The 55,980-nt window shown below is 68.6% G+C and carries 57 protein-coding genes, 1 tRNA gene, 1 pseudogene and 1 riboswitch (1 of these 60 only partly in view); of the genes and pseudogenes, 38 read left to right on the top strand and 21 right to left on the bottom strand.

The window, feature by feature from the left end; translation table 11 throughout:
* On the bottom strand, positions 1–773 hold the 5' portion of the coding sequence (locus ACFWNN_RS18935) for a 3-oxoacyl-ACP reductase (protein WP_382441212.1). 463 nt of this gene lie to the left of the window's left edge; the window shows 773 of its 1,236 coding nt (coding positions 1–773); it begins with the start codon at positions 771–773; the stop codon falls past the left edge of the window.
* 53 nt (positions 774–826) lie between these two features.
* On the opposite strand from ACFWNN_RS18935, the gene ACFWNN_RS18930 reads away from it, so the two are divergent.
* From ACFWNN_RS18930 to ACFWNN_RS18920, 3 genes are all read left to right on the top strand, one after another.
* The gene (locus tag ACFWNN_RS18930) at positions 827–2,032 is read left to right on the top strand and encodes an acetyl-CoA C-acetyltransferase (protein ID WP_382441211.1); all 1,206 of its coding nucleotides are present in this window, start codon (positions 827–829) and stop codon (positions 2,030–2,032) included.
* A 58-nt stretch (positions 2,033–2,090) separates the two neighbouring features.
* A complete protein-coding gene (locus ACFWNN_RS18925) occupies positions 2,091–3,059 on the top strand; it encodes a serine hydrolase domain-containing protein (RefSeq protein ID WP_382441210.1) in 969 nt (322 codons plus the stop codon).
* Positions 3,060–3,223: 164 nt separating this feature from the next.
* Positions 3,224–3,388: a hypothetical protein gene (locus tag ACFWNN_RS18920; RefSeq protein WP_382441209.1), complete on the top strand. Its 165-nt coding sequence runs from the start codon at positions 3,224–3,226 to the stop codon at positions 3,386–3,388.
* On the opposite strand, the gene ACFWNN_RS18915 is transcribed toward ACFWNN_RS18920, so the two are convergent.
* The 3 genes from ACFWNN_RS18915 to ACFWNN_RS18905 all read right to left on the bottom strand — a co-directional run bounded on the left by ACFWNN_RS18915 (position 3,389) and on the right by ACFWNN_RS18905 (position 4,834).
* A complete protein-coding gene (locus ACFWNN_RS18915) occupies positions 3,389–3,919 on the bottom strand; it encodes a hypothetical protein (RefSeq protein ID WP_382441208.1) in 531 nt (176 codons plus the stop codon).
* A gap of 121 nt (positions 3,920–4,040) precedes the next feature.
* A complete protein-coding gene (locus ACFWNN_RS18910) occupies positions 4,041–4,220 on the bottom strand; it encodes a hypothetical protein (RefSeq protein ID WP_382441207.1) in 180 nt (59 codons plus the stop codon).
* Positions 4,220–4,834, bottom strand: coding sequence for an SIMPL domain-containing protein (locus tag ACFWNN_RS18905; RefSeq protein ID WP_382441206.1), 615 nt, complete (start codon positions 4,832–4,834; stop codon positions 4,220–4,222). The genes ACFWNN_RS18910 and ACFWNN_RS18905 overlap by 1 nt, the downstream gene beginning before the upstream one ends.
* 154 nt (positions 4,835–4,988) lie before the next feature.
* Between ACFWNN_RS18905 and ACFWNN_RS18900 the strand changes: the two genes are divergently transcribed.
* From ACFWNN_RS18900 to ACFWNN_RS18880, 5 genes are all read left to right on the top strand, one after another.
* Positions 4,989–6,182, top strand: a complete 1,194-nt coding sequence (locus tag ACFWNN_RS18900; protein WP_382441205.1) for an AAA family ATPase — start codon at positions 4,989–4,991, stop codon at positions 6,180–6,182.
* 158 nt (positions 6,183–6,340) lie between these two features.
* Positions 6,341–6,487: a hypothetical protein gene (locus ACFWNN_RS18895; protein ID WP_169746017.1), complete on the top strand. Its 147-nt coding sequence runs from the start codon at positions 6,341–6,343 to the stop codon at positions 6,485–6,487.
* Between the two features lie 231 nt (positions 6,488–6,718).
* Entirely contained in the window at positions 6,719–7,570 is an 852-nt protein-coding gene (locus tag ACFWNN_RS18890; protein WP_382441204.1) for an NAD(P)-dependent oxidoreductase, read from the top strand.
* Positions 7,571–7,622: 52 nt separating this feature from the next.
* On the top strand, positions 7,623–8,996 hold the full coding sequence (locus ACFWNN_RS18885; protein ID WP_382441203.1) for a S28 family serine protease: 1,374 nt from the start codon (positions 7,623–7,625) through the stop codon (positions 8,994–8,996).
* A 14-nt stretch (positions 8,997–9,010) separates the two neighbouring features.
* Positions 9,011–9,355 carry an NTP pyrophosphohydrolase gene (locus tag ACFWNN_RS18880; protein WP_382441202.1) on the top strand — a complete coding sequence of 115 codons (345 nt, stop codon included), beginning with the start codon at positions 9,011–9,013 and terminating at the stop codon, positions 9,353–9,355.
* On the opposite strand, the gene ACFWNN_RS18875 is transcribed toward ACFWNN_RS18880, so the two are convergent.
* Together ACFWNN_RS18875 and ACFWNN_RS18870 are read right to left on the bottom strand one after the other, a co-directional pair.
* A complete protein-coding gene (locus tag ACFWNN_RS18875; protein WP_382441201.1) occupies positions 9,352–10,125 on the bottom strand; it encodes an HAD family hydrolase in 774 nt (257 codons plus the stop codon). The two genes, ACFWNN_RS18880 and ACFWNN_RS18875, sit on opposite strands and share 4 nt — an antisense overlap.
* Before the next feature lie 7 nt (positions 10,126–10,132).
* Positions 10,133–10,801 carry a TetR/AcrR family transcriptional regulator gene (locus ACFWNN_RS18870; protein ID WP_382441200.1) on the bottom strand — a complete coding sequence of 223 codons (669 nt, stop codon included), beginning with the start codon at positions 10,799–10,801 and terminating at the stop codon, positions 10,133–10,135.
* 97 nt (positions 10,802–10,898) lie between these two features.
* On the opposite strand from ACFWNN_RS18870, the gene ACFWNN_RS18865 reads away from it, so the two are divergent.
* On the top strand, positions 10,899–11,819 hold the full coding sequence (locus tag ACFWNN_RS18865) for an SDR family oxidoreductase (protein WP_382441199.1): 921 nt from the start codon (positions 10,899–10,901) through the stop codon (positions 11,817–11,819).
* Between the two features lie 20 nt (positions 11,820–11,839).
* Positions 11,840–12,508, top strand: a complete 669-nt coding sequence (locus ACFWNN_RS18860) for a dienelactone hydrolase family protein (RefSeq protein ID WP_382441198.1) — start codon at positions 11,840–11,842, stop codon at positions 12,506–12,508.
* Here ACFWNN_RS18860 and ACFWNN_RS18855 read toward each other — a convergent pair.
* The gene (locus ACFWNN_RS18855; protein ID WP_382441197.1) at positions 12,505–13,557 is read right to left on the bottom strand and encodes an NAD(P)-binding domain-containing protein; all 1,053 of its coding nucleotides are present in this window, start codon (positions 13,555–13,557) and stop codon (positions 12,505–12,507) included. The two genes, ACFWNN_RS18860 and ACFWNN_RS18855, sit on opposite strands and share 4 nt — an antisense overlap.
* A gap of 140 nt (positions 13,558–13,697) precedes the next feature.
* Between ACFWNN_RS18855 and ACFWNN_RS18850 the strand changes: the two genes are divergently transcribed.
* The 7 genes from ACFWNN_RS18850 (at position 13,698) to ACFWNN_RS18820 (ending at position 20,391) form a co-directional block, all read left to right on the top strand.
* On the top strand, positions 13,698–14,213 hold the full coding sequence (locus ACFWNN_RS18850) for a hypothetical protein (protein ID WP_382441196.1): 516 nt from the start codon (positions 13,698–13,700) through the stop codon (positions 14,211–14,213).
* A 20-nt stretch (positions 14,214–14,233) separates the two neighbouring features.
* On the top strand, positions 14,234–14,803 hold the full coding sequence (locus ACFWNN_RS18845) for a hypothetical protein (RefSeq protein WP_382441195.1): 570 nt from the start codon (positions 14,234–14,236) through the stop codon (positions 14,801–14,803).
* Positions 14,804–14,860: 57 nt separating this feature from the next.
* A complete protein-coding gene (locus ACFWNN_RS18840) occupies positions 14,861–15,262 on the top strand; it encodes a DUF4259 domain-containing protein (protein WP_382441194.1) in 402 nt (133 codons plus the stop codon).
* 44 nt (positions 15,263–15,306) lie between these two features.
* Positions 15,307–17,127: an NHL domain-containing thioredoxin family protein gene (locus tag ACFWNN_RS18835; protein ID WP_382441193.1), complete on the top strand. Its 1,821-nt coding sequence runs from the start codon at positions 15,307–15,309 to the stop codon at positions 17,125–17,127.
* A 36-nt stretch (positions 17,128–17,163) separates the two neighbouring features.
* Positions 17,164–17,457 (top strand): co-chaperone GroES, encoded by a 294-nt coding sequence (locus ACFWNN_RS18830; protein ID WP_084401587.1) that lies wholly within the window; start codon positions 17,164–17,166, stop codon positions 17,455–17,457.
* A gap of 283 nt (positions 17,458–17,740) precedes the next feature.
* On the top strand, positions 17,741–19,552 hold the full coding sequence (locus tag ACFWNN_RS18825; protein WP_382441365.1) for a VanW family protein: 1,812 nt from the start codon (positions 17,741–17,743) through the stop codon (positions 19,550–19,552).
* A gap of 47 nt (positions 19,553–19,599) precedes the next feature.
* A complete protein-coding gene (locus ACFWNN_RS18820; RefSeq protein WP_382441192.1) occupies positions 19,600–20,391 on the top strand; it encodes a DUF1206 domain-containing protein in 792 nt (263 codons plus the stop codon).
* Here ACFWNN_RS18820 and ACFWNN_RS18815 read toward each other — a convergent pair.
* Positions 20,355–20,801, bottom strand: a complete 447-nt coding sequence (locus ACFWNN_RS18815) for a hypothetical protein (RefSeq protein ID WP_382441191.1) — start codon at positions 20,799–20,801, stop codon at positions 20,355–20,357. The genes ACFWNN_RS18820 and ACFWNN_RS18815 overlap by 37 nt on opposite strands.
* Before the next feature lie 172 nt (positions 20,802–20,973).
* On the opposite strand from ACFWNN_RS18815, the pseudogene ACFWNN_RS18810 reads away from it, so the two are divergent.
* Positions 20,974–22,005, top strand: a pseudogene (locus tag ACFWNN_RS18810) (Cmx/CmrA family chloramphenicol efflux MFS transporter); the annotation flags it as partial.
* A gap of 68 nt (positions 22,006–22,073) precedes the next feature.
* Here ACFWNN_RS18810 and ACFWNN_RS18805 read toward each other — a convergent pair.
* On the bottom strand, positions 22,074–23,909 hold the full coding sequence (locus tag ACFWNN_RS18805) for an acyl-CoA dehydrogenase (RefSeq protein WP_382441190.1): 1,836 nt from the start codon (positions 23,907–23,909) through the stop codon (positions 22,074–22,076).
* Between the two features lie 151 nt (positions 23,910–24,060).
* Positions 24,061–25,098, bottom strand: coding sequence for an FAD-dependent oxidoreductase (locus ACFWNN_RS18800; RefSeq protein WP_382441189.1), 1,038 nt, complete (start codon positions 25,096–25,098; stop codon positions 24,061–24,063).
* 81 nt (positions 25,099–25,179) lie between these two features.
* Here ACFWNN_RS18800 and ACFWNN_RS18795 point away from each other — a divergent pair, with 81 nt between their 5' ends.
* A complete protein-coding gene (locus ACFWNN_RS18795) occupies positions 25,180–25,755 on the top strand; it encodes a TetR/AcrR family transcriptional regulator (RefSeq protein ID WP_382441188.1) in 576 nt (191 codons plus the stop codon).
* On the opposite strand, the gene ACFWNN_RS18790 is transcribed toward ACFWNN_RS18795, so the two are convergent.
* On the bottom strand, positions 25,717–26,355 hold the full coding sequence (locus tag ACFWNN_RS18790) for a response regulator transcription factor (RefSeq protein WP_382441187.1): 639 nt from the start codon (positions 26,353–26,355) through the stop codon (positions 25,717–25,719). The two genes, ACFWNN_RS18795 and ACFWNN_RS18790, sit on opposite strands and share 39 nt — an antisense overlap.
* Positions 26,356–26,636: 281 nt before the next feature.
* On the opposite strand from ACFWNN_RS18790, the gene ACFWNN_RS18785 reads away from it, so the two are divergent.
* A complete protein-coding gene (locus ACFWNN_RS18785; protein WP_382441186.1) occupies positions 26,637–28,145 on the top strand; it encodes a sodium:solute symporter family protein in 1,509 nt (502 codons plus the stop codon).
* On the opposite strand, the gene ACFWNN_RS18780 is transcribed toward ACFWNN_RS18785, so the two are convergent.
* Complete coding sequence (locus tag ACFWNN_RS18780; RefSeq protein WP_382441185.1) at positions 28,105–28,467, bottom strand: hypothetical protein; 363 nt, start codon at positions 28,465–28,467, stop codon at positions 28,105–28,107. The two genes, ACFWNN_RS18785 and ACFWNN_RS18780, sit on opposite strands and share 41 nt — an antisense overlap.
* 116 nt (positions 28,468–28,583) lie before the next feature.
* Between ACFWNN_RS18780 and ACFWNN_RS18775 the strand changes: the two genes are divergently transcribed.
* Together ACFWNN_RS18775 and ACFWNN_RS18770 are read left to right on the top strand one after the other, a co-directional pair.
* Positions 28,584–29,000, top strand: coding sequence for a hypothetical protein (locus ACFWNN_RS18775; RefSeq protein ID WP_382441184.1), 417 nt, complete (start codon positions 28,584–28,586; stop codon positions 28,998–29,000).
* Between the two features lie 80 nt (positions 29,001–29,080).
* Positions 29,081–32,788 (top strand): tetratricopeptide repeat protein, encoded by a 3,708-nt coding sequence (locus ACFWNN_RS18770; RefSeq protein ID WP_382441183.1) that lies wholly within the window; start codon positions 29,081–29,083, stop codon positions 32,786–32,788.
* Between the two features lie 40 nt (positions 32,789–32,828).
* Here the strand turns inward: ACFWNN_RS18770 and ACFWNN_RS18765 are convergent, their stop codons facing one another.
* The 4 genes from ACFWNN_RS18765 to ACFWNN_RS18750 all read right to left on the bottom strand — a co-directional run bounded on the left by ACFWNN_RS18765 (position 32,829) and on the right by ACFWNN_RS18750 (position 34,969).
* The gene (locus tag ACFWNN_RS18765) at positions 32,829–33,200 is read right to left on the bottom strand and encodes a hypothetical protein (RefSeq protein WP_382441182.1); all 372 of its coding nucleotides are present in this window, start codon (positions 33,198–33,200) and stop codon (positions 32,829–32,831) included.
* Between the two features lie 146 nt (positions 33,201–33,346).
* Positions 33,347–33,754 (bottom strand): roadblock/LC7 domain-containing protein, encoded by a 408-nt coding sequence (locus ACFWNN_RS18760; protein ID WP_382441181.1) that lies wholly within the window; start codon positions 33,752–33,754, stop codon positions 33,347–33,349.
* 25 nt (positions 33,755–33,779) lie between these two features.
* On the bottom strand, positions 33,780–34,511 hold the full coding sequence (locus ACFWNN_RS18755; protein WP_382441180.1) for a hypothetical protein: 732 nt from the start codon (positions 34,509–34,511) through the stop codon (positions 33,780–33,782).
* A gap of 387 nt (positions 34,512–34,898) precedes the next feature.
* Positions 34,899–34,969 (bottom strand) — tRNA-Gly (locus ACFWNN_RS18750).
* Between the two features lie 88 nt (positions 34,970–35,057).
* Here ACFWNN_RS18750 and dcd point away from each other — a divergent pair.
* Positions 35,058–35,639 (top strand): dCTP deaminase, encoded by a 582-nt coding sequence (dcd, locus tag ACFWNN_RS18745; RefSeq protein WP_382441179.1) that lies wholly within the window; start codon positions 35,058–35,060, stop codon positions 35,637–35,639.
* A 12-nt stretch (positions 35,640–35,651) separates the two neighbouring features.
* Here the strand turns inward: dcd and ACFWNN_RS18740 are convergent, their stop codons facing one another.
* A complete protein-coding gene (locus ACFWNN_RS18740; RefSeq protein WP_382441178.1) occupies positions 35,652–36,635 on the bottom strand; it encodes a cation diffusion facilitator family transporter in 984 nt (327 codons plus the stop codon).
* A 213-nt stretch (positions 36,636–36,848) separates the two neighbouring features.
* Between ACFWNN_RS18740 and ACFWNN_RS18735 the strand changes: the two genes are divergently transcribed.
* The 5 genes from ACFWNN_RS18735 (at position 36,849) to ACFWNN_RS18715 (ending at position 41,280) form a co-directional block, all read left to right on the top strand.
* A complete protein-coding gene (locus ACFWNN_RS18735; protein ID WP_382441177.1) occupies positions 36,849–37,400 on the top strand; it encodes a MarR family winged helix-turn-helix transcriptional regulator in 552 nt (183 codons plus the stop codon).
* A 153-nt stretch (positions 37,401–37,553) separates the two neighbouring features.
* Complete coding sequence (locus ACFWNN_RS18730) at positions 37,554–38,786, top strand: SdrD B-like domain-containing protein (RefSeq protein WP_382441176.1); 1,233 nt, start codon at positions 37,554–37,556, stop codon at positions 38,784–38,786.
* Between the two features lie 25 nt (positions 38,787–38,811).
* Complete coding sequence (locus ACFWNN_RS18725) at positions 38,812–40,020, top strand: SdrD B-like domain-containing protein (RefSeq protein ID WP_382441175.1); 1,209 nt, start codon at positions 38,812–38,814, stop codon at positions 40,018–40,020.
* A 32-nt stretch (positions 40,021–40,052) separates the two neighbouring features.
* Positions 40,053–40,433: a phage holin family protein gene (locus ACFWNN_RS18720; protein WP_382441174.1), complete on the top strand. Its 381-nt coding sequence runs from the start codon at positions 40,053–40,055 to the stop codon at positions 40,431–40,433.
* A gap of 64 nt (positions 40,434–40,497) precedes the next feature.
* The gene (locus ACFWNN_RS18715; RefSeq protein ID WP_382441173.1) at positions 40,498–41,280 is read left to right on the top strand and encodes an SdrD B-like domain-containing protein; all 783 of its coding nucleotides are present in this window, start codon (positions 40,498–40,500) and stop codon (positions 41,278–41,280) included.
* A gap of 55 nt (positions 41,281–41,335) precedes the next feature.
* Here ACFWNN_RS18715 and ACFWNN_RS18710 read toward each other — a convergent pair whose 3' ends face one another.
* Positions 41,336–43,555, bottom strand: a complete 2,220-nt coding sequence (locus ACFWNN_RS18710) for a (Fe-S)-binding protein (protein ID WP_382441172.1) — start codon at positions 43,553–43,555, stop codon at positions 41,336–41,338.
* Between the two features lie 146 nt (positions 43,556–43,701).
* On the opposite strand from ACFWNN_RS18710, the gene ACFWNN_RS18705 reads away from it, so the two are divergent.
* The 8 genes from ACFWNN_RS18705 to ACFWNN_RS18670 all read left to right on the top strand — a co-directional run bounded on the left by ACFWNN_RS18705 (position 43,702) and on the right by ACFWNN_RS18670 (position 50,404).
* Entirely contained in the window at positions 43,702–44,025 is a 324-nt protein-coding gene (locus ACFWNN_RS18705) for a DMT family transporter (protein WP_382441171.1), read from the top strand.
* An 8-nt stretch (positions 44,026–44,033) separates the two neighbouring features.
* Entirely contained in the window at positions 44,034–44,609 is a 576-nt protein-coding gene (locus ACFWNN_RS18700) for a TetR/AcrR family transcriptional regulator (protein WP_382441170.1), read from the top strand.
* A 5-nt stretch (positions 44,610–44,614) separates the two neighbouring features.
* Positions 44,615–45,169: a hypothetical protein gene (locus ACFWNN_RS18695; RefSeq protein WP_382441169.1), complete on the top strand. Its 555-nt coding sequence runs from the start codon at positions 44,615–44,617 to the stop codon at positions 45,167–45,169.
* 82 nt (positions 45,170–45,251) lie between these two features.
* Positions 45,252–46,103: a DUF4097 domain-containing protein gene (locus tag ACFWNN_RS18690; protein ID WP_382441168.1), complete on the top strand. Its 852-nt coding sequence runs from the start codon at positions 45,252–45,254 to the stop codon at positions 46,101–46,103.
* 182 nt (positions 46,104–46,285) lie between these two features.
* Entirely contained in the window at positions 46,286–48,160 is a 1,875-nt protein-coding gene (gene dnaK / locus ACFWNN_RS18685; RefSeq protein WP_382441167.1) for a molecular chaperone DnaK, read from the top strand.
* Positions 48,157–48,786 carry a nucleotide exchange factor GrpE gene (gene grpE / locus ACFWNN_RS18680; protein ID WP_382441166.1) on the top strand — a complete coding sequence of 210 codons (630 nt, stop codon included), beginning with the start codon at positions 48,157–48,159 and terminating at the stop codon, positions 48,784–48,786. The genes dnaK and grpE overlap by 4 nt, the downstream gene beginning before the upstream one ends.
* A 17-nt stretch (positions 48,787–48,803) precedes the next feature.
* On the top strand, positions 48,804–49,970 hold the full coding sequence (gene dnaJ, locus ACFWNN_RS18675; RefSeq protein ID WP_382441165.1) for a molecular chaperone DnaJ: 1,167 nt from the start codon (positions 48,804–48,806) through the stop codon (positions 49,968–49,970).
* A 5-nt stretch (positions 49,971–49,975) separates the two neighbouring features.
* Positions 49,976–50,404, top strand: coding sequence for a heat shock protein transcriptional repressor HspR (locus tag ACFWNN_RS18670; protein ID WP_285637061.1), 429 nt, complete (start codon positions 49,976–49,978; stop codon positions 50,402–50,404).
* Positions 50,405–50,785: 381 nt separating this feature from the next.
* Here ACFWNN_RS18670 and ACFWNN_RS18665 read toward each other — a convergent pair whose 3' ends face one another.
* The gene (locus ACFWNN_RS18665; RefSeq protein WP_382441164.1) at positions 50,786–51,685 is read right to left on the bottom strand and encodes an SDR family oxidoreductase; all 900 of its coding nucleotides are present in this window, start codon (positions 51,683–51,685) and stop codon (positions 50,786–50,788) included.
* Between the two features lie 91 nt (positions 51,686–51,776).
* On the opposite strand from ACFWNN_RS18665, the gene ACFWNN_RS18660 reads away from it, so the two are divergent.
* Positions 51,777–52,352: a TetR/AcrR family transcriptional regulator gene (locus ACFWNN_RS18660; protein ID WP_382441163.1), complete on the top strand. Its 576-nt coding sequence runs from the start codon at positions 51,777–51,779 to the stop codon at positions 52,350–52,352.
* Here the strand turns inward: ACFWNN_RS18660 and glyA are convergent.
* Together glyA and ACFWNN_RS18650 are read right to left on the bottom strand one after the other, a co-directional pair.
* Positions 52,335–53,552, bottom strand: a complete 1,218-nt coding sequence (gene glyA / locus ACFWNN_RS18655) for a serine hydroxymethyltransferase (protein WP_382441162.1) — start codon at positions 53,550–53,552, stop codon at positions 52,335–52,337. The genes ACFWNN_RS18660 and glyA overlap by 18 nt on opposite strands.
* Positions 53,553–53,565: 13 nt before the next feature.
* A riboswitch (ZMP/ZTP riboswitch) is annotated at positions 53,566–53,650 on the bottom strand.
* A 6-nt stretch (positions 53,651–53,656) separates the two neighbouring features.
* Complete coding sequence (locus ACFWNN_RS18650) at positions 53,657–54,760, bottom strand: FAD-binding oxidoreductase (protein ID WP_382441161.1); 1,104 nt, start codon at positions 54,758–54,760, stop codon at positions 53,657–53,659.
* Between the two features lie 319 nt (positions 54,761–55,079).
* Between ACFWNN_RS18650 and ACFWNN_RS18645 the strand changes: the two genes are divergently transcribed.
* Positions 55,080–55,715, top strand: a complete 636-nt coding sequence (locus ACFWNN_RS18645) for a pyridoxamine 5'-phosphate oxidase family protein (RefSeq protein ID WP_382441160.1) — start codon at positions 55,080–55,082, stop codon at positions 55,713–55,715.
* The last annotated feature ends 265 nt before the right edge of the window (positions 55,716–55,980 follow it).

Here is a 55,980-nt window from a genome sequence, read left to right as displayed (position 1 = left end):
TCGCGCGTGATGCCCGCGTTGTGCACGACGACGTCGACGCCGCCGTGCCGTTCCAGCAGGTACGACGTCAATCGGGCGGGGTCGCCGGTGATGTCGAGCTGCAACGCCGAGCCGCCCACGGCGTTCGCGACCTTCGACAGCTCGTCGCCGGCGGCGGGCACGTCCAGGCACACCACGTGCGCGCCGTCGCGGGCCAGCGTCGCCGCGATCGCCTCGCCGATGCCCCTCGACGCGCCCGTGACCAGCGCGACCTTGCCCTCCAGCGTGCCCGCGGGCGTCGCGCCGGTGACGTGGACGACCTGCCCCGACACGTACGCGGACCGTCCGGACAGGAAGAACCGCAGCGTCGACTCGACCCCGTCCTCGGCACCGTCCGCCACGTAGACCAGGTTCGCGGTGCCGCCGCGGCGCAGCTCCTTGCCGACCGAGCGCACGAACCCCTCGAGCGCCCGCTGCGCCACGGAGTCCGGCGACCGTCCGATGACGATCACCCGCCCGCACGGCCCGAGCTGCGCGATCGTGGGGTGGAAGAACTCGTGCAGCTGCTTCAGCTCGCCCACGGTGGTGATCTCGGACGCGTCGAAGACGAGCGCGCCGTACGGGGCGGCGCCTGTTTCGAGCTGCTTCAGGAAGGGCAGCCTGGCAGCGCCACCGACCAGCACCGATGTGGCCACAGCGGCGTCGCGGCGCAGCGGGTGGGGGTTCGGCAGGCCGAGCCTGCGGACGAGCTGGCGGCCCAGCCCCGACGTTGCGAACTTCTGGTACCTGTCCACGTCACACAACCTACTCGCTAGTAAGTCTACCCGCTAGTAGGTAGTATGACGGCATGCGCGTAGCGATCATCGGCGGCAACCGCATCCCGTTCGCCCGCTCGAACGGCCCGTACGCCACCGCCTCGAACCAGGACATGTTCACGGCGGTGCTGGACGGCCTGGTCAGCCGCTTCGGCCTGCAGGGCGAACGGCTCGGCGAGGTGGTCGCGGGCGCCGTCCTCAAGCACTCGCGCGACTTCAACCTCGTCCGCGAGTCGGTCCTCGGCAGCAGGCTCAGCCCCGAGACCCCCGCGTACGACCTCCAACAGGCGTGCGGCACCGGCCTGCAGGCGATCATCGCCGTGGCCAACAAGATCGCGCTCGGCCAGATCGAGGCAGGCATCGCGGGCGGCGTCGACACCACCAGCGACGCCCCGATCGGCGTGAACGAGAACTTCCGCAAGCTCCTGCTGGAGTTCAACCGCACCCGCAAGGTCAGCGTGATCGCGAAACTGCGCCCGAGTCACGTCGTCCCGCACCTGCCGCGCAACGGCGAACCGCGCACCGGCATGTCCATGGGCGAGCACGCGGCCGTCACCGCGGCGCAGTACGAGATCACCCGCGAGTCCCAGGACGAACTGACCGCCCGCAGCCACCAGAACCTCGCGCGCGCCTACGACGAGGGCTTCTTCGACGACCTCGTCACCCCGTACCTGGGCCTGACCCGCGACCAGAACCTCCGCCCGGACAGCACCGCCGAGAAGCTCGCCAAGCTGAAGCCGGTCTTCGGCGACACGATGACCGCCGGCAACTCGACCCCGCTCTCCGACGGCGCCTCCGCGGTCCTGCTCGCCACCGAGGAGTGGGCCGCGGCCCGCAACCTCCCGGTCCTCGCCTACCTGACGTTCGCCGAGACCGCCGCCGTCGACTACGTGCACGGCGACGAGGGCCTGCTGATGGCCCCGGTGCACGCCGCGCCGCGCATGCTCGACAAGGCGGGCCTCACGTTGCAGGACTTCGACTTCTACGAGGTGCACGAGGCGTTCGCCTCGCAGGTCCTGGCGACGTTGAAGGCCTGGGAGAAGGAGCTCGGCGAGATCGACAGGTCCAAGCTGAACGTCAACGGCTCGTCGCTCGCCGCAGGCCACCCGTTCGCCGCCACCGGCGCCCGGATCGTGGCGACCCTGGCGAAGCTGTTGCACCAGAAGGGGAGCGGGCGCGGCTTCGTGTCCATCTGCGCCGCAGGAGGTCAGGGCATCACGGCCATCCTGGAGCGATGAGTTCCGGCGGCCTGCGAGGTCCACCCTTCCGAACCCGTTCCGGAGAAGGATGGCGACCATGACCTTGCAGGCACTGCTGGAGTCCCACCGCGACACCGTCCCGGCCTCGGCCGCCCTGATCGCGCGCGGCGGCGACGTCGAGTTCGCGGCGGTCGGCGAGTCCAGGGACGCGGTCTTCCCGATCGCCTCGATCACCAAGCCGATCGTCGCCACCGCCGCCGCACTGCTGGTCCGCGACGGCGACATCGGCCTGGACGACCCGATCGTCCGCTGGCTCCCCGAACTGGACAGCCCGCAGGTCGTGCGCACGCTGACCAGCGAGATCGACGACGTGGTCCCGGCCGTCCGCCCGATCACCGTCCGCCACCTGCTGACGTCCCGTTCCGGCTGGGGCTTCACGGCCGACTTCTCGTTGCCCGCCACCGCGAAGCTATTCGAAGAGGCCCACCTGCACGGCCGCCCCGACCTCCCGGCCCCGGACGAGTGGCTGAAGCGCCTGGCCACGGTCCCGCTGCTGCACCAGCCGGGCGAGGGCTGGGTCTACAACACGGCGTACGACGTCCTGGGCGTCCTGATCGACCGCGCCACCGGCTCACTCCCGACGTTCCTCGCCGACCGCTTCTACACGCCACTGGGCATGACCGGCACGAGCTTCGTCAGCGACGTCCTCCCGTCCGGAGCAGGAGGCCTCCAGTCCACAGTGGACGACCTGCTGGCGTTCCACCGCCACCTGCTCACCGGCGACCTGCTGCCGCAGCTGGCCACGGACACGACCTCCGCCGCGGAGCGCGAAGCAGCCGAGATCTTCCTCGAAGGACAGGGCTGGGGCTGGGGCGGCAGCGTCGACATCGCGCGGCGCGACCCGTGGAACGTCCCCGGTCGCTACGGCTGGGTGGGAGGTTCCGGCACGGCGGCGCACGTCATCCCGGCCACCGGCACGATCACCGTCCTGCTCACCCGCACGGCGATGACGAGTCCCACCCCGACCCCGATCATGCGCGATTTCTGGCGGTACGCGGCGGAGTAAGGCTTGCCGAAGTAGACGGTCCCTCATGCACACTCAGAGTGTCGTTTCACCGCGACACTGGGGGTGGGATGCAGGACCTGCAGGTTGATCCCGTCAGAGATCCGATACTCGCACGCGCGCTGATGGGCACCTTGCGCGACGAGTGGGGCCCGGCAGCAGACGCGATGAGGTCAGCCAGGGAGTGGGAACGCCGCGCCTACATCCTGCTGACCCTCGCCGCCGCGGCCCGCCGCCGCGCCGAGTGGCTCACCAACTGGCGGAAGGCGCGGCCGGACGACCGCGACGCCGCAGCCCTGCACCACACCGTGGAGTCGCTCAACGGCCACTGACTACGGCTGCACGGCGGAGTAGAACTTCTTCGCCAGTGCACGCACAGACGTCCGGCACTGCTCGCCCCCGACGCCGGTCTGCGCGACCGTCAGCACGGCGTTCTCGTCGAGCGCCTCCATCGCACAGGCCGAGTCTCGCGCTTCTCGCCAGCGTGCGATCGAACCGATGCCTGCGCCTTCCTCGTCCCACCCGGCTGTGCGGTCTGTGAAGTAACTCTTCGCGTGGTCGTTTCCGGACACGACACCGGTGGCGTCCGTGCTCCTCCACGACTTGATGGCGAACGTGATCGTCTGCTCGGCTGCCTTGAACAGGCAGGTCTTCGCTGCCGGCTGGGCACCTGCGGGCGAGTCGTCGTCCGGTTCGGAGGCAGGCAGATCCGCACCCACCCGCTGCCTGATGTCCTGGCAACTCCTCAGCACCTCGGCCGGGTACTTCACCGGAGCAGACGGCGGGGAGACCGGCGTCGAGGTCGAGTCGAAGGTCGGCGTCTCCACGCGCTCGGCACTGCAACCGGCGATGAGGAGGGCCACCGTCGCAACGCCAAGGACGTGGTGAGTGCCAATACGCCCAAAAGGCACAGCGCATACCCCCGAGTTCCGTAGCGATCACTGCTGCGGAACGACGATAGCGAGTCGCTGAGGGAGCCTGCGATCACATGCCCGACGACGAGGCCGACGAGTTGTCGTAGGTGCCGTTCGGCTTCGCCCGGTACTGGTACCGGCCCTCGCGCCGCCCGCGCCGAGCCCGCCGCCCGAGCAGCACGATGGTCGTGAACACCGCCAGGAACAGCAGGACGGCCCCGCCGATCCCCAACACCAGCGCCGTCTCCATCAGTCGAGCAACGACCAGGCGGCCGTGCACGTGGCGGACACGGTGATCTGCTGCGCCTTCAGGTTCAGCTGGTCGACCATCCCGGCCGGCCCGGCCATCTCGAACGACGCCGCCCCGCTCATCATCCGCGGCGAGTAGTGCGACCCGCCCTCGGTGTCGCCGATCCGCAGCAACGGCCCGAGCCGCCGCCCCAGCGCCGACGCGTACCCCTCGGCCCGGCGCAGCGCATCGGCCACGGCCTCGCGCTGGGCCTCGCGGATCGCCTCGGTGTCGTCGACCAGGGCCCACGACGGACCGTTGATCCACGACGGCTCGGCCTGCACCAGCGCGGCCAGCAGTCCGTCGAGGCGGTCCAGGTCCTTCACCCAGATCACGTACTGCTGCTGCGCGCGGCTGCCGACGCGCTGGTTGTTGTCCCAGTTGTCGTGCGCGGACAGCTGCCGCGACCGCACCTCGAACTCCTCGAGCAGCGGTTCGACGACGGAAATGCGCTGGTTGAGCGTGCTCACCGCCTCGGAGCGTTCGGCGCCGAGCGCCCCGAACGTCACGTCGACCTGTGCGCGGTCGGCGGTGCGCTCGACCTCGCCTGTCCCCTTCGTCACGACTTCAGCCACGTGAGCCAGCCAACCGCGAGACCACTCCATCTGCAACTATCAGCTTCTATTGCTCAATCACTAGATAAATGTAGAGAGCGGCATCCGGCCGCACTTCGAAGGATGTCTGCGCGTCTCTACGGCACGCCCTAGAAACGCGGATACGGTGCGAGCCATGGACCCGGTGCGCAACCCGTTCGCTCCCGGTGCAGGCCAGCGGCCTCCTGAGCTCGCCGGCCGGGACAAGGAGGTCGGCGCGTTCGAGGTGGTGCTCGAACGCGTGGCCCGCGGCCGTCCCGAGCGCAGCCTCGTGCTGACGGGGCTGCGGGGCGTGGGCAAGACCGTGCTGCTCGGCGAGCTGCGGTCGATGGCCGTGAAACGCGGCTGGGGCGCGGGCAAGGTCGAGGCCAGGCCGGACGCCGATCTCCGCAGGCCGCTGTCCGCCGCGCTGCATCGGGCGATCCGCGACCTCGCCGTCCGCCACCGCGCGCCGGACCGCGTCGAGGCCATCCTCGGCATCCTCAAGGCGTTCGCGCTGCGGGCCGCCCCGGACGGCGCCAAGCTGCGCGAGCGCTGGCAGCCCGGCATCGACGTGCCCGCCGCGTCCGGCCGCGCCGACTCCGGCGACATCGAGATCGACCTCGTCGAGCTGTTCACCGACGTCGCGGAGCTCGCGCAGGACGTCGGCACGGGCGTGGCGCTGCTCATCGACGAGATGCAGGACCTCAAGCCGGACGACATCAGCGCGTTGTGCGCGGCCTGCCACGAGCTCTCGCAGATCGGCGCGCCGCTGGTCGTCGTCGGCGCGGGGCTGCCGCACCTGCCCGCGGTGCTGTCCGCCAGCAAGTCGTACTCGGAACGCCTCTTCCGCTACGTCCGCATCGACCGGCTCAGCCGCGAGGACGCCGACCGCGCCGTGCTCGCCCCGGTCGAACGCGAGGACGCGGGCATCACCGACGAGGCGCTGGACGCCCTCTTCGACGCCTCCGGGGGCTACCCGTACTTCATCCAGGCCTACGGCAAGGCCGCCTGGGACGCCGCCCCGGCCGATCCGATCACCGCGCTGGACGTCTCCGTGGCCGCTCCGGAGGCCGACGCCGAGCTGGCCGTGGGCTTCTTCGGCTCCCGATACGAGCGTGCAACGCCCGCTGAACGCGAGTATCTCCGGTCGATGGCCGAGTTGACCGACGGAAAGGATGCGGGCGTCAACACCGCCCAGGTGGCCGAGCACCTCAAGCGCAAGCCGTCGTCGCTGTCGCCCGCACGGGACTCGCTCATCAAGAAAGGCCTGGTCTACAGCGCGGAACGGGGTCAGATCGCCTTCACCGTGCCGCACTTCGGACGGTTCCTGCTCGGTCGTGAGGAGTGACGGCGGACACCTACGGTTGTCCGGCTGTCCACGTTGTCAGCCGATGATTCATCGGCGTGTGCCCCAACTCACCGGATAATCGCGTGCTTTCACGCGCGCGTAGGTGCATACTTGGGTTACCAACCAAACAGACCTCACAGAGGGAAGTGCAGACCGAGATGAACTTCGCAGCGAAGCTCCGCGCCCGTCGTGCCGAGGCGCGCAACCGGAAGGCCGTGGCTCGCGCGATCGACATGGCGACCACCCCGTCCATGCGTCACGAGCTGATGGCCATCGCCCAGGCTCAGGTCACCACCCTGCGCTGACTTTCTGACCCGGCACTCGCGCGGCGCCCCGCTAGCGAGTGCCTCCCTACGGGAACCCCCTGGAGCACCTCCCGCGCTCCAGGGGGGTTTCATTCTGTTAAACGTGATCCACGCCACAGTATGATGGCGTTGTAACAGCGCACGTCGGTCCGCCGATGTCACTGTTGACCTCGCGGTGCTGTCGGACCCCCGACCTGGCAGCACCGCGAGGTTTCTTGTTTGCTGGGGGACATGAAGATCGCCGTGCTCGGCACCGGCCTCATGGGTGCCCCCATCGCAGCCAACCTCGCCGCGGCCGGACACGACGTCCGGGTCTGGAACCGCACGCGCGCCAAAGCCGAACCGCTCGCCGCTCAGGGCGCCGTCGTGGTCGACACGCCCGCCGAGGCCGTCGAAGGCGTCGAGATCGTGCTGACGGTCCTGAACGACGGTCCGACCGTCACCACCACCATGCAGGCCGCCGCGCCGTCACTGCCGCACGACGCGGTGTGGGTGCAGGCGTCCACGGTCGGTGTCGACGCGACGGAGGACCACATCGCACTCGCCCGGTCGCTCGGGCTGGAGTTCGTCGACGCGCCGGTGCTCGGCAGCACCAAGCCCGCGGCCGAGGGCAAGCTCGTCGTGCTCGCGTCCGGTGCGGAAGAGCTCCGTGCGCGCGTGCAGACCGTTTTCGACGTCATCGGCGCACGCACGATGTGGGTCGGCGAGGCCGGCCAGTCGTCCCGCCTGAAGCTCGTCGCGAACAGCTGGGTGCTCGCGCTGACCGCCGCCGTCGGCGAGGCCGTGTCGCTCGCGGAGGCCTCCGGGCTCGACCCCCAGCTGTTCCTGGACGCCGTGTCCGGTGGCGCGATCGACACGCCATACCTGCAGATGAAGGGCGGCGCGATCATCGCCCGCTCGTTCGACCCGGCGTTCACCGTGGAGAACGCGCTGAAGGACGCCCGGCTCGTCGGTGAGGCGGCGGAACGGGCACAGGTGCGCCTGGACGTCGCCCAGGCGTCCGCCGAACGTCTGCAGCGCGCGGTCGACGGTGGTCACGGCGACAAGGACATGGCCGCGTCTTACTTCGCCAGCTACGAATAAGCCCGACTAACGGCGGGTCCGGCGGGGCGTGCGGGCTCAATAGCGTGGGCTGGTGAACAGACTCGCACGCTCCCTGCTGGCGTTCGGCCTGGCATCGGCGCAGGTCGTGGCCACCGCCGCAGTCGTCTCCGCCGCCCCCGACATCAAGGACCGCATCGCCGCCATCCCCGGCGTGCGGATCATCAGCGAGGGGACGTCCGGCACCGCGCGGACGTTCGTCCTCGGCATCCAGCAGCCCGCCGACCACCGCAAGCCGCGCGGGCAGAGGTTCGAGCAGCGCTTCTCCCTGCTGCACAAGGCAGAGTCCAAGCCGATGGTGCTGCACACCACCGGCTACAACCTGTCCGGCTCGGTCAGCCCGTCCGAGCCCGCGCGGCTCGTCGACGGCAACCAGATCAGCGTCGAGCAGCGGTTCTTCTCGCCGTCGCGGCCCGCGCCCGCCGACTGGGACGACCTGAACATCTGGCAGGCGGCCAACGACCACCACAAGATCGTCCAGGCGTTCAAGAAGATCTACGGGGCGAAGTGGCTCTCGACGGGTGCCAGCAAGGGCGGCATGACGTCGATCTACCACCGCCGGTTCTTCCCACGCGACGTCGACGCGACCATCGCGTACGTGGCGCCGAACGACGTGGTGAACGACCGTGACGTCTACGGGAAGTTCATCCGGGAGGTCGGCGACGACCCGTCGTGCAACCGCCGCTTGGAGGGCGTCCAACGCCAGATCCTGGAGCACCGCGACGAGTTCGTGGCGCGCCTGGAGGCCAAGGGCTACACCTACAAGCAGTTCGGCAACGCCCACCGCGCGCTGGAAGTCCTGGTGCTCGACACGCCGTTCACGTTCTGGCAGTACGGCACGCAGTCCCAGTGCGCGCTCGTGCCGGGCGCCGGCGCGTCCGTGGACGACCTCTGGAAGTTCATCGACGCCACCGTGGGCTTCGACTTCTACACCGACGCGGGCGTGGCGCCGTACGACACCTACTACTACCAGGCGGGAACGCAGCTGGGCTGGCCCGAGGCCGACGAGTCCGCGGTGCGCGACCTGTTGCGCTACCCCGGTTCCAGCGTGCCGCGCACGATGGTCCCGGCCTCGGTCAAGTTCCCGCGCTTCGACAGGCACGCCATGGCCGACATCGACCGCTGGGTGCGCTACCAGGGCTCGCGACTGCTGTTCGTGAACGGCGAGAACGATCCGTGGAGCGCGGAGCCGTTCGTGCTGGGCCGCGGCACCCGCGACTCGCTGTCGTTCACCGTCCCGGCGGGCAACCACGGCGCGAACATCGCGCGTCTCCCGGAAGCCGACCGTGCCGCAGCCACCGCCGCCGTCCTGCGCTGGGCAGGCGTTTCCTCTCCTGCTGCTGCTCTGACGCAGTCGGTCGACGAGGGCCCTGACTCCCTCGAAGCACTGCGGGCGCGCCGAGGCTGAGGCACGCTGGAGGCGTGAAGCCGTTGCTCGTGGTCGACGCAGCCAACGTCGTGGGTTCGGTCCCGGACGGGTGGTGGCGCGACAGGGCGGGCGCGGCCGAACGCCTCCGCGACGCCTTGCAGGGCCGCGACGAGGAAGTGGTCCTCGTGGTGGAAGGCAAGGCGCGCAACGTTTCTTCGATTCCCGACGTCCGTGTCGTCTCCGCCCCTGGCGACGGCGACGACACGATCGTCGAGGTGGTCCGCACCGAGGGCGCGGACCGCCAGGTGACCGTCGTGACAGCGGACCGCGAGTTGCGTGCGCGGGTGGTGGCGCTGGGCGCCGACGTGGCGGGCCCGACCTCCGTTCCGCGCCGCTAGAGCCGGAAGAGCCTTTCGAGCACCTGCGCCACCCCGTCCTCGGTGTTGGGCGGCGCGTGGTTGCTGCACGCACTCTTCACGACGGGGTGCGCGTTGCCCATCGCATAAGCCGTCCCGGCCCACCCGAGCACCGACAGGTCGTTCGGCATGTCCCCGAACGCGATGACCTCGCTCTGGTGGATTCCCCTGGTGCTGCACAGGGATTCCAGCGTCGCCGCCTTCGACACCCCGGGCGGGCTGATCTCCAGCAACCCGAGCCCACCGGAGTGCGTGACGGACACGTGCTGCCCGACGGCCTCGCGCGCGACCTCCATCATGTGGTCCGACTCGCCGTCCGGCGCCCAGGCCAGCATCTGCACGACCTGCGACGCCTCCTCGTAGACGTGGTCGAGCAACTCCAGTGTCCTGTGTGGATTGTTGGGTCCGAAACCCTGGAAACCGGGCTCGCACAACACTTCCATCCCGGTCTCGACCGCGATGCCGACGTTCGGGATCACCTCGGCCAACGCCTCGGCCACCTTCCGCACGACGTCGAACGGCACCGTCTGCGCGTGCGTGACCTCGCGGTTGGTCAGGTCGTAGATCATGGCCCCGTTGGAACAGATCGCGGTCCCGGTGAGGTCGAGGTCCTGCACGAACCGCGGCGGTCGCGCCGTCACCACCACCACGTCGGCGTCGACGGCGTGGAGCGTGGCGCGGGTGCGGTCGCTCAGCACACCGCCCGGTTGCAGCAGCGTCCCGTCGAGGTCGGTCGCGATCAGCCTGATCATCGCCCGATTATCGGGGCTGGTGCTCGCGGGCGAGAAGACCCGAAGCGGTCACCTCGGTGGTGCGGCGCACGACGTCGGCGAAGTCGATGCACATCACGGCCAGGGCCGGATCCGCTGCGTACGCGTCGAGAACGGCCTGCGGCGGACGGCTGCCCGGCCAGGCCGCGACCGCGACCAGCATGACCGTCCGCATCAGCTCGGCGGCGTCCTCGTCGCCCAGTTCGGGCAGGTGCCGGCCGCAGACTTCGACGAGCGTCCCCAGGTAGCCGTGGACGGCGCGTTTGTGCTGCAACGCGGTCTCCGCGGAGATGTTGCGCTCCAGCACCGTCGACTGGGCGCTGATCAGTTCGCACAGCACCGGGCGGGCGGCCAGCGAGGTGGCCAGGAGTGCGGCGAGCCGGTCACCGCGCTCCTGTGCGGAGCCGTCGGGAACCTCCGTGGACCTCAGTTCGGTGATCCAGTCCGCGACCTCCGCCTCCAGCAGCGCGAGCAGGACCGCCTCCCGCGACTCGAAGTAGCGCAGGACGTTGGCCTTGGCGAGGCAGACCCGGCGGCTGAGCGCGGTGAGGGTCAGGTCGGCGACCGGCACCTCCGTGAGCATCGCGGCCGCGGTGGCGAGGATCTGGCGCCGCCGTTCGCTCCGCTGCTCGTCGGTCCGCGCCCTCTGGAAGGTCATGCGACGCATGTTACAGACCGGTGGTCCTTTACTAAGAGACCGATGGTCCGTTATGTTGGCGACATAAGAGACCGCCGGTACTTAACGAGGGGTTGTCATGTACGAGGTTCCTGACCAGCACGGGAAGCGCATCGTCGTCACGGGCGCGAACAGCGGGACCGGCAAGGAGGCGGCCAAGCGCCTCGCCGGAGCCGGGGCCGAGGTCGTCCTCGCGGTGCGCACCGAGGCCAAGGGCGAGCAGGCGAAGGCGGAGATCCTCGCCGCGCATCCCGGCTCCGTGCTGGAGGTCCGCCGGCTCGACCTGGCCGACCAGGCGTCGGTGCGCGCGTTCGCCGAGGGGCTGGTCGCCGAGGGCCGGCCGCTGGACGTCCTGGTCAACAACGCGGGCGTGATGAACGTGCCCGCGCGGACCGAGACCGCCGACGGGTTCGAACTGCAGCTGGCCAGCAACTTCCTCGGCCCGTTCGCCCTGACCGCCCACCTGCTGCCGCTGCTGCTGGCCGCTCCCGCGCCGAGGGTCGTGACGATGGCGAGCGGTGCCGCCTACCGCGGCCGGATCGACTTCGACGACCTGCAGTCCCGCCGCGGGTACAGCCCCACGCTGGTCTACTCGCACTCCAAGCTGGCGGACCTGCTGATGATGGTGCGCCTGGCGGACATCGCGGCCGAGAAGGGCTGGCCGCTGCTCTCGGTCGGCGCGCACCCCGGTTACACCCGCACCAACCTGATGACCACCGGGCCGTTCCTGAACGGCGGCAAGCCCGGTCTCGTCGAGCGGATCGGCTACCGGGTCGTGCCCTCGCAGGGCGTCGAGCAGGGCACCGAACCGCTCCTGTTCGCGACGGCGGACCCCGGCGTGGTCGCCGGCGGGTACTACGGGCCCCGCTGGGCGCTCGTCGGTCCGACCAGGCCCGCCTCGATGCCCAGGACCGCGCGCGACAAGGCGGTGGCCGCCCGGCTCTGGGCCGAGGCCGAGCGCCTCACCGGCACGTCGGTGGAGGCCGCGACCCGGCGATGACCATGGGGCAGGATCGGATCATGACTCACCGCGTTGACGAGATGCCGTTGCCGATCTGGCTGCCGGAGTCCGGTTCCGGCCCCGGCATCGTGCTGATCCAGGAGATCTTCGGCCTGGACGAGTACCTCCGGGGCATCGCCGAGAAGCTAGCCGCCCTCGGCTACGTCGTGGCCGTCCCCGAGCTCTTCCACCGCTTCCAGCCGGGCTGGGTCGGCACCCACGACGAGGCGGGCATCGCGAAGTCGATGGAGGTCGTCGGCAACCTCGACTTCCCGCTGGCGGTCCAGGACGTCGTGAAGTCGGTCGAGTACCTGCGCGGCCTTCCCGAGGTCACCGGCAGGGTCGGCGTGTTCGGCTTCTGCCTCGGCGGCACCCTCGCCTACGTCGCGGCCACGGCGTCGAACCCCGACACCGCCGTGTCGTTCTACGGCTCGGGCGTGCCCGACCAGATCGGCACGCTGGACCAGGTGACGTGCCCGATCCAGTTCGTCTTCGGCACCGAGGACAACTTCATCACCGGCTACCAGAAGGTCGTGGACGCGGTCGAGGGCCACGACCACGCCGAGATCCACCTGGAGCCCGCCGGCCACGCGTTCCTCAACCACCTCGCGCCCTGGTTCGACCGGGCCGCCGCCGACCGCGCGTGGGACATCTCCGCCCAGTTCCTCGCGCGCACGCTGCCGGTCTAGGCGATGCACGGCACCGCGAGCTGCTGCGAGAAGAACTTCTCCAGCGGCTTGCGGTGCAGGCGGCGTTCGACGGCGATCAGCTCGTCGCGCCGGTAGTGCCGGACCTGCGTGCGCGTGACGACGAAACCGTTGCGCCCACCGGCGGGCATCTCGTCGTAGAGCAGGGCGTGTTGTCCTTGCGTCACAACGACGTCCGCCAGTCCGTCCGGGATCTCGCCGGCGCGCGTGGCGATGGTGGCGGCCAGGGCGTCCGGCCGGTTGCGCAGGCGGCGGTGCGGCCACGGGACGCCGTGGTGTTCGGCTTCGAGCGTCCGGTGCAGCGCCCGCGCGGCGTGGCGGATGGTCTTGATCGAGTCGCCGGTGAGCACGTGCACCTCGGGGCCGTCCAACGTCGTGTCGCGCCGGAAACCGGTGCACACGATCACGTGGTCGTAGCGCAGCTCGCCGGTGCCGTCGATGGAGGCGATGAAACCGTTGTCGTCCTTGACGATCCGCTGCACGGTCCGCCCGACGGTGTGCGTGAGCCGTGCCGTCGTGGCGATGTTGTCGGCCGTCTCGAACGCGCTGGGCCCGCGCCCGATGATGAGCACCCGCTTGCCCGCGTAGGCGGTGGGGTCGGTCGAGGCGGTCGCGTACGTCTCGGCGTGTTCGACGCCGGGAATGCCGGGCAGGTGAGGCCGCATCCCGGTGGCCACGATGACGTGCCGCGCCCCGAAGGCGTCCACGTCGCTGACCCTCGTGTTGTAGCGGATGTGCAACGGCCGCGCGAAGTCCTCCAGGTAGCGCACCAGGTCGTCCGCGCCGGGAAAGGCCCGCTTGCTGTACCGCGCGAACGGCACGCCGTCGAACAGCGAGTTGTCGTCCGTGGAGAGCACGCGGTGCCGCGGGAACTTCCGGAAGAAGCTCGCCGGCTCCGGTCCCGCCTCGACGATCAGGTAGTCGCGCCCCGAATCGTGCAGGAACCGCCCCATCTGCAAGCCCGCCGGACCTGCACCGACCACCAGGTACTCCGCCATCACGCACCTCCCGGCGTCCTCTACGCCAAGCATGGCGAAAAGGTTCAGGCGGGCGGCCAGAGTTCCATGATGCGGTCTGCCAGCGCGTTTCGCTCCTGCCGTCCCGCTGGGCGAGACCCGTTTCCGCAAGTTCGCGATCTGCCGGCCGCGCGCGACGTCGTTAGGGTGGATCCATGAGGCTCGCTGTGGTGACGGCACTGACGCTGCTGCTGGCCGCCTGCACCTCCGTGGCCGCACCCGCGCCGCCCCCGTCCACCGAGCCGAGCGAGACCACCACCATGCCGCCGACTCCGCCCAGGCAGGAGCCGTTCGACATCACGACGGACGTCCAGGGCGTCCGCGAGTGGCAGAACTCCCCGGACGAGATGGGCTTCGTCTACCGCGTGCAGCCCATCGACTTCACGCTGACGCCGCGCAACACCGGCAGCACCCCGCAGTCGGACGCGCGACTGAGGTTCGTCGTCGAGGACATGGACGGCGAGGGCGACCTGACCGCCGGCGGCGACGGGTGGGCGTGCGAGGGCGGTCGCGACATCGTCTGCACGGCGACCGGCGTGGCGGAACCCGGCGGCACGTGGGCGCCGCTCACGCTGACCATGCGGCACACCAAGGGCGGGCAGACCCGCGTGGTCGTGCACTGGGCGGACGTGACGCCGAGCGTCATCTTCCGCTACGACACCGGCACCTGATCCCCGCTACCGTCGCGGGCATGGGGAAAGCTCTAGGGGCTTCGCTGCTGCTGTTCGTCGCGGCCTGTTCGACACCGCCGGCGCCACCACCTGCGCCGATCGTCACGACTCCTCCGCCGGAAGTGCCGACGACCACCGAGGAGGAGAAGCCTCCTCCCGGGCCACAGGACTGGTTCGAGCTGAACCCGCTGGGGCCGGGCTACGTGAACTACTACCCGCCCCAGGTCCGGTACCGGACCCAGCACCCGCACGACGTCGTGGTGAAGTTCCGCAACGCCGGTGACGAGACCCTGACGGCGCCGGTGATCCGGTTCGAGATCTCACCGAGTTTCGAGGGCAACGGGGTCATCCACACCATCGTCCTCAACGCCGGTGGCGACGGCTGGACGTGCGAGACCGACCGGGAGTCGGCGACCTGCCGCAGCAAGGCGGAACTACCGCCGGGCGAGAACCTGCCGCAGATCGACGTCGGCGTGGTGTTCGAGCCCGAGAACGACCAGTACCTGGGCAGCGACATGTCCGACGACCTCACCGTCACCTATGACGACGTCGTCTTCAAAGGCACGATCAGGTACGACACCAGCACGTGACAGCGCGAAAACCTGACAGCGCGAAAATTGTCAGAGGCGACTGTCATGATCGCCGCCATGGGAACCTGGGACATCGGGCACTTCGACAACGACGCCGCCGCGGACTTCTCCGGCGCGCTCGACGACGCCCCGCAGACCGAGCGCGAGGCCATCATCCGCAAGGCCTTGACCACCACGATCGAGACCGAGGGCTTCCTCGACAGCTACTACGCCTGCAAGGTGATGGCCTCGGCCGCCCTGATCGCCGCGCAACTGCCCGGCGGCGCCCCGATCACCACGTCCTACGCGCCCGACGAGCCGATGCCGACCTTCTCGGCGGACCTGCGCCCGCTGGCCGTCCAGGCGCTCGACCGCGTCCTGGAGAAGGACTCCGAGCTGGCCGAACTGTGGGACGAGACCGAGTACAGCGAGAAGTGGCGGCAGAGCGTGGCCGAGCTGAAGGCCGTCCTTCTCACCTGATGGACGCCGGAACAGCCTGACCGTCCACAGTGTTGGATACGGCCGTGACGACCTCGAAGCGCCGTGCCCGTGTCCGTGCCCCTGAGCTGCACGGACGGGCCTGGCTGAACACCGGCGGCGAGCAGGTCGGCCTGAAGGACCTGCGCGGCAAGATCGTGCTGCTGGACTTCTGGACGTTCTGCTGCATCAACTGCCTGCACGTCCTCGACGAGCTGCGGCCCCTCGAGAAGGAGTTCGAGGACGTCCTCGTCACCATCGGCGTGCACTCGCCGAAGTTCGTGCACGAGGCCGATCCCGAGGCGCTCAAGGCCGCCGTCGAGCGCTACGAGGTGCACCACCCGGTTCTGGACGACCCGGAGCTCGGCATGTGGCAGCAGTACGCCGTCAAGGCGTGGCCGACGCTCACCCTCATCGACCCCGAGGGTTACGTGGTGCACGTCGCCGCTGGTGAAGGCCACGTCGAGGCCCTCAGGACCATCATCAGGGAGCTCGTCGAGGAGCACGACGAGAAGGGCACGCTGCACCGCGGCAGCGGGCCGTACCAGGCGCCGGAACCGGAGAACACCACGCTCCGGTTCCCCGCCAAGGCGATCGTCACGCCGGGCAACACCATCCTGGTCAGCGACTCCGCCCACCACAGCATCGTGGAGCTGGAGGCCGACGGCGAGACCGTCATCCGCCGCATCGGCACCGGCGAACGCGGCCGCCAGGACGGCCTGAACCCGTCCTTCTCCGAGCCCGCCGGCCTCACGCTCGTCCCGAACACGCACGGCTACGACGTGGTCGTCGCGGACACGGTCAACCACCTCCTCCGCGGCCTGAACCTGGAGACCGGCGAGGTCACGACCCTCGCGGGCACCGGCGAGCAGTGGCGGGACGGGGAGACGGACGGGCCGGCCGGCAAGATCGAGCTCACCAGCCCGTGGGACGTGGCCTGGTGGAACGGCGGCGTCGCCATCGCCATGGCCGGCAACCACACGCTGAGCTTCTTCGACCCGGAGACCGACACGGTCCGCAGGCTGGCCGGCACGACCGTCGAGGGCATCAACGACGGACCGGCCGAAGGAGCCTTCTTCGCCCAGACGTCCGGGCTCGCGGCGGACGGCGACCGGCTCTGGATGGTCGACTCCGAGACCAGCGCGCTGCGGTACCTGGAGAACGGCGAGGTCACCACGGTCGTCGGCAAGGGCCTCTTCGCGTTCGGGCACAAGGACGGCGACGCCGAGGAGGCGCTGCTCCAGCACCCGCTGGGCGTCACGGTCCTCAAGGACCACTCGGTGGCGATCAGCGACACCTACAACAACGCGATCCGCCGGTTCGACCCCGCGACCAACACCCTCACCACCATCGCCACGGACATCGCCGAGCCGTCCGACGCGCTCGTCGTCGACGGCGAGCTCGTGGTGGTCGCGAGCGCCGCGCACAGGCTCGAACGGTTCGCCGAAGCCGCGGTCAACATCAACGGCGAGGCGCACGAGGTCAGGCGCCCGTCGACCGACATCGCGGCCGGGAGCTTCGAGCTCGCGGTGATCTTCACGCCCCCGACCGGCACGAAGCTGGACGAGCGGTACGGCCCGTCGACCCGCCTGGAGATCACCAGCTCACCGCCCGAGCTGATCGTCGAAGGCGCCGGCGTGACCACCGAACTGGTACGCGCGTTGCGGATCAACGATCAGGTCACGAACGGCGTGCTGCACGTCGTGGCGCAGGCCGCCAGTTGTAGTGACGATCCGGCCGACGAACACCCGGTCTGCCGCCTGACCAGGCAGGACTGGGGGGTACCCGTTCGAGTGGTTGCGGATGCACCTACCAGGCTGCCGCTGCTCATGGGCGGCATGGACGAGGAGGGTCCGCAAGCCACGTAGACTCCCGGGGTGCCTGATGTCAAGCTAGAGATCCAGATGCTGTACGACCGCGTCATGGTCCGCATCTCGCCGGAGGACGGCGAGCGGCGTTCCAGCGGAGGCATCGTGATCCCCGCTACGGCCCAGATGGCGAAGCGGTTGGCGTGGGGTGATGTGTTCGGAGTCGGTACCAGCGTGCGTCACGTGAAGGTCGGCGACCGGGTGATGTTCAACCCGGAAGATCAGCTTGAGGTCGAGGTGCACGGCACCACGTATCTCGTGATGAGGGAACGCGATCTGCACGCGGTTGCGACTGAGCTCACCGAGCACGGTACTGGTCTGTACCTATGAGCCGCCGGTTCGTGATCTGCGCCTGATAGCTACACACATACGCCACCTCAGGAGAGACAGGGCAACGGGGAGAGCTGTGCCGTACGACGCTGACAAGACGAGAGCGATGCCTCCGGTGGGTCCCGGCGGCACGTCCTCCGAGCAGACGACCAAGATCGCACCGGTCCAGGTGGACGCCTCGACCGAGGCGTGGCCGTCTGAGGAGCCGGACTCGAACGAGCCGACCATCACCGCGGCCGTGCCCGGTGTCGGTTTCCCGGCCGGCGAGGCCGCCACGGAGTACATGCGGCCGGTGACGCTGCCTGAGCCGCCGACGCAGCAGGTTCCGCCGCCGCAGATGCCGGAGGACTCCGGCGTCTACGGGCCCGTGATGATCGAGCCCGGCGCCGAAGAGGCCCCGCCGAAGTTCAACCGGAAGCGGGCGGTGATCGTGGCCGCGGCCGTGGTCGGCGCCTTCGGCCTGCTCTACGGCCTCGACATCCTCGTGTCGAGCGGCAACGTGCCGCGCGGCGTGACGGTGGCGGGCGTCGACGTCGGCGGCATGAGCCACTCCGAGGCCGAGAAGAAGCTCCGCGACGAGATCGGCCCGCGCCTGGACAAGCCCGTGGCGCTCAAGGCCGGTGACGTCACGGCCGAGCTCGACCCCAAGACGGCGGGTCTGGAGCTCGACTGGAACGCGACGATCGATCGTGCGGGCAGCCAGCCGCTCAGCCCGTTCACGCGCGTCACCTCGTTCTTCACCAGCCGCGAGGTCGGTGTCGCCACGAAGGCGGACGACGCGAAGGTCTCCGGCGCGATCGAGGCCCTGCGCCCCAAGCTCGACCACGAGCCGATCGAGGGCACCATCAAGTTCGAGGGCGCCACCCCCGTCGCCGTCGAGCCGCACGCGGGCCAGAAGCTCAAGACCGAGGACGCCACGAACGCCGTCGTCGCCAACTGGGCGTCCGGCGGCCCCGTCGACGTTCCGATGGACTTCACGCCGGTCAAGACGACCAAGGAGGGCGTCGAGAAGGCGCTCAACGACATCGTCAAGACCGCCGTCTCCGGTCCCGTCGTCATCAAGGGCGAGGGCAAGGACGCGACGCTGACGCCGGAGCAGATCGGCACCACGCTGGCGTTCGCGCCCGCCGACGACGGCTCGCTCGTGGTCACGCCCAACAAGGACAAGCTCGCCGAGGTCGTCACGCCGCAGCTGAAGGACTCGATCAAGGAGGGCAAGGACGCCGAGATCGTGTTCGAGGGTGGCAAGCCCACCGTCAAGCCCTCGGTGGACGGCCTCGACCTCGACTGGGACAAGAACCTCCAGCCGTACTTCGACACCGTGAAGAAGACCGACGGCCGCGAGATCAAGTTCGAGTACAAGCACACGCCCGCGAAGGTCACCACCGAGCAGGCGAACAAGATGGGCATCAAGGAGGTCATCGGCGAGTTCCAGACCGGTGGCTTCGCCCCCGCCTCGGGCGTCAACATCCGGGTCGTGGCCGAGAAGGTCAACGGCGCGATCGTGAAGCCCAAGGAGACGTTCAGCCTCAACAAGTACACGGGTCCGCGCGGCACCGCGCAGGGCTACGTCGAGGCGGGCATCATCGAGAACGGCATCCCCGGCATGGCGGTCGGCGGCGGCATCTCGCAGTTCGCGACCACGCTCTACAACGCGTACTACTACGCGGGCATGAAGGACGCGGGCCACAAGGAGCACAGCTACTGGATCACCCGGTACCCGAAGGGCCGCGAGGCCACGGTGTTCATGGACAACGCGGGCAACAGCCTGATCGACATCGCGTTCACGAACCCGGACGACACGGGCATCGCCATCCAGACGATCTGGACCGGCTCCTCGATCACGATCAAGCTCTGGGGCACCAAGAACTACGACGTCACCGGCTCCACCAGCGGTGACTTCAACCCCACGCAGCCGCAGGAGAAGAAGGTCAACAAGGCCGGCTGCGCGCCGAGCAACGGCGCCCCCGGCTTCTCGGTGACCGACACCCGCACGATCACGGACCGTCGCAACGGCCAGGCGCGCAGCGAGTCGCGCACGGTCCGCTACGACCCGCAGTTCAAGATCATCTGTGAGCCTCCGCCCGGCGGCTGACACAAAAGCTGGTTCAACAGTGGCCACGCGGGGGTATTCACCCCTTCGTGGCCACTGTTGCGCATGAGGCGCGGAGACACCCGGTCGTCCAGACGCTGGGTCGAGCGGGGATGGTGTTGTACGGGTTCGTGCACGTCCTGGTGGCGTGGCTCGCAATCCAGGTCGCGTTCGGCGACTCCGAACAGGCCGACTCGAAGGGCGCGCTCGGCGACATCGCCGCCGCCGGTCCGTGGTTGCTGTGGACCCTCGGTTTCGGGCTCGCGTTCTTCGCCCTGTGGCAGGTGCTGCAGGCGTGCGTCGGCTTCAACTACATGCCGAAGAAGCACAAGAAGATCGCGAAACGCGTGGGCGCCGGTGCCCGTGCCATCAGTGCGGGCGGTATCGCGTTCGGTGCGTTCAAGATCGCGACCGGTTCCGGTGCTCCCGGCGACCAGAACCAGCAGCAGAAGGAACTCACGGCGCAGTTGCTCGCCCTGCCCGCCGGTCAGTTCATCGTCGGAGCGGTCGCCATCGCCGTGATCGTCATCGCGGTGATCATCGCGCGCAAGGGCGTGAAGCTGTCGTTCGAGGAGGACCTCGACAAGTCCCGCTCGCCCAAGTGGATCCAGCCCGTCGGCCGGGTCGGCTGGCTGGGCAAGGGCATCGCGTACGGCGTGATCGGCGTGCTCATCGGTCTGGCCGCGATCAACGCCGACCCGGAGCAGTCCGGCGGCATGGACAAGGCCCTGAAAACGTTGGCAGCGCAGCCTTACGGCATGTTCCTGCTGTCCGCCGTGGCGCTCGGCATCGCCGCGTTCGGCGTCTACTGCTTCGCGGCGGCCCGCGCGCTCAAGGACTGATGGCGGTCCGCGGCCGTCTGCGCCGCCACCGTCATCGACGAGAGCACCTGCCCCGGCGCGACGTAGAAGACGTTGGGACTGCTGACGTCCGGCCCCCAACCGGGCCCGCCGCGCAGCAGCAGGAGGTCGCCGGGACTCGGGTTCATCCCCTCGAACCACGAGTCCTGCGCGACCCCGGTCCGTTCCCACACGATCGACGCCTTCGTTCCGCGCTTGGCCCGCTGGTACACCTGCACGACCTGCGCGAGCTCGGCCTCCGGTGACACCGACCGCAGCTCGTCCATGTGCTGCCGGTACTTGAACCACAGCTCGTCCTGCCGCACCTGCCGGTTCTTCAGCCGGCGCAGCACCACCACTGAGAGCGCCACGACACCGACGCTCGCGCACGAGATCAGCAGGTACAGGAACACCGGCCAATCTTTGATTCCGAACGAGGGGCTGTCAACTGACAACGAAATCAAGATGCGTGACGTGAGTCGCTCACGCTAGCGTCCGCTCCATGTCGAGTCCTGAGGCAAGCAGGTCCGGGTCTGCGGTCTGACCGTCAGCCCCGAAAACCCCCTCAGCACTCGGAGCACCTCTGTGCCTTTTTCGCTGTACCTGCTCGCCCTTGCCGTTTTCGCAATGGGCACTTCCGAATTCATGCTCGCCGGGTTGTTGCCGTCGATCGCGGCCGACTTCGGCGTCCCGGTCGGCACCGCCGGTCTGCTCACGTCCGCGTTCGCCGCGGGCATGGCCGTCGGCGCGCCGCTCATGGCCGTGGTGGCCCGGCGCTGGTCGCCGCGCTGGAGCCTGTTCGCGTTCGTCGTCGTGTTCCTGGCGGCACACCTGATCGGCGCCGTGACGACGAACTTCGCCCTGCTGCTGGCATCGAGGGTGCTCGCCGCCCTCGCGAACGCCGGGTTCCTCGCCGTGGCACTGACCACGGCCGCCGCGCTCGTGCCTCCGGGACGTCGCGGGCGCGCGCTCGCTGTGCTGTTGTCCGGCACGACAGTGGCCACGATCGCCGGGGTGCCAGGCGGGTCGTTGCTCGGCACGGCCTTCGGTTGGCGTGCCACGTTTCTCGCGGTCGCCGTGCTGTGCGTGCCGGCCGCGTTCGGTGTCCTCACGGGGATTCCGGCGCGGCACGATCACGTCCGGCCGGCGCTGCGCCCCGAACTCGCCGTGCTCACCCGGCCGCGACTGGTGCTCGTCGTCGTGCTCGCGGTGGTCGTCAACGCGGTGACGTTCGGGCACTTCACCTTCCTGGCCCCGGTGGTCACGGACGTCGCCGGGCTGAGCGAGTGGTGGGTGCCCGTCGCACTGGTCGTGTTCGGCGTCGGGGCGTTCGCCGGGGTCACGATCGGCGGCCGTCTCGCGGACTCGTCGCCGCGCCCTGTCGTGGTGCTCGGCGGACCGCTCGCGCTCGCCGGGTGGTTCGGTCTCGACCTGCTCACCGCCGGGCCGATCTCGTTGCTGTGCCTGGTGTTCGTGCTCGGCGCACTGTCGTTCGCGGTCGGCAGCATGCTGATCGCCCGCGTCCTGCACCACGCGACGGACGCCCCCACGATGGCGGGCTCCTACGCCACGGCGGCGTTCAACATCGGTGCCGCGCTCGGCCCGGTTCTGCTGGCACAGCAATGAAAAACGGGTCCTGTCACCTCGGGCAGGAGGTGACAGGACCCGTAGTCCGTTGTGGTGCCTTAGAAGACGTTCTCGTCGATGTCCATCAGCGCGTTGTCCGTGGACTCGGTGATCTTGCGACGCGAGGTGAGCTCCGGCAGCACGTTCTTCGCGAAGAACGAGGCGACGGCGATCTTGCCCTCGTAGAACGCCTTGTCCTTGGCGGACGGGGCGCCGTCGAGCTTCTGCAGCGCGACCTCGGCCTGGCGCAGCAGCAGCCAGCCGACGAGGACGTCACCCGCGGTCATCAGCAGGCGGACCGAGTTCTGGCCGACCTTGTAGAGGTTGCGGACGTCCTCCTGCGACGAGGTCAGGAAGCCGACCAGGGCGCCGAGCATGCCCTGCAGGTCTTCGAGACCCTGCTTCAGCAGAGCGCGCTCTTCCTTCAGACGGCCGTTGCCACCCTCGTTGTCGAGGAACGACTGGATCTCGCCGTTGATGAACGCGAGCGCCTGGCCCTTGTCGCGGATGATCTTCCGGAAGAAGAAGTCCAGCGACTGGATGGCCGTGGTGCCCTCGTACAGCGAGTCGATCTTCGAGTCGCGGATGTACTGCTCGATCGGGTACTCCTGCAGGAAGCCCGAACCACCGAGCGTCTGCAGCGACTGCGCGAGCTGCTCGTACGCGCGCTCCGAGCCGACGCCCTTGACGATCGGCAGCAGCAGGTCGTTGACCTGGGCCGCGAGCTTGGCGTCGTCGCCGCCGAGCATCACCTTGTCCTGGAACGTCGCGGTGTAGAGGTACACCGCGCGCAGGCCCTCCGCGTACGCCTTCTGCAGCATCAGGCTGCGGCGGACGTCCGGGTGGTTGGTGATCGTGACGCGCGGGGCGGTCTTGTCCGTCATGCGCGTGAGGTCGGCGGACTGGACGCGCTCCTTGGCGTAGGACAGCGCGTTCAGGTAGCCGGTCGACAGCGTCGCGATGGCCTTCGTGCCGACCATCATGCGGGCGTACTCGATGACGTCGAACATCTGCGCGATGCCGTCGTGCACCTCGCCGAGCAGCCAGCCCTTGGCGGGCGTGCCGTGCTGGCCGAACGTCAGCTCGCACGTGGTGGACGCCTTGATGCCCATCTTGTGCTCGACGTTGGTGACGAAGGCACCGTTGCGCTCGCCCAGCTCACCGGTCTCGGCGTCGAAGTGGAACTTCGGCACGAGGAACAGCGACAGGCCCTTGGTGCCGGCCTTCGCCTCGATGCCGTCGCCCTCCGGACGCGCGAGCACCATGTGCATGATGTTCTCGGTCAGGTCCTGGTCGGCGGACGTGATGAACCGCTTCACGCCCTCGATGTGCCAGGTGCCGTCGTCCTGTTTGATGGCCTTGGTGCGACCGGCACCGACGTCGGAACCGGCGTCCGGCTCGGTCAGCACCATCGTGGCGCCCCAGCCGCGGTCGATCATGAGCTGCGCCCAGTGCTGGTCGCGCTCGGTGCCGTTGTTGTAGACGACCGTCGCGAAGCTCGGGCCCGCGAGGTACATGTAGATCGGCGGGTTGGCGCCCAGGATCATCTCGGACGCGGCCCACGCGACCGAGGGAGGCGTGCCGAAGCCGCCCAGCGCCTCCGGCAGGAACATGCGGTACCACTCGCCGTCCCACACGGCCTTGTACGACTTCTTCAGCGACTCCGGCAGGGTCGCCGAGAAGGTCGTCGGGTCGTACTTCGGCGGGTTGCGGTCGGCATCGGCGAAGGAGTCCGCGAGGGGACCCTCCGACAGCGTCTTCATCTCGGCCAGAACGCCGCGCGCGGTGTCCTCGTCGGACTGCTCGAACGGCCCCTTGCCGAGGTGGTCCTGCACGTTGAAGACCTCGAACAGGTTGAACTCGAGATCCCGGACGTTGCTCTTGTAGTGGCCCATCTCGTCGCTCACTCCTCAGGGTCGCGGCGCCTTCGCCTTACTGACCGGTAACAACAGAGTATTACCCGGCAGTAACCCCGGCAAGGCCGACCACCCACTGGTGGCGAAGTAGACACTCCTTCAAGCGACCTGAATCGGGCATGAGCGCCGGTCAGACGCGTATCGGGCGCTCGGGAACCATCTCGAGGAGTGCTGGGTTCGTCCGCTCGGCGAAGCTCACGGCGCGCGGCAGCATGACCGATTCGTAGGCCGCCACCCCGTCTCGGACACCGTGCTCGGCGATCGCGAGCGCCAGGTCCGCCGCGTCCTGCATGGCGAGGTTCGCGCCGACGCCCAGCGGGGGCTGCAGGTGGGCGGCGTCGCCGAGCAACGTCACGCCGGGCGTGGTCACCCAGGTGTGGGGCACCGGCAGCGAGTAGAGCGGCCGGTGGATCAGGTCGCCGTGCAGGAACGCCGTGAGCGACGGGTGCCAGCCCTCGTAGAGGTCCAGCAGGTCGGCGTTGGAAGGCTTCCAGTCCTCACGCGCGCGCAGGCACGCGTACGCGCGGATCTGATCGCCGCTGTTGCGCTGCGACCAGATCATCAGGCCCTCGCCGTCCGCGACCATCGTGCCCTGGCCGGTGAGCTCCAGCAGGCGTGCGTCGTTGTCGTGCCGGATCTCGACGAACAGCACGCCGGTGTAGTGCGGCTGGGCCGGCGACACGGCCTTCCGCACCCGTGACCAGGCGCCGTCCGCGCCGATGACCAGGTCGAACGACGCGGTCGAGCCGTCGGCGAAGGTCACCTCGCCGCCGGGTGCGGCCGAGGCGATGCCGAGGCCCCAGGTGACGGTTCCCGGCGTGAGGGAGTCGAGCAGGAGCCCGCGGAGCTGGCCCCGGTCGATCTCCGGCCGGAAGTCGCCCTCCGCCGGTTCGTGTTCGACCAGCGCGGCCGTCACGTGGTCGACCTTGCGCTGCTCCTGGCCCTCGAACCGGGCGAGCGCGCGCCACTCGTCGAAGAGCCCGGCGGTGCGGACGGCCACCTGGCCGCTGTCGGCGTGCAGGTCGATCGTGCCGCCCTGCTGGCGGGCGTCCGGCGAGCTCTCCCGCTCGAAGACGGTCACGTCGTCGAAGCCCTGCAGCTGGAGGACGCGGGCGCAGGTCAGGCCGCCGATTCCGGCCCCGGCGATGGCGATGCGTGGTGAGGTCATGGACCCATGAAAGCGGATCGACTGCGAAAGTGCAACCGATACACTTTTGAAGTCGCTCAACCAGGGTGGTATCGTCGGCTCGTGACCGAGCTCGGCCGCCGCGAGCGGAAGAAGCTGCAGACCCGTCAGTCCATCGCCGAGGCGGCGCTGGAGCTGTTCCTGGCGCGCGGCTTCGAGGACGTGGGCGTGAAGGAGATCGCCGACACGGCCGACGTGTCGGTCACGACGCTGTTCAAGCACTTCCCGAGCAAGGAGGCGCTGCTCTTCGACGAGGACGAGCAGATGGAGTCGGCGCTGGTCGCGGTCGTGCGCGAGCGCGAGGGCCGGTCGATCCCGATGGCGCTGCGCGACCACTTCGTGCAGGCGGCGCGGGGGCACGCCGACCACCCGCGGTTCGAGGTCTTCCAGCGGCTGGTGCTGCAGACGCCGGCGCTGCGCGAGTACGGGCACCGGATGTGGACGAGGCATCAGGGCGCGCTGGCGCGTGCCATCGCGGAGGAGACGGGCGCCCCGGCGGACGACGTCAGGTGTGCGGCACTGGCCCGGTTCGCGCTGGACGCCCGGGACGTGATCTTCGGCAGGCCTGATCGCGAACAGGCGGCCGACGAGGTGTTCGGCCTACTCGAACACGGCTGGGCGGCCGATCAGCAGGCCTGACCGGTAGGCGAGAGACACGGCGTGCGTCCGGTCGCGCGCGCCGAGCTTGCGCAGGATGCCCTTCACGTGGGTGCGCACGGTCTCGACGGACACCACGAGCTCCTTGGCGACCTGCTGGTTCTCCAGGCCCTCGGCGATCAGCGTGAGCACCTCGTACTCGCGCTTGGACAGCGTCGGCCGTTCCTTGGGGCGCAGGTCGGGGTGCACGAAGCCGCGCGAACGGCAGGTCTCCGCGATCACCCGCACGATCTGCTCCGGCTGGGCGCTGCGCGGCACGACACCGCGGACACCGGCTTCTAACGCGGTCGTCACGTAGTTGGCGTGCGAGTGCGCGTCGCGGACGAGCCCGACGACGAGCAGCGTGGGGTCGCGGTCGACGAGCAGCCGTGTGACGTGACCCACGGGGTCGAGCACGGAGTCGATCAGCAGGACGTCCGGGCGCAGTCGTTCCTGGAGGCGGACGGCCGCGTGCGGATCGCCGGTCGACCCGAGCCAGCGCAGCCCGGGAGTGCGCCTGACCAGTGCGGACAGGCCTTCGCGGTACAGCGGGACCGGATCGATCAGCGCGACGCCGGGGGCAGGCCTGGCGGGCGGGAGCATCAGCACCTCCGTTCATGCATCCAGAGGGGTGACGTCGTTACCCCTTCCGCGTGACGCGGAATGAGGCCGGGAATAAGGCCGGGACTGACAACACGACAAGACGGTTCACGTGGATGAACAAGGGTCACGAATGTGATTCAAGACCGCCGAAACCCTTCCGTTACCCGGCAACGGGGTCGTAAGACCTACGTCACATATCCCGTGCGGGGATGTGCCAGGTTCCGCCGCCCGAGGCCTGGTGCGCTCTCGCGGGCACACGTGTGTGCACGCAAGGAGGTCACATGGGCACCCTCGATTGGGTCGTGGTTGTCGGCTATTTCTTCGTGATGGTCGGGATCGGACTCTGGTCGCGCGGGCGAGTCCACAACATCGCCGACTTCTTCACGGCAGGCGGAAAGATGCCGTGGTGGTTGTCCGGCATCTCCCACCACATGTCCGGCTACAGCGCGGTCATGTTCGTGGCGTTCGCCTCCGAGGCGTACCGGCTCGGACTCACCGTCTACGTCTGGTGGTCGCTGACGATCGGCATCGGCGTCGGCATCGGCGCGTTCCTGTTCGCACCCAGGTGGAACCGGTTGAGGGCCAAGCACGACGTCAAGTCGCCGCTCGAGTACCTCGCCAAGCGGTACAACGTGCCCACCCAGCAGGTCATGGCCTACGCCGGCGCGCTGCTCAAGGTCGTCGACATCGCCGCCAAGTGGGCCGCCGTCGCGATCCTGCTGCGCGGCTTCGCAGGTGTCCCGATCACCTGGGGCATCATCATCATCGGCCTGGTCACGATGGTCTACTCCGTGCTCGGCGGCCTCTGGGCCGACGCGCTCACCGACTTCGGCCAGTTCATCATCCAGGCGGCCGCGGGCTTCGCGATGTTCTTCGCCGTCGCCGGCACCCTCGGCTGGGGCTTCCCCGTCACGATCTGGGACAAGCTCCCCGAGAGCCACAGCGACCCGCTCGCGGGCCCGTACACGTCGACGTTCCTCATGGCGCTCTTCCTGATCAAGACGCTCGAGTACAACGGCGGCATGTGGAACCTGGCGCAGCGCTACATGGCCGCGCCGTCCGGGTTCGCGGCCAAGCGCTCGGCGCTGCTGTCGTCCGCGCTGTGGCTGGTGTGGCCGCTCGTGCTGTTCTTCCCGATGTGGGCCGCGCCGCTGATCGTCCCGGGCCTCGAAGGCGCCCAGGCGGAGAACGCGTACATCGAGATGGGCAAGCAGATGCTGCCCGCGGGCATGATCGGCCTGGTTCTCGCCGGCTTCTTCTCGCACACCATGGCCATGGTGTCGTCGGACGCGAACGTCATCGCCGCCGTGATCAACCGCGACATGCTGCCGCACATCTGGAAGAAGGTGAAGACGTTCTCGGCGGACAACCAGCTGCTGCTCGCCCGGATCACGACCTTCTCGTTCATCGGCATCAGCATGATCATCGCGATCGCCTCAGGCGGCCAGGGCTTCGTGCTGAAGGTGGTCGTCGACCTGGTCGCCGCCACGATGGGACCGATCGCGATCCCGTTGATGCTCGGCCTGCTGCCGTGGTTCCGCAAGATCGGTTCGTCCGCGGCCATCGCCTCGGTCGTAGGCGGCCTCGGCATGTGGGCGTTCCTCTACATCTCGCAGATGAACAAGGCCGAGTGGGTCACCAAGGGCGTGCTCGTGTCGTGGCCGCTGCTGCTGTCGCTGGTGCTCTACCTGGCGATCGGCTTCCTGAAGAAGGAGCCCTCCACCGAGCGCGACATCCTGCTCGACTCGCTCAACTCCGATGAGCCGGAACCGGAGAAGGTGAAGGCGTAAGCCTTTCGTTCCGCATGATCCTCGCGGCGGCGCACCCGAACAGGGTCGCCGCCGCGAGCCACACGTAAGGCATCGGCGTGCCGGTGTAGGTCCCGGCGCCCGCCACGAGCACCACCGTCGCGCCGCTCACCAGCCCGATCGTCTGGCTGACCGGGAACTCGCTGCGCAGGACGGTCCACACGGCCACCGGCACGAGCAGGAAGCCGTAGGCGAACACCCGCGTGATCAGGTTCGGGTGGTCGGTGCTCTCGTAGTTGATCGCCGGCAACGCGAGCAGGGTCAGCGCCAGTCCCACGCCGAGCCCCGTGACCAAGCTCTTCACGCTCTGTCCTTGCCAGGAACGCGTCATGCGGTACAGGACGCCTGTGTGGCGCAAAGGTTCCGTGGCGTGCGTCATCGTCACGAGACTCTCGCTGCCCACGCATGCACAGTGGATGCATGGGTAAGTGGTCTCCCGCAGACGACGCGGAACTCGCCAACGGCTGGCGACTCTGGCTGGAGCTCAGCGACCGCGTGTGGCCGGACCCGTCGTGGGACGGCACCCCGGCAGACGCCATCCGCCAGGTCCGCGCGCTGCTCGAGGCGTGCGAGGAGATCCGCGCGTCCTACCTGGCCGAGACCGAGCACCCGTCCGTAGCGCTGCTGCAACTCCTGCAGTCGATGTCGTTCGTCGCGTCGTTCGCAGTCGACCTGTGGCACGACGACACGCACCCGTTGGACGTGGAACGCGCCGAACTCCTGCACGGCGACCTCGCGTCGTTCGCAGAACACGTGGCTGGGGTGCGCGCGGCCCTGGCCCGCGGCGGCGGCTGGGCAGAACTGGACCGCCGCCCGTGGGGACTGCCGGTCGACTAACTCGATCGGGTGATGGCCAGCGCAAGCTCTCGGTCGCTTGTTCGGGTCCTGCTCATACTTGCCGCCTCGGAGGTGAGCAGGTGGTCAACCGATCGGTTACCGGGCGGGTCACGAAGAGCACGATCATCACCGGCGACCGCAACACCGTGCACGTCCCTCCGGAGGAGCCGCGGGCCCGCCCGCCCCGAACCCGACGGGCCGCCCACAAGGCCCTGTTCGGCCCCGAGCGCCACCCGGTCGCCAGCAGGCCGATGACGTGGTTGCGCACCGAAGCCGGCATCGTGCCGCACCAGCCGCGCCCCGAGGACTCGCGACTGCTGTCGTGGTGCCTCAGCGAGGACCAGTTCCAGGTCCAACTGGTGTGCGGCCGCGGCGGCCAGGGCAAGACCACCTCGGCTCGCTACCTCGTGCAGTGCTTGACCGAACGAGGCTGGCTCGCCGGCTTCGTCGACCTCACCGAGGCCCGCCAGGACGGTGCGTCCCCTCGCCGCTGGGCCGAGCTCGAAGCAGCCATCAGCAGCCGCCCGGTGCGCCGCTCCCAGGCACTCCTGGTCGTCGACTACGCCGAACACGAACCCTTCGTCCTGCAACGCCTGCTGACCGTCATCCGCGGCTCCTCCGTGCGCCTGCTGCTCCTGAGCCGCAGCGAAGGCGCGTGGTGGAACGACCTCGTCGCCGACCCGGCCTGGTCGAACCTGGTCAACCCGGCCCCGCTGCGCCTGCCGTCGCTGACCGATCAGGTCAGCCCCAGGCGAGTGGCCGAGATCCACTCCGAAGCGGTCCGCTGCTTCGCGTCCCACATGCGTCCGCCGGTGGTAGTACCTGACACCCCACCCATACGAACTTTCACCACCACGCTCGACCTCTACGCCGACGCACTGCTGCGAGTCCTGGACGCCACCAGCGGCCCGGTGCACGGAACCGGCGACCCGATCACCGACCTGATGGCCCACGAACTGCGACACCTGCACACAGTTCTCTCGGCGCACGACATCGACCTCGGCTCACACGACCGCCAACTCCTCCTCCTGGCCCCTTTCCTCGTGCCCGCACCAACTGCGGACGACGCCGCACGAGCCATCAACGCGCTCGGCTTGGAGGCGAGCCTCGAAGAACCGCTGGTGCACAAGCTGGTCCGCGTACTGGGCGAGCTGTACCCCGACGACGACGGAGGAGTGTGGGCGGCCCCGCGCCCGGACCGTCTACCAGACACGCACGTGGTTGCAGTAGCGGCTCGCTACACGTCCGACACGGACTGGGTTCGTCTGCTGGTGAGGCTTTGCAGGTCGGATGAGGACTTCCACGACGCAATCGTCGCGCGGACGTTGCTGCGCGTCGTTTCGACACCTGACCCGACCGGCGGGCTCGGCCCAGGACTGCGCCGGGTGGCCACCGGCTTCGACCAGTTGGTGCGATCGGGGAGCTTCGGATTCGTCTTGACCGCGACCGTGCTTCGCCCAGGTGACTTCATCGAAGCCGTGGGCGAAGGGTTGTCGGACGAGGGAAACCTGTCAGCGGACGAGGTCGCCCAACTCGACGGCTGTCTGACCATGCTCGGGTTCTCCACACGCAGGGCGTTGGAATTCGTGCTCGTGTCGACCCGTCGGGTGCGTGACACAGAACCCGGTGAAGAGGCCGGCGTTGACGCCCTCGAGCTGCACGCGGTCGAGCTGCACAAGCACGGGACTCGTCTGTCGGAAGCGGGGAGACAACGGCAGGCGGTGGAGGCGGTGCGTGTCGCCGTGACGATCAGAGAGCGACTGGCTGAGATCGACTCGGCCAGGTACGAGCCGGATCTGGCCATGTCTCTCAGCAACCTCGCCCTGGGACTCCACGACCTCGGCGCGACCGGAGAAGCACTCCAGTTCGTCGAACGAGCGGTCGCAGTGCGCAGGAGGCTGGTCGAGGACGACGAGTCTCAGCGTTCCGGGTTGTCCTTCTCGTTGGCCAATCTCAGCAGGATCCTGGACACGATCGGCCATCGCGGAGAGGCGAAGGGCGCGTTGAAGACGGCCATCGAGATCAGAAACCAACTGGTCGCCGAGGACTTCAGCGACAACATCGAGCATCTTGGCGGCCTGCTGAACAACTACGGGAACCTGCTGGCGAAGACGGGCGAGGTAGGTGCAGCGCTGGACGTGCTCCAGCGCAGTGTTCAGATCTTCGCGTCTTTGGTCGCGCAGAACCCCGATGCGCATCTACCCGACTACGCCACGGCACTCTCCAGCTACGGCGGCGCTCTCGGCGATGCCGGCAGATACGCGCAAGCCGTCGGTCCGGTCCGAACAGCCGTCGAGATCCTGGACTCCCTGGTGCCGAGGAACCCGGAGGCGATCCTCCCGTCTCTGGCTCTGACCGAGGCCAACCTCGCGAACGCACTGTGGGAGGCAGGACGCAGAACCGAGGCGTTGCCGCACGCTCGGCGTTGCGTCGAGGTCAGAGGTCACCTCTGCCGGACCGGTCCTGACATTCGTCGGCTCGAGTTGGTCGAGTCCCTGTCGAACCTCGCCGTCATGCAAGGCGGCCTGGGGCAGAAGACGGAGGCGACCGAGTCTGCGAGGACCGCGGCCGAGATTGCTGAACACCTTCTCGAGTCGCGTGCCGGCGAGGCAGGCCGAGCCGTCCTGGCCACAGCGATCATGACCTACTCGAGGCGACTGCTGGAGGAAGGCGACAGAGATGAGGCCGTTGTCCAGGCTCGGCGGTCTGTGTCCCTGCACGAGAGCCTTCTTGACGCGTCATCGCAGGCGGACATGCACACGTTCGCGATGTCGTTGACCAGGTTCTCCGCTCTGCTCTCCGATGCGGGCAGGTTCGACGAGAGCAGGGAACAGGCCGAGCGAGCCGTTCGGATCTTCGAGGAACTGGCGGAACTCGGAACAGCTGAGCACCGGCTGGGGCTGGCGCACGCCGTCAGCAACCTGGGTGTGCAGTACGAGAATCTGGGCATGGTCGACGAGTCCGTCACCGCTGAGTTGCGAACGGTGAGCCTGTGGGAGCACCTGGTCGACGGCGACGCACAGGCACATCGCGCGGACCTGGCCAGCGCTCTGGATCGCCTGGCTGATGGTCTGTCCGGACACGGCCAGCCGGAAGACGCTCTGCGGTACGGCGAGCGAGCGACGGAGATCTGGACGTCGCTCGACGCGGCCAACCCCGGCGCCGGGTACCGGGGCAAGCTCGTCGAGTCCCTTCGCAACAACGCCAACATCGTGTCCCGGTCGGAGCAGCCGGAGGAGGCGGTCGAACGGTGCCGGCTCGCCGTGGAGACCGCTCGATCGCTCGGCCCTGCCGACTCACCCCTGCCGCAGCTGTCTCTGGCGTTGGCGCTGAACCTCTTGGGCAGTCTGCTGTTCGACGTCGACCGGTCCGCCGAGGGGAAGTCGTACGCCCGCGAGGCCGTCGAGATCATGCAGGCTCTCGACGAGAACCATCCGGACGCCCACCGGTCGACCCTGGCGATGTGCCTCTCGACCTACGCGGGGCTGCTCGCAGACGTGGGCGAGGACGAGGCCGCCATGAAGGAGGCATTGCGCGCGGTGGCCTTCTGCGAGTTGCTCGCGGAACGCAGCATCGAAGCGCATGGCGAAAGGCTGGCGTCATCGCTGGGGCTGGTGGGCAGCCTGCACCTCTACGCCGGCCGCGACGAGGAGGCGGTGAACCTGATGCGTCGCGCGATCGCCGTGCTGGAGCGGTGCGCCGAACGCAAGCCTGGTGTCGCCGCAGTGCTCCTCGCGAGGAAGGGCCACCTCGCGACGGTCGAGGAGATGCTGGTTCGGGGCGAATGACGAAGACCCTCACGAGGAGGGCCTTCGGGAGTCGCAGGTGTCACACCTGCAGTTCGGACTCGATCCGCTTGAGCTGGTGGCGGGCCATGGCGAGGTTCGCGTTGTCGCGTTCCAGCACGAGGTACAGGAACAGCGAGCCGCGCGATTTCACGCCGCTCATCAGCCGGATCAGGTGGTACTGCCGGTGCAGCGTGATGAGAATGTCTTCGATGGTGTCGTTGAGTCCCAGCGAGGCCATCACCCGGAGTTTCGAGCGAATGACTTCGGTGTTGCCGGCCGCCGCGACTTCGAGGTTCAGCCAGTCGCCGCCGCCGCTCGTGCCGAGTGACATGCCGCTGTCGTAGTCGACGAGCGCGACACCGACAGCGCCGGAGATGGACATGGCTTCCTTCATTGCGATATCGATGTTCACGGAGCTCCATTTTCTTTTAGCAACTGGTGGCGGAGACGACGTGGCCGCTTTGCGGTGTCTCGAGGGCATGCGGACACGTCTCCAGGTCGAGGAAATCAATGTCGAGAACGATGATCCGAACATCGCGCGTCCCGGAGTCAGGCGCGCTAGGCGGCCAGAATCGCGCCGACTCGTTCGATCACCGGACGGGACTCGTGCAGCAGTCGTCCGAGATTAAGTCCCTTGTCGCCGAGCACGACCAGCAACGAGAGGCGGCCGATCGCGTAGACGGCCATGTAGCCCTCGCTGCCGAACACGACGGTCTGGCTGAGGGTTCCCATTCCGATCACTTCCGCCGACTGCCTGGCGATTCCGAGGCTGCTGGCGGCCAGTGCGGAGATGTGCGCGGGGTCGACGTTCTTGGCGACGTCGGCGACGATGGGAATGCCGTCGGACGCGGCGATCATCGTGTCGGTCACTCCGGCGACGGCTTCGCGGAGCTTCCGCATTTCGGCGTTGAGTGCGTCGTAGTCCAGTTCGCTCCAGTCCTGAATGGGGAAGGGCGAACCGCTCAAGACCAACATTCCACCTCCGACAGGTTCAGGCGATTCCCGAGTTCGACAAGGCCTGTCCCGGCTGACGCAGGGGCAGTGAACTCGGCTGGGCAGTGCCGACGTCCTGAACAGCAGCTTTACGTGGGCGCAGCCGGGTGAGCCCCCACCGTGACGACGTGGCGGGCGCGGCGATCTCCAGCAACCCGGTGCCGAGCATCCGGGACACCTCGACCGTCACGGGGTGCAACCCGCGCCCGAGCGAGAAAGCCAGGTCCCGGGCGGTCCGCCGCCCGGTGGCGAGCGCCATGATCTCCCATTGCTCCTCCGTGGCGGCCTTTTTGTCGGTGGCCACCAACCGGTCCCGATAAGGCGACACGGCACGCGGGAGTCCGGCAACGCCTTTCAGCAGACCTGTGGTTTCCGACAACAACAGGTCCACGGAAATTCCGTTCCGCGCGGGCAAAAGAGGCCGATCGGCGCTTTCGTCCAGAAAACACCTTTCGATCTCATCGACCACAACGGCGAACGTCCCGTCACGAATGGCACCCGCCGCACAACGCTGGATCTCGGCGGACCCGATCACCCCGCGCCCGACGAGCGCGGCGTGCAAAGACCGCATCTTGACACTGCTCACCAGTGCCGCGATCCAGTCGTTCTCCTTGATCCGCCCGGACCGTCGCAAGAGCGTTTCGATCCCGGGCGAACCGGGACTGTCCACCCCCACCACAGCGCCGTCGTGCAAATGAAACAGTCCACCCGCGTTGCCGGCGACGCGCAAAGCGCCGGTGACTCGATCCGCCTGGCACTGCGTCAGGGCGTACGCGAGGACGTCGAATGAGGTTCGATTGTCGCGTCTCAGAGGTCACTCCGGGTTAAATCGGACTTACCGAGCGGGTACGTGACGGGCTGATCATTCGATCGAGGTACATCGCCTATATCGAAAGAGCGACCGGCCGGGTTACTTCTTACCCGCAGAAACCGGTCGTGTCGCTTAAGCATCACACGATCGAGTGAAGCATTCCACCACGCAAAGCAACCTTGATTTCATTCCCTATCCATTGGATTCGCGCAGGTGATCCGCCGCGGATCGGCCGTCGCGCACCCCGGACACGACTAAGGCCCAGGCGGGTCGATGGGCGACTCCGGCCTGGGCCTTCGGTTCGAGAGCGGGTGACGGGAATCGAACCCGCCTCTACAGCTTGGGAAGCTGTCGTTCTACCAATGAACTACACCCGCGTGAGCCAAGCTCGTTGCCGATCATACACAGAGACCGGCAACGAGCGGTGCGCCCGTCAGGGACCACGTCTTCGGTTAGCCTGTCCGGGTGCTGCTGAGTGACCAGGATCTGCGCAAAGAGGTCGAGTCCGGCCGTCTCCTCCTCGACCCCTTCGACGTGGAGATGCTCCAGCCGTCGAGCATCGACGTGCGGCTGGACCGGTTCTTCCGGGTCTTCAACAACACGAAGTACACGCACATCGACCCTGCGCAGCAGCAGGACGACCTGACGAGTCTCATCGAGACGCCCGCAGGCGAGCAGTTCGTGCTGCACCCCGGCGAGTTCGTGCTCGGCAGCACCTACGAGATGGTCACGCTGCCGGACGACCTGGCGGGCAGGCTGGAAGGCAAGTCGAGCCTCGGCCGGCTCGGGCTGCTCACGCACTCCACGGCGGGCTTCATCGACCCCGGCTTCTCCGGCCACATCACGCTGGAGCTGTCGAACGTCGCCAACCTGCCGATCACGTTGCACCCCGGCATGAAGATCGGGCAGCTCTGCCTCTTCAAGCTCAGCAGCCCGGCGGAGCACCCGTACGGCTCGAAGCAGGCCGGCAGCCGCTACCAGGGGCAGCGCGGGCCTACGCCCAGCCGCGCCTACCTCAACTTCCACCAGACCGACACACGCCGCTAAGACGCCAAGGCGTTAGGACGACAGGTCGCCGTAGCGCTCCAGCACGCGGCGGCGCAGTTCGGGGTCGGTGCGCGGGACGGGTTCGAGGAAGATCTCGTCCAGGTCGGGGAACGACGCGCGCAGCTCCGCCGACACCCGCACACACGCGTCTTCCAGCTGGTGTGCGGTCAAAGCGTCGTCGAAGTCGAGGCGGGCGCACAGCAGCACGCGGTCGGTGCCGATGAGCATCGTCAGCACGTCCACCACGGCGTCGACCTCGGGCACCTCGCCCAGCCGGCGCCAGATCGCCTTCACCATCACCGGGTCCGCCTGCCGTCCGATCAGCAGGCCGCGGTTGGTGCGCGCCAGGGTGTACGCGACCAGCGCCAGCAGGACGCCGATCGCCAGTGAGGCGAGGCCGTCCCAGAGCGACGAGCCGGTCAGCTGGTGCAGACCGAGGCCCGCGAACGCGAGCACGAGACCGATCAGCGCGGCGGAGTCCTCGAAGAACACCGTCTTGACGGTCGGGTCGTCGGAGACGCGCAGGAAGTCCCAGAAGCCGCGGCCGTGCGCGGCCGCCTCGGAGCGGACCTGCCGGAACGCCTGCGTCCAGGAGATCGACTCCAGCGCGAAGGCCAGGCCCAGCACGATGTAGCCCACGAGCGGGCGGGTCTGTTCCTCCGGCTCGCCGAAGACCGTGCGGAAGCCCTCGTAGAACGCGAACATCGCGCCCGACGCGAAGATCGAGACCGCCGCCAGCAGCGACCAGAAGTAGCGCTCCTTGCCGTAGCCGAACGGGTGCCGGCGGTCGGCCGGTCGGTCCGAGCGGCGCAGGGCGGTCAGCAGCAACGCCTCGGTGAACGTGTCGGCCACCGAGTGGGCGGCCTCGGAGAGGATCGCGGCCGATCCGGTCAAAATGCCCGCAATGGCCTTCATGACCGCAATAGCCAGGTTGACCAGCAACGCGAGGACGACGGTCAGCGTGCTTTCGCCCGAGCTTTGCGGCTTCTCGCTCATGTGGATCAGCCTAGGCCGCCAGAGCTGACGCACCCGATCACTACTGCATTCGAGTGACATTCGGAGGGGAGAGCAACATCGGCGGCAGCTCGGGTGTCTTACATGCGGGATCTGCAACCGGGGGGACGCTGATCACCAGGGGGTAAGACGGAACGGCCCGCGTCCGGGAGAGACGCGGGCCGTTCTGCATGTCGGCGCAACTACCATCGTGAGATGGGCAAGCGTGGTGCGGACGACACCGATGCCGAGGTCGAGGCGTGGAGGGCCATGGTTCCGGCGATCGATCCGGTGGTCGAGGGCGTGGTCGACCGGGTGCACCAGATCAGCAAGTACCTCGACTTCCTCGCCACGGAGATCGCCGCGCCGCACGGCCTCAACCGCGCCGACTACGAGATCCTCGCCCGCCTCTTCTGGATCGGGCCGCCGCACCGCCTCACGCCCAAGCAGCTCGCGAACGGCACGCTGAGCCCGGCCACCACGATCACGAGCCGCCTCGACCGGCTGGAGAAGGCGGGCCTCGTCGTGCGCCAGCTCGACCCCGCCGACCGCCGCTCGTTGCCCGCCACGCTGACCGACGCGGGGCGCGAGATCTTCCTGCGGATCGTCGCCGGCCAGGCGGAACGCGAGCGCGACCTCTTCACCGCGCTGCCCGGCGCCGACCTGGAGAACCTGCGCGACCTGCTGCGCCAGGTCATGGAGGTCCTGTCCGGCGAGCTCGGCCCCGCCCACCGTCGCACCCGGCTCGCACTCGACGGCAAGGAGTAATTGCTACGAACTCGTACTATCCGATATCGTGCTAAACGAGAGGGAGGGGTACGGGATGGGTGGCTATCCGCTGTCTGAGTGATCGGGATCACGCAACATCGGCACCCTCGGGATCCGATTACCCAATTGGAGTAATCGGATCCTGGGGGAACTGTGCGCAAGCTTTGCGCGGCCGCGATGGCGGCCGCACTCGTCCTGCCCGTGACCGGCCTGAGCGCCGTCGCGCAGGAGGACAAGATCTCCATCGGCGGCCTGGTGTGGTTCGACCACAACGGGGACCGCGCGTCCGCCGGTGAGCCGGTGCTCGCCGGCGAGACGATCGTCCGGCTCAGCCTGGACGGCAGCGACGAGACCCTCGGCGAGTACGCGACCGACGACAAGGGCGTCTACTCGATCACCGGCCTCGCGCCCGGCAGGTACCGCGTCAGCGTCACCGACGGGCGCTACCGGCACACCACCGAGGGCAGCGTCGTCACCGAGGGCGGCACCGTCGACTTCGGACTGAAGGGCTACGGCATCGCCGGCTCCTCGTTCCACGACAAGAACAAGGACGGCGTCCGCCAGGCCGACGAGGAACTGCTCTCGCCCGGCACGCTCAACGGCAAGCCCATCCCGGTGTCCCGGGAGAACGGTCAGTTCAGCGTCGACGACCTGCCCGCCGGCAAGTACGAGTTCGTCGCGGCCGACTACTCGGCGCGCAAGCTCGCGCTGGCCGAGCCGAAGGGCACCGACACCATCGACTGGGCCACCGGCAGGCTCGACTTCTCGCTCGGCGAGAACGAGGGCCCGGCGCCGTTGTCCGTGCTGTACATCGATCCCAGGGTCGACATCGCCCTCGAAGCCTCGCTGGCCAAGGACACCTACGTGCTCGGCGAGCAGATCGACCTCAAGCTCAAGCTGACCAACAAGGGCGACGTGCCGGTCACGCCGTCGTTCCTGATGGCCGAGTTCGACGAGAAGCTCGTCTCGGTCAGCGACAACGTCGTGGCGCACGGCAACAAGGACTTCGACCTCAAGCACAAGTTGCTGCCCGGCAAGTCCGCGGACGTCGAGCTGAAGTTCGTGCCCAACGGCACCGGCTTCGCCGCCGTGTGGCCGTTCGCGCTCTACAACTTCGGCGGTTTCGCGGACGTCGACCGCAAGAACAACAGCGTGAAGATCCCCGTCAAGGTCGTGGAGAAGACCACCGAGACCACCACGACGACGGCCCCGACGACCACCACCGCGCCGACGACGACCACGACCGAGCAGGCCGTGGCCCAGGCGGGCACCAAGTCGGGTCTCGCGTCCACGGGCGCCTCGCCGCTGGGCTTCCTCGCCCTCGGCGCGCTCCTGCTCACGGCCGGTGCCGCCGCGTTCGTCGCGGCCCGCCGCCGCCGTTCCTGAACCACCACAAGTCCTTGGGGAACAAGTGAAGAAGCTCTTCGCCGCCGCGACCACGGCGGCCATCGCACTGACGGTGGGCACACCCGCCCTCGCCCAGGACGCGACGATCAGCATCGAGGGTCAGGCCTGGCTCGACCGCAACACCAACCGCGCCCACGACGAGGGTGAGGTCCTGCTCGCGAACGAACCGGGCGGAACCATCGTCAAGGCCGACTCGGGCGAGGTCGTCGCCACCTTCGCGACGGACGCGAACGGCCGTTACGCCGTGAAGGACCTGCCCGCCGGCAAGTACCGCGTCGAGCACCCCGTGACCACGCGGTACAACTTCCTCCCCGAGCACCGGACCACCGAGGGCGGCACGGTCAACCTCCGCTTCTACGGCTCGTGGTTCGAGGTGAGCTCGTTCGTCGACACCAACCTCGACTTCGTGCGCCAGCCGGACGAGGAACTGCTCGACGCCGGCACCCTCAACGGCAAGCCGTTGCCGAAGGCCGGTGAGGACGGCAAGGTCGTGGCGAACGACCTCCCGTTCGGTGACTTCGTCTACGTCGCCGCGGACCACTCGGCCAGGAACCTCCGCCTGGCCGACGGCGCGACCCGCACGAAGAACTTCAAGCTCGAGAAGTTCGACAACGCCGAGCACCTCGACGCCCGCCACGTGGCGATCAAGGGCGACCTCGCGGTCGAGATGCCGGTCCTCACGCCGTCGAAGGACGTCTTCGTCCGCGACGAGGAGGCCGACGTCGTCTTCAAGATCACGAACAAGGGCGAGGCGCCGGAGAAGGCGTCCTTCGTGCTGGCGAGCTACTACGCCAAGACGCTGTCGATGAGCGACGACGTCGTGCCGCTCGACCCGAGCGGCCACGAGTGGGAGACCAAGGAGGTCCTCGCGCCCGGCGCCAGTGTCGACGTGCGGATGCGCGTCAAGTTCGTCGAGGTGAAGGAGCAGACGCTGCACGTCATCGTGCGGCCGAGCAAGTTCTTCAAGGAGCCGTTCGGCAACAACGTGGCGATCCGCAAGCTGAACGTCGTCGAGCCGGGCACCGGGACCACGACCTCGGCCCCGGCGACCACCGCCGCGCCGGCCACGACCGACCAGGCCGTGGCGAAGGCGGGCAACTCCTCCGGTCTCGCGTCCACGGGTGCGTCGCCGCTGGGCTTCCTCGGCCTCGGTGCGCTGCTGCTCGCGGCCGGTGGGAGCGCGTTCTTCGTGGCGCGCCGCCGCCGGTCCTGACCACTTAGGACCCGCCACGGTTAGGCTTCGGCATGGGCATCTTGGTGCAAGTGCTGCTGACCGCCGTGGCGGTCTGGGTGTCGACCGCCCTCCCCGGCATCGACCTGGGTGAGGGCTCGACCGGGACGAGGATCCTGACGCTGATCGGCGTCGCGGTGATCTTCGGCCTGGTCAACGCGATCGTGAAGCCGGTCGTGAAGTTCTTCGGCTGCCTCTTCTACCTGCTGACGCTGGGCCTGATCGGACTCGTCGTGAACGCGCTGCTGTTCATGCTCACCGGATGGCTGGCGGAGCAGTTCGACCTGCCGTTCCGCGTCGACGGCTTCTGGCCCGCGTTCTGGGGCGCGATCATCGTCGCCCTGACCGGCTGGGTGCTGAACGTGATCTACGACAAGGTCACCGACCAAGACTGAGGCAACCCCCGGCACGCGGGGTGCGTGTCCCTGGTGAAGTTCACATTCATCTGGGGGATTCGAAATGCGTGCAGTGGCAAGACTTTCCGCTCTCGGGCTCGCGCTGGCGGCGTCGGCCTTCGTCGTGTCACCGGCGATGGCCGACGAGCCGACGACCGGCGTCGTCTTCGGGTCGGCGTGGATCGACAGCAACGGGGACGGCGTCCGTCAGCCGGGCGAGCCGCCGATGGTGGGCTACTCCTTCCTGATCCCCGGTGACTACATCACCGGGAGGACGGACGAGAACGGCAACTACCGGATCGAGAACGTCCCGGCCGGCACCCACACGGTGACCCTGTTCGTCCAGAGCTGGGAGACGACGTTCACCAAGAGCGGCCGCGACTCGGACTTCGACCAGAACACCCGCAGCACCAAGCAGTTCACCCTCGCGGCGGGCGGCGAGGCCGGTCCGTTCGACGCGGGCTTCGTGCCGGGGCGGTTCGACGTGGCGGCCACTCGCGTGGACGCCCCTCGCTTCGCGAAGGTCGGTGACGAGGTCGACGTCAAGGTCACCTATCGGAACAAGAGCAACGCGGCCACGCCGTTGTACGGCACGGCAACGTTGCCGGCGGGGCTGACCCCGTTGTCGCACAACGCGCCCGCCGGTTCCATCGACGGGCAGACGGCGTACCTGTCGAGCGTCTACCAGGCGGACACGTACATCGGCGAGTCGGTCACCTACACGGTGAAGGCGAGGGTGGACGCGCCGATCGACTGCGGCGAGATCGTCGTGACCGCTGACACCAACGGCCGGCCCGACGCCAACACCATGAACAACGTCAAGAAGGCCACCATCAGCGCTTCCTGACAAAAGAACCGGCCCCGGTCCACAGTGGACCGGGGCCGGTTTCGTCGTTCGCGGGTCAGACCGTCGACTCCTCCGCGGCGGGTGCCGGCTGGCCCCGCTTCACGGACTCCAGCAGCATCTGCGCCACGTCCACGACCTCGACGTGCGCCCCGGCCTGGCCGTCGGACTGACGCGCGGTCACACCGTCGGTCAGCATCACGCGGCAGAACGGGCAGCCCGTCGCGATCTTCGACGGCGCGGTGCCGAGCGCCTCGTCCACGCGGTCGAGGTTGATGCGCTTGCCGATCCGCTCCTCCATCCACATGCGGGCGCCACCGGCACCGCAGCACATGGACCGCTCCTCGTGCCGCGGCATCTCGCGCAGCTTCGCGCCCGACGCCCCGATGAGCTCACGCGGTGCTTCGTAGACCTTGTTGTGGCGGCCCAGGTAGCACGGGTCGTGGTACGTGACGTCCTCGGTGACCGGCGCGACCGGCACCAGGCGGCGTTCGCGCACCAGCTTGTTCAGCAGCTGCGTGTGGTGCACGACCTCGTACGTGCCGCCGACCGAGGGGTACTCGTTGGCGAGCGTGTTGAAGCAGTGCGCGCACGTGACGACGATCTTGCGCTGACCGGCGGGCCGGTCCTCGAACACCGAGTTGAGCACCTCGACGTTCTGCTGCGCGAGCATCTGGAACAGGAACTCGTTGCCGGCACGACGGGCCGGGTCACCGGTGCAGGTCTCCTCCGGGCCGAGCACCGTGTACTTCACGCCCGCGGTGTGCAGCAGCTCCGCGACGGCGCGCGTGGTCTTCTTCGCGCGGTCCTCGAACGCGCCGGCGCAGCCGACCCAGAACAGGTACTCCGCGTCGCCCAGGTCGCCGTCGAAGACCGGCACCTCGAACTCCAGGCCGTCGGTCCACGCCAGGCGGTCCTTGGCGTTCTGGCCCCACGGGTTGCCCTTGTTCTCCAGGTTCTTGAACATGCCGCCGAGCTCGGTCGGGAAGTTCGACTCGATCAGCACCTGGTAGCGGCGCATGTCGACGATGTGGTCGACGTGCTCGATGTCCACCGGGCACTGCTCGACGCACGCGCCGCAGGTCGTGCAGGACCACAGCACCTCGGGGTCGATGACGCCGAGCTCGTCCGGGCCGCCGACGAGCGGGCGCTCGGACTCCGCCATCGCCAGGACGTCGATGGACTCCAAGCGCTTCTTGTAGTCCTCGTACTTGTCCTCGGTGAGACCGACCTCGTCACCGGCCATGTCCTTCGAGCCACCGGCCAGCAGGTACGGCGCCTTGGCGTAGGCGTGGTCGCGCAGCTGCGTGATGACCAGCTTGGGGGACAACGGCTTGCCGGTGTTCCAGGCGGGGCACTGCGACTGGCAGCGGCCGCACTCGGTGCAGGTGGAGAAGTCGAGCCAGCCCTTCCAGCTGAAGTCCTCGACCTTGCCGACGCCGAAGACGTCCTTGTCCGGGTCGGCCTCCTCGAGGTCCAGGACCTTGCCGCCGGACATCATCGGCTTCAGCGCGCCCAGCGCGACGCCACCGTCGTCCTCGCGCTTGAAGTAGATGTTGAAGAACGCCGAGAACCGGTGCCACGCAACGCCCATCGTGAGGTTGCGGCCCACCACGATCAGCCAGATCATGCCGCTCAGCAGCTTGATCAACGCCATCACGGAGACCCAGATCGCGGCGGTCGGCAGCACGTGCGACAGCGGCTGCGTGACGAACGACGTCCACAGCGGCGCCTCTTCCAGGCCCGCCGACTGCTTGAACGCCTTGACCAGCAGGATGCCGACGCCCTCGATGATGACGACGGCCTCGACGAAGTACGCGGACTTGAAGTCCGAACCCTGGAACCGGGAGACCCGGTCGGCGCGGCGCGGGTGGTTGCGCTGGCGGATCACCGCGAGGGCCACACCACCGACGACGGTGCCGAGGCCGAGCAGTTCGATCAGCAGCAGCCACACCGACCACGTGCCGATGATCGGCCAGTGGAAGTGCGGGTCGAACACCTCGCCGTACGCCTCGAACAGCACCGCGGACCCGATGAGGAAGCCCCACATCACCATCCAGTGCCACGGGGCGACCGAACGGAACTTCGCCATCCGGGTGTGCGCGACGAACTCGACGATCATCGTCTTCAGGCGCGGCACGAACGGCCCGAAGCGGGTCCCGTCCGGCTGGCCGAGCCGGATGATCTTGATCTGCTTCAGCACGGCGGCGACGAACACGCCCCAGGCGACGACGCTCACCGCCACGGCGACGAGCCCGAGAACCAGCTGGAGGGTCATGGCGGGAGTCTAGGACAGGTTACTGCTCAGTAACCACTTGGACGTGGCCGGTGTCTCCTCACGTACCGGTCAAGTATCCAGAAGTTGATCAAAAACTTATGGAACACTTGTTCAGGTAGTTGTCCTGAGCAGCCGTGGAGGTCGCCGTGCTGTACCTGCTCCTCGTTGCGGCGATCGCAGCGGAGATCGCCGCCACCGTGTCGTTGAAGCTGTCCGAGGGCTTCAGCAGACTGTGGCCGTCCGTGATCGTGGTCGTCGGGTACGCCATCGCCTTCACCGCACTTTCGCGCGCGTTGAAGTTGGGTATGCCCGTGGGCGTCGCCTACGCCGTATGGTCCGCAGTCGGCGTTGCCGCCGTTGCGATCATCGGTTGGAAGTTCCTCGGCGAAACCCTCAACCCCACGATGGTCGTCGGACTGGCGCTGATCATCGGAGGAGTGGTGACGCTCGAACTCGGGAGGACGCACTGACCGCGGCAGTGGAGCAGAAGGTGGACGGACGCAAGGCGCGTGGCGAGAAGAAGCGCCGCGCCATCGTCGAGGCCACCCTGCGCGTGATCGAACGAGAGGGCGTCGCGGGCGTGACGCACCGCAGCGTCGCCCGTGAGGCCGGCGTGCCCACGACGGCACCCACCTACTACTTCGCGACGCTCGACGACCTGCTGATCGCCACGCTGCTGTGGTCGGCGGACGAGATCTGCGACGACATGCTCAAGATCGTCGCGTCCGGCGGCACCGCCCGGGAGATCGCGCAGAGCCTCGCGCAGGCCGTCAACGCGAACCGCGGCCGCACGCTCGCCGAGTACGAGCTGTACCTGCTGGCGGGCCGTCGCCCCGAGCTGAAGCCCGCCGCCCGCCGGTGGCTCGACCTGGCCGTGGAACTCGCGCGCCCGGCTGACCCCATCGCGTTCCGGGCGTTCCTCGCGGCGATCGACGGCCTGCTGATCCAGGGGCTGATCGCCGACGTTGCTCCGAACGAGGACGAGCTGGAGCCAATCGTGTCCTTCTTGATCCGCGGCCGCGACGATTCCACGGCCGTCCCGCGGGAAGAATAGGAACCATGAAGTTCGCGCGAGAGGTGTCCGGCATCAGCCACGGGGTGAGCCTCGGGCTGCTCGCCGCGCTGTACGTGCGCGACTCGCTGGCGTTGTCGGTCGACGTCGAGCCGCACGTGCCGGGCCTGGAGCCGTCGCTGCCGGTGCAGGTGCCGATCGGCACCGACCGCGCGGCCGTGACCGCCGAGTGGCCGGGCTGGTGGGCCGACGCGCTCGACGCGTGCACCCGAGGCGCCGAGTCCCCGACTCCGGAGGACGCTCCGGCGCTGCTGACCCGCCCGGCCAGCCGGGCCGCCGTCCTCGCGTTGAAGCCCGGCATCGAGCAGTTGCACCGCGTGCAGAGCCCTGCCGCGTTGCCGATAGGAGACGTGCTGCGCGGCATCGAGTCGCGCATCGGCCGGTGGGCGCAGAGCGTCGAGCTGCACATCGTCGAGGTGCCGGTCGAGGGCTTCCTGTGGGAACGCATCGCGCCCGCGCACGTGCTGGCGTCCACCCGCTTCCTGAACGACCCGGCCCGCACGGCACCGGCGTTGCGCGCGGTCCTCGAAGACCTGGTCTGAGCCCTCGGTAGGGGTAGCCCCACCCCACCTTCGGGGGCTTGCAGCCGTGTAGCTGCGCCCCGCCGCCTCTACTTTTGTGGTCATGATGAGGACGGCGCTGGTGGCGTTGGTTGCGGGGGCGGTGCTCACGGTGTCGGCCGGCTGTGGCATCCGCATCATGAAGTACGAGTTCCAGGACGACCACGTGGTCGCGGAGAGCTTCAGCATCGTCAAAGTCCGTGGTGGGGACCACGACAACGACTCGGGGGACGTGACGATCCGGTACCAGGAGGGGCTGGCCGAGACGAAGATCCACCGCAAGGTCGAGCACGTGAAGGACAACAAGCCGTCGGGCATCGCGCACCGGGTCGAGGGCGACGCGCTGGTGCTGGACGGGTGCGGCCGGAACTGCGAGATCAACTACGAGGTGCTCGTCCCGAGCAACAAGATCAAGGTGCAGGGCAACGCGGGGTCGGGGGACGCCGTCTTCGAAGGCCTGGCCGCGGTCGACTACCGGACGGGGTCGGGAAAGATCCAGGTCAGGGACATCGCGGGGGACGTCAGGGTCGCGGCGGGTTCGGGTGACCTCGAAGCCGCGCGGATCGACGGCGCCCTGACCGCGGAGGTCGACTCGGGGAACGTGGTGCTCGACCTGATCAAGGGCAAGGCGATGGTCGTCACCCACTCCGGCGACATCGTCGGCACCGGGATCGACAACGACCTCACCGCCGACGCGTCCTCCGGCAACGTCTCGCTGACGTTCCTGTCGACCCGCTCGCTGCGGGCGAACTCCGGGTCGGGAGACATCAACGTGCGGATTCCGGGCGGTCCGTTCAAGGTCGTCGGCGAGACCGGCAGCGGCGACCGCTGGATCAACGTGCCGACCGATCCGGCCGCGCGGAACGAGCTCCAGCTGATCACCGCGTCGGGGGACGTTCGCGTGGTCGGCATCTAGAAACAGGGGGACTGTGTCGAGGGCCACTCCACAAGGGGTGGCCCTCGGCGCGTTCTGAGGGAACAACCAGAGTTCTTCGGTCGTTGGGCCAGTCAGAAAGCTTGAGTCGGGTAGGCTCAGGTTTGAGCGGATGGCAAACTTGAGCCACCAACGCTCAACAAGTACTAGCGGAAGGAACTCCAATGGCGCGTGCAGTCGGCATCGACTTGGGGACGACCAACTCCGTCGTCGCTGTTCTCGAGGGCGGTGAGCCGACGGTCATCGCCAACTCGGAGGGCTCGAGGACGACCCCGTCCATCGTCGCGTTCGCCAAGAACGGCGAGGTCCTCGTGGGTCAGCCCGCGAAGAACCAGGCCGTGACCAACGTCGACCGCACCATCCGGTCGGTCAAGCGCCACGTCGGCACCACCTGGCAGACCGACGAGGTCGACGGCAAGAAGTACACCTCGCAGGAGATCTCCGCGCGCGTGCTGATGAAGCTCAAGCGCGACGCCGAGGCGTACCTCGGTGAGGAGATCACCGACGCGGTCATCACCGTCCCCGCCTACTTCGAGGACGCGCAGCGCCAGGCCACCAAGGAGGCCGGCCAGATCGCGGGCCTCAACGTGCTCCGCATCGTCAACGAGCCGACCTCCGCCGCTCTGGCGTACGGCCTCGACAAGGGCGAGAAGGAGCAGACCATCCTGGTCTTCGACCTCGGTGGCGGCACGTTCGACGTCTCGCTGCTCGAGCTCGGCGACGGCGTGGTCGAGGTCCGGGCGACCTCCGGTGACAACCACCTCGGTGGCGACGACTGGGACCAGCGCGTCGTCGACTGGCTGGTCGAGCGGTTCAAGTCGGCCAACGGCATCGACCTGACCAAGGACAAGATGGCCCTCCAGCGCATCCGCGAGGCTGCGGAGAAGGCCAAGATCGAGCTCTCCAGCTCGTCGCAGGCGTCCATCAACCTGCCGTACATCACGGTCGACGCGGACAAGAACCCGCTGTTCCTCGACGAGACGCTGTCGCGCGCCGAGTTCCAGCGCATCACCAACGACCTGCTCGAGCGCACCCGCGCGCCGTTCAACAACGTGATCAAGGACGCCGGTGTCTCCGTCGGCGACATCGACCACGTCGTGCTCGTCGGTGGCTCGACCCGCATGCCCGCCGTCGCGGAGCTCGTCAAGGAGCTGACCGGCGGCCGCGAGCCCAACAAGGGCGTGAACCCGGACGAGGTCGTCGCCGTCGGCGCCGCTCTCCAGGCCGGTGTCCTCAAGGGCGAGGTCAAGGACGTCCTGCTGCTCGACGTCACCCCGCTGTCCCTCGGCATCGAGACCAAGGGCGGCATCATGACCAAGCTGATCGAGCGCAACACCACGATCCCGACGAAGCGTTCCGAGACCTTCACGACGGCCGACGACAACCAGCCGTCCGTGCAGATCCAGGTCTTCCAGGGCGAGCGCGAGATCGCGGCGCACAACAAGAAGCTCGGCATGTTCGAGCTGACCGGCCTGCCGCCCGCCCCCCGTGGCGTGCCGCAGATCGAGGTCACCTTCGACATCGACGCGAACGGCATCGTCCACGTGTCGGCGAAGGACCTGGGCACCGGCAAGGAGCAGTCGATGACGATCACCGGTGGCTCCGCGCTGCCGAAGGACGACATCGACCGCATGGTGAAGGACGCCGAGGCCCACGCGGAGGAGGACAAGCGCCGCCGCGAGGAGGCCGAGGTCCGCAACCAGGCCGAGACGCTCGTCTACCAGACGGAGAAGGTCGTCAAGGAGAACGACGACAAGCTCCCGGCCGAGATCAAGGACAAGGTCAACGCCGCGATCGCCGAGGCGAACGAGGCGCTCAAGGGCACCGACATCGCGGCCATCAAGTCCGCGGTGGAGAAGCTCGCCACCGAGTCCCAGGCCATCGGCCAGGCGATCTACGCCAACGCCCCGGGCGCCCAGGGCGCCGAGGCCCCTGGTGCGGACGCGCCGGGTGCCGCGGGTGCGGGTGCCGGTGCGGGCGCCAAGAAGGACGATGACGTCGTCGACGCCGAGATCGTGGACGAGGACGAGAAGAAGTGACCGAACCGAGGCACGCCGCCCCCGAAGAGGAGCAGCCTCAGGTCGTCGTGAACGACCGGCGCCGGATCGACCCCGAAACGGGCGAGGTCCGGCCGCCGGCCCACGCGGCTCCCGAGGAAGGCGCTGCTCCGGAAGAGCCCTTGGTCGCCGAGGTCGTGGACGAGGTGGCCGCCGAGCTGAAGACCCAGCTCGACGAGCGCACCGCCGACCTCCAGCGGCTCACCGCCGAGTACGCGAACTACCGCAAGCGGGTGGAACGCGACCGCGAGGCAGTGATCAACAACGCGAAGGCGTCCGTTGCCGGCGAGCTGCTGTCCGTACTGGACGACATCGAGCGGGCCGCCGCGCACGGCGACCTGACCGGTGCGTTCAAGGCCGTGGCGGACAAGCTCGTGTCCACGCTGCAGAAGACCGGCCTCGAGCCGTTCGCGCACGAGGGCGAGGCGTTCGACCCGTCGGTGCACGAGGCCGTGCAGCACAGCACGTCCCCGGACGTCGACGGACCGACGGTCACCGCGGTGCTCCGCCGCGGCTACACCTTCGGCGAGAAGCTGGTTCGCCCCGCGCTGGTCGCGGTGACCGATCACGAGCCCGGTGCCGCACCGGCTCCGGCTGAAGAAGCGTAGGGAGGAGGAGACGTCCGGTGAGTGCTAGGGACTGGATCGAGAAGGACTTCTACCGCGAGCTGGGCGTCTCCTCCGACGCGTCGGCCGACGAGATCAAGAAGTCGTACCGCAAGCTCGCGCGCGAGCTGCACCCGGACGCGAACCCCGGTGACGCCAAGGCCGAAGCCCGGTTCAAGTCGGTCTCCGAGGCCTACGGCGTGCTGTCGGACGCGGCCAAGCGCAAGCAGTACGACGAGGCCCGCCGCCTGTTCGCGGGCGGTGGCGGTTTCCCCGGTTCCGGCGGCTTCGGCTCCGGCGGGTTCGACGTCAACGACCTGTTCGGCCGTGCCGCGCAGAACACCGGTGGCGGCGGCCTGGGCGACCTGCTCGGCGGCCTGTTCAACCGGCGCGGAGGTGGCACGGCTCCCGGTTCCGCCACGCGTCCGCGTCGGGGCGAGGACGTCGAGACCGACGTCCGCATCGACTTCACCGAGGCGGTGAAGGGCGCGACGGTGCCGCTGCGCCTGTCGTCCCCCGCCGCCTGCACGACCTGCAACGGGTCCGGCGCCAAGCCGGGCACCACCCCGCACACCTGCGCGACCTGCTCGGGTTCCGGCCTGGTCACCCGCTCGCAGGGCGCCTTCGCGTTCAGCGAGCCGTGCCGCGACTGCCGCGGCACCGGCCGGATCATCGACGACCCGTGCCCCGAGTGCGGCGGCGACGGCGTCAGCACCCGCACCCGCACGCTGACCGTGCGGATCCCGTCGGGTGTCGACGACGGCCAGCGGATTCGCCTTGCGGGACAGGGCGAACCGGGCCGCAACGGCGGTCCGTCCGGCGACCTGTTCGTGCGCGTGCACGTCAACCCGCACAGCGTCTTCGGCCGTCAGGGCAACGACCTGACGCTCAAGGCGTCGATGACGTTCGACGAGCTCGCGCTCGGAACGACGTTGACCGTGCCGACGCTGGACGGCAAGGTGACCTTGAAGGTGCCGGCGGGCACCGCCTCCGGGCGAGTGCTGCGGGCGCGGGGCAAGGGGATCACGAAGCGCGACGGCACTTCGGGCGATCTCCTGATCACCCTGGAGGTCGCGGTGCCGAACAACCTGTCGTCCGAGGCCCGCAAGGCCCTGGAGGCGTACGCCGATGTGACGCGGGATCACGACCCCCGCAGCGAACTGAACGCACTTCTTGAAGGGCGGTGAGTTCGGTGGGTTTTCCGTTCCCTCCCGGGACCGATGAGGACACGCCGTTCTTCGTGATCTCGGTGGCAGCCCAGCTGTCCGGCCTGCACGCCCAGACCCTCCGGTCCTACGACCGGATGGGCCTGGTCTCCCCTGGCCGCACCTCCGGCGGTGGCCGCCGCTACTCCATGCGCGACATCGTGCTGCTGCGCGAGGTCCAGCGCCTCTCGCAGGACGAGGGCGTCAACCTCGCCGGCATCAAGCGGATCATCGACCTGGAGAACCAGGTCGACGCGTTGCGCTCGCGCGTGGTCGAGCTCCAGCAGGAACTCGCCCAGGCGTTGGCGGCGGCCGACTCCACAGCCGCCGCCGTGCACGCCTCCTACCGGCGCGACCTCGTGCCGATCCGGCAGGAGACCGCGCTCGTGGTGTGGAAACCCAAGCCGCGCAAGTGATCGAGCGCTCGTCGTAGGTCTTCGCGACGCCGCGCCCGCGAGTTGGTCGAGTTGTGTGACCACCGCGGTGCGCGGCATCGTGCTTTCAGCCCGGTTTCTGCTGCGCCAACTGCCTTTCGCCGCACCTCGAGATGCTCGGCAACCGGAAGGATCGGCCACTCGGACGGGTGAAGCTTGTCCTGATCCGCGCCTGGCGCCGTCTGGTAGACGTCCGGATTCCATGATCCCCTTCCCGCAAGCGGAAGGGGGCGGGCGGCGGCGAGAGGGGCGGCCGGCGCGACAGACGATCGAGAAGCACGGCGAACCCACCTCGGTCAGGTCGGCAGGACGGGGTGCGCGAAGGACCGGAAGCCGGGGCCCGCGCGCCGAGCGGGTCGAAGGTCAGCGCTCGTCGAAGTAGAACCCGCTCTCCAGGTCCTCCAGCAGGCCGGGCTCCTTCGGTTCCCAGCCCAGCAACGCCTTCGTGCGCTCGGCCGACGTCGGCGCGTCCCGCGACACCATGAACGCCAACGGACCGAAGTGCTCCTGCGCGCGCTCGGCCGGGATGCTCTCGACCGGTACACCCAGCTTCCGCCCGATCACCTCGGCGATCTCCTTCATCGTGATCGCCTCCTCGGCGACCGCGTGCAGCACCGAACCCGCCGGTGCCTTCTCCGCCGCCAGCCGGTAGAGCCGGGCCGCGTCCCGCGTGTGGCCCGCGGACCAGCGGTTCGCGCCGTCGCCCGGGTAGCCGGAAACCCCTGTGGCGCGGGCGGTGCGCACCAGGATCGGGATGAAGCCCGCGACGTCCAGTTCACTGTGGACGGTCGGTGGCAGCACGACGACCGAGCCGCGGACGCCGGTCGCGTCGAGGATCTCGTTGCGGGCGGCGCCACGTGGGCCCTCGCTCGGGATCCGCTCCTCCTCGGTGGCCGTGCGGCCGAGGCCCGAGTACGCCAGCGTGCCGGCGGTGCCGACGAGCGCCTTGCCGGTGCCGGAGAGCTCGTCGAGGAACGCGCGCACCACGGCGAGGTCGGCCTCGGAGGCTCCCTGGTAGTCGCCCGCGTACATCTCCTCGTGCTTGAACGCCAGGTGGATCACGGCGTCCGCCTCGGCGGCGCCCTTGCGCAGGCCGTCGAGGTCGTCCAGGTCGCCGCGCTGGACCGTCACCCCCTGGGCCTCGAGCTTGACGGCGGACGCGTCCGAGCGCGCCAGGCCGACGACCTGGTGGCCGGCGCCCAGCAGTTCGGGAACCAGGGCCGATCCGACGTGACCGCTGGCGCCCGTGACGAAGACCTTCATGTGCTCGTCCTTCAGTGAAGAGTGATGGGACTTGGTCTCATCAACCGTAGCAGAGTGATGGGACTGTGTCGCATCACTTAGGATGTGAGGCATGGGTCGATGGGAGCCGGACGCGCGGGAGCGGTTGGTGCGCGCCGCACTCGACCTGTTCAGCGAGCAGGGGTACGAGAACACCGCGGTCGCGCAGATCGCCGAGCGCGCCGGGCTGACGAAGAGCACGTTCTTCCGGCACTTCCGCGACAAGCGCGAGGTGTTGTTCGGCGGCCAGGACGTGCTGGCGGAGCTGATGACCGGCGCGATCGCCGATGCCGGGCCGGACGCGTCGCCGCTGGACGCGGTCGAGGCGGCGCTGGTGGCGACCGCGGTGACGTTCACCGAGCAACGGCGCTCGCACGGGCCGCAGCGGCTGGAGGTGATCGCGAGCAACGACGAACTGCGTGAGCGGTCTGCGTTGAAGATGGTCGGGTTCGCCATCGCGATGACGGACGCGCTGAAGCGGCGCGGGGTGCCGGAGCTGGAGGCCGCGGTGGCCGCCGAGCTCGGCGTGCTGGCCTTCAACCACGGCTACGAGCGCTGGCTGCCGACCGGCGGGGACTTCGGGGAAGTCGCCCGCCGGACGTTCAGCGAGGTCCGCGAGGCCGTCGGGAAGCTAGAGCGAGGCGAGTAGCTCCCCGACCTCGGCGGCGATGCGGTCGAGCGCCTGCTCGTCGTCGTGGGCGGCGATCGCGCGGTCCATCCAGTCCGCGATCAACGGCATCTGCTCGGGCTTCAGGCCGCGCGTCGTGATCCCCGGCGTGCCGAGCCGGATGCCGGACGGGTCGAACGGCTTGCGGGTGTCGAACGGGACCGCGTTGTAGTTCAGCTCGATGCCCGCGCGGTCCAGCGCCTGTGCGGCCGGCTTGCCCGCGATCAGCTTGGACGTCAGGTCGATCAGCACCAGGTGGTTGTCGGTGCCGCCGGAGACCAGGTCGAACCCGCGCTCCAGCAACGCCTCCGCGAGCGCCTGGGCGTTGCGCACGATCATCTGCGCGTACTCGCGGAACTCGGGCTTCGCCGCTTCCTTCAACGCCACGGCGATGGCGGCCGTGGTGTGGTTGTGCGGCCCGCCCTGAAGGCCGGGGAAGACCGCGCGGTCGATCGCCTTCGCGTGCTCGGCGTCGGTGAGGATCATGGCGCCCCGCGGTCCGCGCAACGTCTTGTGCGTGGTCGTGGTGATCACCGGCGCGTACCCGACCGGCGACGGGTGGGCACCGCCCGCGACCAGCCCGGCGATGTGCGCGATGTCGGCGACGAGCAGCGCGCCGACCTCGTTCGCGATCTCGGCGAACGCCGGGAAGTCGATCGTGCGCGGGATCGCCGTGCCACCGCAGAAGATCACCTTCGGGCGTTCGATCTGCGCCAGCGTGCGGACCTCGTCCATGTCGACGCGGCCGGTCTCCTTGCGGACCTCGTACTGGACGCTGCGGAACCACTTCCCCGTGGCCGAGACGCTCCAGCCGTGCGTGAGGTGACCGCCCATCGGCAGGGACATGCCCATCACGGTGTCGCCGGGGTTGAGGAACGCGAGGTACACGGCGAGGTTCGCGGGTGAGCCCGAGTACGGCTGCACGTTCGCGTGGGCGACGCCGAACAGCGCCTTCGCCCGTTCCTGTGCCAGCAGTTCGACCTGGTCGATGACCTGCTGGCCCTCGTAGTACCGCTTGCCGGGGTAGCCCTCGGAGTACTTGTTCGTCAGCACCGAGCCTGTTGCCTCAAGCACGGCCTGCGACACGTCGTTCTCCGACGCGATCATGCGCAGCTTGCTGGCCTGACGACGTTCCTCGGCCTGGATCAGGGCGGCGATCTCGGGATCGGCTTCGCGCAGCACGGCATCACTCCGTGCCGGGCACCCAGGCGTTCGGTGCGCTCGGCCGTCGCTTCCCGGTGGTCAGTTCCACCCTCGGCACGCCAGTCGCTTACGACGTGCCGAGCTTAGTCCAGCGTGAACGGGTCGTACTTGATCCGGTCGAGCGGAGTGCCCGCGACCAGCATGCGGGACACCGTGGACCTGATCATGGCCGGGCTGCCGCAGACCAGGACGTCCCGGTCCTCCCACGCGCCGTAGCGGGTGACCACGTCGGCGAGGCTGCCCTGCTCGACACCTCGGACGCCGGGGTCCGACTCCAGCACCGGCACGACCGTGAGCCACGGGTTCGTGGTCGCGATGCGCTGCAGGTTGTCGAGGTCGTACAGGTCCTCGCGGGTGCGGCCGCCGTAGAACAGGTGCACGCGCGGGTTCTCGCCGTACTGCGACATCTCGTCGATGATCGCGTGCATCGGCGCGACACCCGTGCCACCGGCGACCATGAGGATGTCCGTGCCGGCCGTGCGGTCGACCGACAGACGTCCCATGGGCGGTCCGATGCGCCACTGGTCACCGGCCTGCGTGTGGCCGACCACCGAGCGGGACACCCAGCCGCCGTCGACGGACCGGATGTGGAACTCGATGACGCCGTCCTCGCGCGGTGCGTTCGCCGGCGAGAAGTACCGCCACAGGCGCTTGCGCTGCGGCGTCTCCACGCTGACGTACTGACCGGCCTTGTAGCTCACCGGGTGGTCCGGCTGCAGGCGCACGACCGCGAGGTCCCACGACACCCGCTGGTGCTCCAGCACCGTCGCGTGCCAGTAGGCGGGCCCGTTGTCGGCGTCGGCCGCCTCCTGCATGGCCCTGGCCATGAGGGTGTAGGCCTCGGCCCACGCCATCTCGACCTTGGGCGTCCAGGCGGCGCCGGAGAACTTCTTCACCGCGGACAGCAACGCCGTCCCGACCGCCTCGTAGTGGACGTTGATGACACCGAACTTGCGGTGGTCACGCCCCAGTTGACGCAGGAAGGGGATGAGGTCGTCCGGGCGGTCGACCATCTGCACGACGTGCACGAGGGCGCGCAGCAGGCGGCTGCGCTGCACCTCCATGTTCGCGGGGAACATCTCGCGTGTGGCAGGCGAGAGCGAGAAGAGCATGCCGTAGAAGAACTTCGCCACTTCTTCGGCGTGCGGTTCCACCACAGCGAAGCTCTCCCGGATCATCCGCACCATCGCGGTGACGCCAGGTGGGGGTTCTCGGTGTGGCGGGGTAGGGATGGGGCTCAGCACAGCGTTCGCAGTCATGGTCCGCGCGCAGTCTCCACGTTCTCATTGGGTGTTTCTGAGTAGCGCCGGCTGGGGCGCTGTCGTTACTCGTCAAGCATCCGTCCCCCGACAGGGTGGACAGTAACCCCTGATCGGGCCCTTTGACTCCTTGATGCCACCTTCGAGCGAAGCACGGTAACTCTACGTGACTAGTTGTTACCGCAACAGTGTGAATGTGAGGGTCCTTCTGTACCGGGTTGCGCGCTTGCGTGCTTGGGTTGGGCGCGTGTCCCTGCCAGAGCTCACTGAAACCACCTCACCCGACCGTGTTGAGCACGACGCTTTGCCTGGCTCACGTGGTGAGCACTTCCTCCAATGTGCCCTGGAGACGACCGATCGCGCTACGCGCTTCTACTCGGACCAGGTACTGGATCACCTCAACCCGCTGATGGTCTCGTTCGTCGCCCGGATGGAGATGGCGTTCATCTCCACCTCTGACGCGGATGGGGAGTGTGATTCCTCGCTGCGTGCCGGGCCGGCCGGGTTCCTGCACGTCGTGGACTCCCGGACCCTCGTGTATCCCGAGTACCGGGGGAACGGGGTCATGGCTTCGCTCGGGAACATCATGGAGAACCCGCACGTCGGGATGCTGATGCTGGACTTCACCGAGGATCTGATCGGGCTGCACGTTAACGGGGGTGCCCGGATTGCGGCTTTTGAGGAGTTTGCTGGGTTGGCTGGGGAGGATCGGAAGGTTGAGCGGTGGGTGGTGTTTTCTGTGGAGGAGGCCTACATCCACTGCCGGAAGCACATCCCTCGGATGGTGCCGGTGGATCGGATCCGGGACTGGGGGACGGACGACGTTCGGCGGAAGGGTGGGGACTTCTTTGAGGCCAAGGGGTCGAAGGTCGTCGAGTCCTGATCTGCGCCGGTTTGTTTAGGTGGTTGGGGTTGCGTGCGGCGGGTTTCTGTTGCGTGCTTCCCCTGGGGCTCTGCCCCAGACCCCGGCAATCTGATCAGGGGGTAGCGCTGCCTGCAGGTTGATGGCACGCCTGTTTCGTAGGGCGGCTGCCTGTTTCGTAGTTGGGTTGCGTTGGCGGTGGGGTCCCATCACAAGTCGCACCAGGAGCGGGCCACACCTGGACGGGTCTGTCAAACAGACGAAGAGCGTGTCTGTTTGACAGACC

Source organism: Lentzea sp. NPDC058450, assembly GCF_042721395.1.
Classification (GTDB): Bacteria; Actinomycetota; Actinomycetes; order Mycobacteriales; family Pseudonocardiaceae; genus Lentzea.
This window is presented reverse-complemented; position numbering and strand designations above follow the sequence as displayed.

Coding starts and splice junctions, on each gene's coding strand:
- ACFWNN_RS18775 (WP_382441184.1), top strand. CDS start 28,584: ATGGGTAAGTGGTCTCCCGCAGACGACGCGGAACTCGCCAACGGCTGG.
- ACFWNN_RS18695 (WP_382441169.1), top strand. CDS start 44,615: ATGAAGTTCGCGCGAGAGGTGTCCGGCATCAGCCACGGGGTGAGCCTC.
- ACFWNN_RS18865 (WP_382441199.1), top strand. CDS start 10,899: ATGTACGAGGTTCCTGACCAGCACGGGAAGCGCATCGTCGTCACGGGC.
- ACFWNN_RS18690 (WP_382441168.1), top strand. CDS start 45,252: ATGATGAGGACGGCGCTGGTGGCGTTGGTTGCGGGGGCGGTGCTCACG.
- ACFWNN_RS18870 (WP_382441200.1), bottom strand. CDS start 10,801: ATGACCTTCCAGAGGGCGCGGACCGACGAGCAGCGGAGCGAACGGCGG.
- ACFWNN_RS18800 (WP_382441189.1), bottom strand. CDS start 25,098: ATGACCTCACCACGCATCGCCATCGCCGGGGCCGGAATCGGCGGCCTG.
- ACFWNN_RS18920 (WP_382441209.1), top strand. CDS start 3,224: ATGAGGTCAGCCAGGGAGTGGGAACGCCGCGCCTACATCCTGCTGACC.
- ACFWNN_RS18930 (WP_382441211.1), top strand. CDS start 827: ATGCGCGTAGCGATCATCGGCGGCAACCGCATCCCGTTCGCCCGCTCG.
- ACFWNN_RS18790 (WP_382441187.1), bottom strand. CDS start 26,355: ATGCTCCCGCCCGCCAGGCCTGCCCCCGGCGTCGCGCTGATCGATCCG.
- ACFWNN_RS18855 (WP_382441197.1), bottom strand. CDS start 13,557: ATGCTTGGCGTAGAGGACGCCGGGAGGTGCGTGATGGCGGAGTACCTG.
- ACFWNN_RS18805 (WP_382441190.1), bottom strand. CDS start 23,909: ATGGGCCACTACAAGAGCAACGTCCGGGATCTCGAGTTCAACCTGTTC.
- dnaK (WP_382441167.1), top strand. CDS start 46,286: ATGGCGCGTGCAGTCGGCATCGACTTGGGGACGACCAACTCCGTCGTC.
- ACFWNN_RS18825 (WP_382441365.1), top strand. CDS start 17,741: ATGCGGCCGGTGACGCTGCCTGAGCCGCCGACGCAGCAGGTTCCGCCG.
- ACFWNN_RS18785 (WP_382441186.1), top strand. CDS start 26,637: ATGGGCACCCTCGATTGGGTCGTGGTTGTCGGCTATTTCTTCGTGATG.
- ACFWNN_RS18875 (WP_382441201.1), bottom strand. CDS start 10,125: ATGATCAGGCTGATCGCGACCGACCTCGACGGGACGCTGCTGCAACCG.
- ACFWNN_RS18845 (WP_382441195.1), top strand. CDS start 14,234: ATGGGGAAAGCTCTAGGGGCTTCGCTGCTGCTGTTCGTCGCGGCCTGT.
- ACFWNN_RS18710 (WP_382441172.1), bottom strand. CDS start 43,555: ATGACCCTCCAGCTGGTTCTCGGGCTCGTCGCCGTGGCGGTGAGCGTC.
- ACFWNN_RS18740 (WP_382441178.1), bottom strand. CDS start 36,635: ATGAGCGAGAAGCCGCAAAGCTCGGGCGAAAGCACGCTGACCGTCGTC.
- ACFWNN_RS18850 (WP_382441196.1), top strand. CDS start 13,698: ATGAGGCTCGCTGTGGTGACGGCACTGACGCTGCTGCTGGCCGCCTGC.
- ACFWNN_RS18910 (WP_382441207.1), bottom strand. CDS start 4,220: ATGGAGACGGCGCTGGTGTTGGGGATCGGCGGGGCCGTCCTGCTGTTC.
- ACFWNN_RS18665 (WP_382441164.1), bottom strand. CDS start 51,685: ATGAAGGTCTTCGTCACGGGCGCCAGCGGTCACGTCGGATCGGCCCTG.
- ACFWNN_RS18735 (WP_382441177.1), top strand. CDS start 36,849: ATGGGCAAGCGTGGTGCGGACGACACCGATGCCGAGGTCGAGGCGTGG.
- ACFWNN_RS18660 (WP_382441163.1), top strand. CDS start 51,777: ATGGGTCGATGGGAGCCGGACGCGCGGGAGCGGTTGGTGCGCGCCGCA.
- ACFWNN_RS18840 (WP_382441194.1), top strand. CDS start 14,861: ATGGGAACCTGGGACATCGGGCACTTCGACAACGACGCCGCCGCGGAC.
- ACFWNN_RS18890 (WP_382441204.1), top strand. CDS start 6,719: ATGAAGATCGCCGTGCTCGGCACCGGCCTCATGGGTGCCCCCATCGCA.
- ACFWNN_RS18860 (WP_382441198.1), top strand. CDS start 11,840: ATGACTCACCGCGTTGACGAGATGCCGTTGCCGATCTGGCTGCCGGAG.
- ACFWNN_RS18900 (WP_382441205.1), top strand. CDS start 4,989: ATGGACCCGGTGCGCAACCCGTTCGCTCCCGGTGCAGGCCAGCGGCCT.
- ACFWNN_RS18895 (WP_169746017.1), top strand. CDS start 6,341: ATGAACTTCGCAGCGAAGCTCCGCGCCCGTCGTGCCGAGGCGCGCAAC.
- ACFWNN_RS18650 (WP_382441161.1), bottom strand. CDS start 54,760: ATGGTGCGGATGATCCGGGAGAGCTTCGCTGTGGTGGAACCGCACGCC.
- ACFWNN_RS18830 (WP_084401587.1), top strand. CDS start 17,164: ATGCTGTACGACCGCGTCATGGTCCGCATCTCGCCGGAGGACGGCGAG.
- ACFWNN_RS18720 (WP_382441174.1), top strand. CDS start 40,053: ATGGGCATCTTGGTGCAAGTGCTGCTGACCGCCGTGGCGGTCTGGGTG.
- ACFWNN_RS18925 (WP_382441210.1), top strand. CDS start 2,091: ATGACCTTGCAGGCACTGCTGGAGTCCCACCGCGACACCGTCCCGGCC.
- ACFWNN_RS18715 (WP_382441173.1), top strand. CDS start 40,498: ATGCGTGCAGTGGCAAGACTTTCCGCTCTCGGGCTCGCGCTGGCGGCG.